Origin of the sequence: Burkholderia sp. MSHR3999, from assembly GCF_000833595.1 — a bacterium.
In the GTDB taxonomy this organism is placed as follows: domain Bacteria; phylum Pseudomonadota; class Gammaproteobacteria; order Burkholderiales; family Burkholderiaceae; genus Burkholderia; species Burkholderia ubonensis.
The window spans coordinates 1,241,472-1,297,419 of sequence record NZ_JRFO01000006.1 but is presented as its reverse complement, the minus strand read 5'-3'; the positions used below and the strand labels follow the sequence as shown (position 1 = coordinate 1,297,419).

53 protein-coding genes, 1 tRNA gene, 2 pseudogenes and 2 riboswitches (2 of these 58 only partly in view) are annotated in these 55,948 nt (G+C 69.2%); of the genes and pseudogenes, 44 read left to right on the top strand and 12 right to left on the bottom strand.

Features of this window, described 5'->3' with window-relative positions; translation table 11 throughout:
* The 3 genes from KY49_RS23180 to KY49_RS23170 all read left to right on the top strand — a co-directional run.
* A protein-coding gene (locus KY49_RS23180) for a flagellin domain-containing protein (RefSeq protein WP_042586771.1) crosses the window boundary here: on the top strand, positions 1-204 show its 3' portion. 615 nt of this gene lie to the left of the window's left edge; 204 of the gene's 819 nt are visible here — the last part of the coding sequence; its start codon lies off the left edge, out of view; the stop codon is at positions 202-204.
* 191 nt (positions 205-395) lie between these two features.
* Positions 396-1,820, top strand: coding sequence for a flagellar filament capping protein FliD (fliD, locus tag KY49_RS23175; protein ID WP_042586770.1), 1,425 nt, complete (start codon positions 396-398; stop codon positions 1,818-1,820).
* A 33-nt stretch (positions 1,821-1,853) separates the two neighbouring features.
* Positions 1,854-2,150 (top strand): flagellar protein FliT, encoded by a 297-nt coding sequence (locus tag KY49_RS23170; RefSeq protein ID WP_042586769.1) that lies wholly within the window; start codon positions 1,854-1,856, stop codon positions 2,148-2,150.
* A 171-nt stretch (positions 2,151-2,321) separates the two neighbouring features.
* On the opposite strand, the gene KY49_RS23165 is transcribed toward KY49_RS23170, so the two are convergent.
* From KY49_RS23165 to KY49_RS23140, 6 genes and pseudogenes are all read right to left on the bottom strand, one after another.
* Positions 2,322-4,604 (bottom strand): tetratricopeptide repeat protein, encoded by a 2,283-nt coding sequence (locus tag KY49_RS23165; RefSeq protein ID WP_042586768.1) that lies wholly within the window; start codon positions 4,602-4,604, stop codon positions 2,322-2,324.
* A complete protein-coding gene (locus tag KY49_RS23160) occupies positions 4,601-7,090 on the bottom strand; it encodes a tetratricopeptide repeat protein (RefSeq protein ID WP_042586767.1) in 2,490 nt (829 codons plus the stop codon). Before KY49_RS23160 ends, KY49_RS23165 begins: the two co-directional genes overlap by 4 nt.
* Positions 7,087-9,587, bottom strand: a pseudogene (locus tag KY49_RS23155) (tetratricopeptide repeat protein). Before KY49_RS23155 ends, KY49_RS23160 begins: the two are co-directional and overlap by 4 nt.
* A gap of 14 nt (positions 9,588-9,601) precedes the next feature.
* On the bottom strand, positions 9,602-10,807 hold the full coding sequence (locus KY49_RS23150; RefSeq protein ID WP_042586766.1) for a class I SAM-dependent methyltransferase: 1,206 nt from the start codon (positions 10,805-10,807) through the stop codon (positions 9,602-9,604).
* Positions 10,804-11,745 carry a UDP-glucuronic acid decarboxylase family protein gene (locus KY49_RS23145; protein ID WP_042586937.1) on the bottom strand — a complete coding sequence of 314 codons (942 nt, stop codon included), beginning with the start codon at positions 11,743-11,745 and terminating at the stop codon, positions 10,804-10,806. The genes KY49_RS23150 and KY49_RS23145 overlap by 4 nt, the downstream gene beginning before the upstream one ends.
* On the bottom strand, positions 11,742-13,529 hold the full coding sequence (locus tag KY49_RS23140; protein ID WP_042586765.1) for an O-linked N-acetylglucosamine transferase, SPINDLY family protein: 1,788 nt from the start codon (positions 13,527-13,529) through the stop codon (positions 11,742-11,744). Before KY49_RS23140 ends, KY49_RS23145 begins: the two co-directional genes overlap by 4 nt.
* 691 nt (positions 13,530-14,220) lie before the next feature.
* Here KY49_RS23140 and KY49_RS23135 point away from each other — a divergent pair.
* From KY49_RS23135 to KY49_RS23115, 5 genes are all read left to right on the top strand, one after another.
* On the top strand, positions 14,221-15,006 hold the full coding sequence (locus KY49_RS23135; RefSeq protein ID WP_042586764.1) for a class I SAM-dependent methyltransferase: 786 nt from the start codon (positions 14,221-14,223) through the stop codon (positions 15,004-15,006).
* Complete coding sequence (locus KY49_RS23130; RefSeq protein ID WP_042586763.1) at positions 15,007-16,392, top strand: NAD(P)/FAD-dependent oxidoreductase; 1,386 nt, start codon at positions 15,007-15,009, stop codon at positions 16,390-16,392.
* Positions 16,389-17,111, top strand: a complete 723-nt coding sequence (locus KY49_RS23125; RefSeq protein ID WP_042586762.1) for a WbqC family protein — start codon at positions 16,389-16,391, stop codon at positions 17,109-17,111. Before KY49_RS23130 ends, KY49_RS23125 begins: the two co-directional genes overlap by 4 nt.
* A 146-nt stretch (positions 17,112-17,257) precedes the next feature.
* Positions 17,258-18,415, top strand: coding sequence for a dTDP-4-amino-4,6-dideoxygalactose transaminase (rffA, locus tag KY49_RS23120; RefSeq protein ID WP_042586761.1), 1,158 nt, complete (start codon positions 17,258-17,260; stop codon positions 18,413-18,415).
* Positions 18,416-18,417: 2 nt separating this feature from the next.
* Positions 18,418-21,807, top strand: a complete 3,390-nt coding sequence (locus KY49_RS23115; RefSeq protein WP_042586936.1) for a glycosyltransferase family protein — start codon at positions 18,418-18,420, stop codon at positions 21,805-21,807.
* 18 nt (positions 21,808-21,825) lie between these two features.
* Here KY49_RS23115 and KY49_RS38705 read toward each other — a convergent pair whose 3' ends face one another.
* Positions 21,826-22,323, bottom strand: a complete 498-nt coding sequence (locus KY49_RS38705) for a hypothetical protein (RefSeq protein ID WP_231636465.1) — start codon at positions 22,321-22,323, stop codon at positions 21,826-21,828.
* On the bottom strand, positions 22,266-23,840 hold the full coding sequence (locus tag KY49_RS23105; protein ID WP_042586760.1) for a TIGR04222 domain-containing membrane protein: 1,575 nt from the start codon (positions 23,838-23,840) through the stop codon (positions 22,266-22,268). The genes KY49_RS38705 and KY49_RS23105 overlap by 58 nt, the downstream gene beginning before the upstream one ends.
* A gap of 86 nt (positions 23,841-23,926) precedes the next feature.
* Between KY49_RS23105 and KY49_RS37560 the strand changes: the two are divergent.
* From KY49_RS37560 to KY49_RS22985, 25 genes and pseudogenes are all read left to right on the top strand, one after another.
* Positions 23,927-24,010: pseudogene (locus KY49_RS37560) on the top strand (DUF523 domain-containing protein); the annotation flags it as partial.
* Between the two features lie 404 nt (positions 24,011-24,414).
* The gene (locus KY49_RS23100) at positions 24,415-24,621 is read left to right on the top strand and encodes a tail protein X (RefSeq protein ID WP_042586759.1); all 207 of its coding nucleotides are present in this window, start codon (positions 24,415-24,417) and stop codon (positions 24,619-24,621) included.
* Positions 24,622-24,636: 15 nt separating this feature from the next.
* Entirely contained in the window at positions 24,637-24,981 is a 345-nt protein-coding gene (locus tag KY49_RS23095; protein ID WP_010095861.1) for a putative holin, read from the top strand.
* 1 nt (position 24,982) lies between these two features.
* On the top strand, positions 24,983-25,249 hold the full coding sequence (locus tag KY49_RS23090; RefSeq protein ID WP_010095863.1) for a phage holin family protein: 267 nt from the start codon (positions 24,983-24,985) through the stop codon (positions 25,247-25,249).
* A 3-nt stretch (positions 25,250-25,252) separates the two neighbouring features.
* Positions 25,253-26,086 (top strand): N-acetylmuramidase domain-containing protein, encoded by an 834-nt coding sequence (locus tag KY49_RS23085; protein ID WP_042586758.1) that lies wholly within the window; start codon positions 25,253-25,255, stop codon positions 26,084-26,086.
* The gene (lysB, locus tag KY49_RS36080) at positions 26,083-26,523 is read left to right on the top strand and encodes an Rz-like lysis system protein LysB (protein ID WP_082062424.1); all 441 of its coding nucleotides are present in this window, start codon (positions 26,083-26,085) and stop codon (positions 26,521-26,523) included. Before KY49_RS23085 ends, lysB begins: the two co-directional genes overlap by 4 nt.
* Positions 26,411-26,647, top strand: coding sequence for an Rz1-like lysis system protein LysC (lysC, locus tag KY49_RS38700; RefSeq protein ID WP_231636464.1), 237 nt, complete (start codon positions 26,411-26,413; stop codon positions 26,645-26,647). Before lysB ends, lysC begins: the two co-directional genes overlap by 113 nt.
* Positions 26,640-27,095 carry a phage tail protein gene (locus KY49_RS23070; protein ID WP_042586755.1) on the top strand — a complete coding sequence of 152 codons (456 nt, stop codon included), beginning with the start codon at positions 26,640-26,642 and terminating at the stop codon, positions 27,093-27,095. Before lysC ends, KY49_RS23070 begins: the two co-directional genes overlap by 8 nt.
* The gene (locus KY49_RS23065; protein WP_042586754.1) at positions 27,092-28,003 is read left to right on the top strand and encodes a baseplate J/gp47 family protein; all 912 of its coding nucleotides are present in this window, start codon (positions 27,092-27,094) and stop codon (positions 28,001-28,003) included. Before KY49_RS23070 ends, KY49_RS23065 begins: the two co-directional genes overlap by 4 nt.
* Positions 27,996-28,562 carry a phage tail protein I gene (locus KY49_RS23060; protein WP_042586753.1) on the top strand — a complete coding sequence of 189 codons (567 nt, stop codon included), beginning with the start codon at positions 27,996-27,998 and terminating at the stop codon, positions 28,560-28,562. Before KY49_RS23065 ends, KY49_RS23060 begins: the two co-directional genes overlap by 8 nt.
* Positions 28,559-29,509, top strand: coding sequence for a gp53-like domain-containing protein (locus KY49_RS23055; RefSeq protein ID WP_052495765.1), 951 nt, complete (start codon positions 28,559-28,561; stop codon positions 29,507-29,509). The genes KY49_RS23060 and KY49_RS23055 overlap by 4 nt, the downstream gene beginning before the upstream one ends.
* 9 nt (positions 29,510-29,518) lie before the next feature.
* Positions 29,519-30,097 carry a DUF4376 domain-containing protein gene (locus KY49_RS38695; protein WP_052495764.1) on the top strand — a complete coding sequence of 193 codons (579 nt, stop codon included), beginning with the start codon at positions 29,519-29,521 and terminating at the stop codon, positions 30,095-30,097.
* A 640-nt stretch (positions 30,098-30,737) separates the two neighbouring features.
* Entirely contained in the window at positions 30,738-31,421 is a 684-nt protein-coding gene (locus KY49_RS23045; RefSeq protein ID WP_042586752.1) for a phage baseplate assembly protein V, read from the top strand.
* Entirely contained in the window at positions 31,418-31,780 is a 363-nt protein-coding gene (locus tag KY49_RS23040) for a GPW/gp25 family protein (RefSeq protein WP_042586751.1), read from the top strand. Before KY49_RS23045 ends, KY49_RS23040 begins: the two co-directional genes overlap by 4 nt.
* Positions 31,777-32,691 carry a baseplate J/gp47 family protein gene (locus tag KY49_RS23035; protein WP_042586750.1) on the top strand — a complete coding sequence of 305 codons (915 nt, stop codon included), beginning with the start codon at positions 31,777-31,779 and terminating at the stop codon, positions 32,689-32,691. Before KY49_RS23040 ends, KY49_RS23035 begins: the two co-directional genes overlap by 4 nt.
* Entirely contained in the window at positions 32,684-33,226 is a 543-nt protein-coding gene (locus tag KY49_RS23030) for a phage tail protein I (RefSeq protein ID WP_042586749.1), read from the top strand. The genes KY49_RS23035 and KY49_RS23030 overlap by 8 nt, the downstream gene beginning before the upstream one ends.
* A gap of 6 nt (positions 33,227-33,232) precedes the next feature.
* Positions 33,233-35,011, top strand: a complete 1,779-nt coding sequence (locus tag KY49_RS23025) for a tail fiber protein (protein ID WP_042586748.1) — start codon at positions 33,233-33,235, stop codon at positions 35,009-35,011.
* A 15-nt stretch (positions 35,012-35,026) separates the two neighbouring features.
* A complete protein-coding gene (locus KY49_RS23020; RefSeq protein ID WP_042586747.1) occupies positions 35,027-35,656 on the top strand; it encodes a tail fiber assembly protein in 630 nt (209 codons plus the stop codon).
* A 59-nt stretch (positions 35,657-35,715) separates the two neighbouring features.
* Positions 35,716-36,888 (top strand): phage tail sheath protein, encoded by a 1,173-nt coding sequence (locus tag KY49_RS23015; RefSeq protein ID WP_042586746.1) that lies wholly within the window; start codon positions 35,716-35,718, stop codon positions 36,886-36,888.
* A gap of 28 nt (positions 36,889-36,916) precedes the next feature.
* Positions 36,917-37,426, top strand: a complete 510-nt coding sequence (locus tag KY49_RS23010; RefSeq protein ID WP_029226832.1) for a phage major tail tube protein — start codon at positions 36,917-36,919, stop codon at positions 37,424-37,426.
* Between the two features lie 69 nt (positions 37,427-37,495).
* Positions 37,496-37,879 carry a phage tail assembly protein gene (locus KY49_RS23005; RefSeq protein WP_042586745.1) on the top strand — a complete coding sequence of 128 codons (384 nt, stop codon included), beginning with the start codon at positions 37,496-37,498 and terminating at the stop codon, positions 37,877-37,879.
* An 8-nt stretch (positions 37,880-37,887) separates the two neighbouring features.
* Positions 37,888-38,001 carry a GpE family phage tail protein gene (locus KY49_RS36070; RefSeq protein WP_010095898.1) on the top strand — a complete coding sequence of 38 codons (114 nt, stop codon included), beginning with the start codon at positions 37,888-37,890 and terminating at the stop codon, positions 37,999-38,001.
* A 15-nt stretch (positions 38,002-38,016) separates the two neighbouring features.
* Positions 38,017-40,569: a hypothetical protein gene (locus KY49_RS22995; RefSeq protein WP_042586744.1), complete on the top strand. Its 2,553-nt coding sequence runs from the start codon at positions 38,017-38,019 to the stop codon at positions 40,567-40,569.
* Between the two features lie 29 nt (positions 40,570-40,598).
* Positions 40,599-41,054, top strand: a complete 456-nt coding sequence (locus tag KY49_RS22990) for a phage tail protein (protein ID WP_010095902.1) — start codon at positions 40,599-40,601, stop codon at positions 41,052-41,054.
* Complete coding sequence (locus KY49_RS22985) at positions 41,051-42,130, top strand: phage late control D family protein (protein WP_042586743.1); 1,080 nt, start codon at positions 41,051-41,053, stop codon at positions 42,128-42,130. The genes KY49_RS22990 and KY49_RS22985 overlap by 4 nt, the downstream gene beginning before the upstream one ends.
* Positions 42,131-42,261: 131 nt before the next feature.
* Here KY49_RS22985 and KY49_RS22980 read toward each other — a convergent pair whose 3' ends face one another.
* Both KY49_RS22980 and KY49_RS22975 read right to left on the bottom strand, forming a co-directional pair.
* Positions 42,262-42,558, bottom strand: a complete 297-nt coding sequence (locus KY49_RS22980) for a hypothetical protein (RefSeq protein ID WP_042586742.1) — start codon at positions 42,556-42,558, stop codon at positions 42,262-42,264.
* Positions 42,559-42,927: 369 nt separating this feature from the next.
* A complete protein-coding gene (locus KY49_RS22975; protein ID WP_071737909.1) occupies positions 42,928-43,419 on the bottom strand; it encodes a helix-turn-helix domain-containing protein in 492 nt (163 codons plus the stop codon).
* Positions 43,420-43,509: 90 nt separating this feature from the next.
* On the opposite strand from KY49_RS22975, the gene KY49_RS22970 reads away from it, so the two are divergent.
* The 7 genes from KY49_RS22970 (at position 43,510) to KY49_RS22950 (ending at position 49,121) form a co-directional block, all read left to right on the top strand.
* Positions 43,510-43,725, top strand: coding sequence for a hypothetical protein (locus KY49_RS22970; protein ID WP_010095910.1), 216 nt, complete (start codon positions 43,510-43,512; stop codon positions 43,723-43,725).
* A gap of 124 nt (positions 43,726-43,849) precedes the next feature.
* A complete protein-coding gene (locus KY49_RS22965) occupies positions 43,850-44,098 on the top strand; it encodes an ogr/Delta-like zinc finger family protein (protein ID WP_010095912.1) in 249 nt (82 codons plus the stop codon).
* 204 nt (positions 44,099-44,302) lie between these two features.
* Positions 44,303-44,566 (top strand): hypothetical protein, encoded by a 264-nt coding sequence (locus KY49_RS22960; RefSeq protein WP_042586741.1) that lies wholly within the window; start codon positions 44,303-44,305, stop codon positions 44,564-44,566.
* Between the two features lie 3 nt (positions 44,567-44,569).
* Positions 44,570-47,362, top strand: a complete 2,793-nt coding sequence (locus tag KY49_RS22955) for a toprim domain-containing protein (RefSeq protein WP_042586740.1) — start codon at positions 44,570-44,572, stop codon at positions 47,360-47,362.
* Entirely contained in the window at positions 47,359-47,718 is a 360-nt protein-coding gene (locus KY49_RS36065; RefSeq protein ID WP_080427140.1) for a hypothetical protein, read from the top strand. The genes KY49_RS22955 and KY49_RS36065 overlap by 4 nt, the downstream gene beginning before the upstream one ends.
* A 9-nt stretch (positions 47,719-47,727) precedes the next feature.
* Positions 47,728-48,177 carry a helix-turn-helix domain-containing protein gene (locus tag KY49_RS38690; protein WP_080407251.1) on the top strand — a complete coding sequence of 150 codons (450 nt, stop codon included), beginning with the start codon at positions 47,728-47,730 and terminating at the stop codon, positions 48,175-48,177.
* A complete protein-coding gene (locus tag KY49_RS22950; protein ID WP_256244066.1) occupies positions 48,090-49,121 on the top strand; it encodes a tyrosine-type recombinase/integrase in 1,032 nt (343 codons plus the stop codon). Before KY49_RS38690 ends, KY49_RS22950 begins: the two co-directional genes overlap by 88 nt.
* 54 nt (positions 49,122-49,175) lie before the next feature.
* On the opposite strand, the gene KY49_RS22945 is transcribed toward KY49_RS22950, so the two are convergent.
* A tRNA-Arg gene (locus KY49_RS22945) sits at positions 49,176-49,251 on the bottom strand.
* Positions 49,252-49,500: 249 nt separating this feature from the next.
* Between KY49_RS22945 and KY49_RS22940 the strand changes: the two genes are divergently transcribed.
* On the top strand, positions 49,501-50,382 hold the full coding sequence (locus tag KY49_RS22940) for a c-type cytochrome (RefSeq protein ID WP_042586738.1): 882 nt from the start codon (positions 49,501-49,503) through the stop codon (positions 50,380-50,382).
* A gap of 87 nt (positions 50,383-50,469) precedes the next feature.
* Here the strand turns inward: KY49_RS22940 and KY49_RS22935 are convergent, their stop codons facing one another.
* Positions 50,470-52,560: a UvrD-helicase domain-containing protein gene (locus tag KY49_RS22935; RefSeq protein WP_010093066.1), complete on the bottom strand. Its 2,091-nt coding sequence runs from the start codon at positions 52,558-52,560 to the stop codon at positions 50,470-50,472.
* Between the two features lie 373 nt (positions 52,561-52,933).
* Between KY49_RS22935 and KY49_RS22930 the strand changes: the two genes are divergently transcribed.
* The 3 genes from KY49_RS22930 to gcvT all read left to right on the top strand — a co-directional run.
* Complete coding sequence (locus KY49_RS22930) at positions 52,934-53,986, top strand: oxidoreductase (RefSeq protein WP_042586737.1); 1,053 nt, start codon at positions 52,934-52,936, stop codon at positions 53,984-53,986.
* A 133-nt stretch (positions 53,987-54,119) separates the two neighbouring features.
* Positions 54,120-54,509: a hypothetical protein gene (locus tag KY49_RS22925; protein WP_042586932.1), complete on the top strand. Its 390-nt coding sequence runs from the start codon at positions 54,120-54,122 to the stop codon at positions 54,507-54,509.
* Between the two features lie 109 nt (positions 54,510-54,618).
* A riboswitch (glycine riboswitch) is annotated at positions 54,619-54,719 on the top strand.
* 32 nt (positions 54,720-54,751) lie between these two features.
* Positions 54,752-54,885, top strand: a riboswitch (glycine riboswitch).
* An 84-nt stretch (positions 54,886-54,969) separates the two neighbouring features.
* Positions 54,970-55,948, top strand: partial view of a glycine cleavage system aminomethyltransferase GcvT gene (gene gcvT / locus KY49_RS22920; RefSeq protein ID WP_042586736.1) — the 5' portion only. Its footprint extends 140 nt past the window's final position; only the first 979 of its 1,119 coding nucleotides appear in the window; its start codon is at positions 54,970-54,972; the stop codon falls past the right edge of the window.

Genomic DNA, 55,948 nt, shown 5'->3' with positions numbered 1-55,948 from the left:
GCACAGAACACGTTCCAGGCTGCGATCTCGACGACGCAGACCCAGGCAACCAACATGAGCGCTGCTCGCTCGCAGATCACCGACGCGGACTTCGCGACGGAAACGGCGAACCTGAGCAAGGCGCAAGTGCTGCAGCAAGCAGGCATCTCGGTTCTGGCGCAAGCGAACTCGATGCCGCAGCAAGTCCTGAAGCTCCTCGGCTAATAGCCAGGCACGCGCGGCGGGCCACGCGCCCGCCCGCCTTCGGGTCCGGCGGCGTCGCCATGCACATGCACGGTGGCGCCGCCGGAAAACCCCCGACCCGAATTCTCCAGGGAGGCGCGCCTCCCTCTTTGCATTGAATCGCGGCGATCCGCCGCATCGCGCGAGATTGCGCGGACGACCGGAGCAACGGCATGGCCACTACCACCCCCGTCAGCAACGCGGATATCAGCAGCATCCTTGCCCAGGCCGGGCAATCGCTCATCAGCGGCTCGACCAATTCGACGCTCGACGTCAATTCGCTCGTGACGACGATGGTTCAGTCGAAGACGGCCGGACAAGCGGCCATCCTCAATGGCAAGCTGACCACCGACAACACCCAACTGACGGCGATCGGCCAGCTGAAGTCCGCCCTGTCCGCGCTGCAGACCGCGATCACCGGCCTGTCGAACGGCAGCACGCTCTCGAGCCTCGCCGCGACGGCGAGCGGCACCGGCATCACGACGACGATCAAGAGCGGCGCCGGCGCCGTGGCGGGGTCGTACCAGGTCAATGTCTCGCAGTTCGCGACCGCCAACAAGCTGACGTCGGCCGGCCTCACGTCGTCGGACACGATCTCGGCCGGCTCGCTGAGCATCACGTTCGGCAGCAACCCCGCGTTCAACGTCAACGTGTCGGCCGGCGCGGCGCTGTCCGACATCGCGTCGTCGATCAACTCCGCGTCGGGCAATCCCGGCGTCACCGCGTCGGTCGTCACGGGCTCGGACGGCCAGCACCTCGTGCTGCAGTCGAACCAGACCGGCGCAGCCAATACCATCGCGATCACGGGCACGGGCGTCAATTCGAAACTGACGTCGGGCTATGCGACGACCACGCCGGCCGCCGACGCGAAGCTGACGATCGACGGCACGCCGGTCACGAGCGCGTCGAACAGCGTGTCGGGCGCGCTGACGGGCGTCACGCTGACCCTGGCGCCGGGCACCCTCGCGCTCAACACGCCGCAGACGATCACGCTGTCGCAGGACACGTCCGCGATGACGACCGCGATCAACAATTTCGCGAACGCGTACAGCAGCTTCGTGACCACCGCGAAACAGCTGTCGTCCTACGATCCGACGACGTCGAACGCCGGCCCGCTGCTCGGCGACTCGATGCTGACCTCGATCCAGAACACGCTCGCGACGGCGCTCAGCAGCGGCGTCACGACGGGCGGCAAGACCTATTCGCTCGCCTCCGTCGGCATCAACCTGAACGCCGACGGTTCGCTGAAGGTCGACACCGCCGCCCTGACCACGGCCCTCACGTCGAACAGCTCGGCGGTGTCGGCGATCTTCAACACGACCAACGGCATCGGCAAGACGCTCAATTCGCTGATCACCGGCTATACGCAGGCGAACGGCCTGATCGACCAGCGCACCAAGGCGATCAACGCGGACGTGGCGAACCTGACGAGCCAGCAGACCCAGCTGTCGAACTACGCGGCCCAGCTGACGAAACAGTACAACGCTCAGTTCACCGCGCTGAACACGCTGATGGCGACGATGGCGAACAACACGAAGTACCTGACCCAGCTGTTCGGCGGCCAGAACAGCGCCGGCGCGCTCGCCACCAACAAGTAAGCGTCCGCTGCCCCGCCCCCTCGGAGCCGAACCATGACGACCGACACCCTGTCCCGCGCCCTCGACCTGACCCGCGCCATGCAGTCGGCGACCGACGCGCGCGACTGGGTGCGCGTCGCCGCCCTCGCCGACGAACGCTCGCCGCTGCTGATGGGCCTGTCCAGCGACCAGACGCCGGACGCGCTGGACCTGCTCCGGCAGATCATGGCGATCGACGCGTCGATCACGGAGCAGGCCCATGCGGACCGGAACCGCCTGAGCGCGGAATTTGCGCAGTCTCGCGACCGGATCAAGGCCGCGAGCCTGTACCAGACGACCGGCATGCTGTGACCGGCCCGGCGCCTCGTGCGCCGCGCCTTTCGAACCACAAGACGCCGCCAGTCGAGCGGACCTCTGTTGCCGTACCGTCGTACCATCGAGCCGCTTCAATGCGGCTTTTTTTTTGGTTCATCGCAGGAAGCAACGGCCGGCGCGGCGCGCCCATGCACGCGCACCGCCCCCTTACCCGCGCGCCGCCGGCTCCCGCTCCGCGCGTTCGACGGCCGCGTCGACCATCTGCGCGAACGCCGTTTCCAGATGACGCGCAAAGCGCGCCGCATCGCACAGCGGCGAACTCAGCAGGCGCTCGCGCAGCCCCGCGCGCACCGCCGCAAGCCGCGGCAGGTCGCTCGCGAACGCAGCCGCCTTCGCGACATAATCGTCGTCGTCCTGCGCAATCCATTCCGGCATGTCGAGCGTATGCAGGATGCTCTCGCCGATGTGCGACAGGAACCGCTCGCCGCGCCGCGTGACCAGCGGCACGCCCATCCACAGCCCTTCCAGGCTCGTCGTGCCGCCCGGATACGGGAACGGGTCGAGCGCGATATCGATGTCGTTGAACGTGCTCAGGTGCGCGAGCCGCGCCGAGCCGCCGCGCATCGGCAAGCGCTCCGCGGTGATGCCGTGCGCGGCGAACCGTGCGGCCAGGCTCACGCGCAGCGCCTCCTCGTCGAGCTGCGGCGATTTGAGCAGCAGGCGCGACCCCGGCACCGCATGCAGCACGCGGGCCCACAGCGCGATCACCGCGTCGCCGAGCTTGTTCGCGTTGTTGAGGCTGCCGAACGTCACGCTCCCGCTGCCGGCGGCCGGCAGCGGTCCGACGGCAAGCGGCTGCGGCGGCGGCGTGAAGCACAGATAGCTGTCCGGCAGGCGCCACGGCCGCTCGACGAAGTGCGCCTCCTCGCCGGCCGGCAGCACGTGGCGGTCGCCGATGATGTAGTCGATCTCGGCGATGCCGGTCGTCGCGAAATAGCCGAGCCAGGTCGCCTGCACCGGCGCGGGCTTCCACGCGAACAGCGGCAGGCGGTTCAGCGACGTGTGGCCGCTCAGGTCGATCAGGATGTCGATGCCGTCGCGCGCGATCAGGTCCGCCGCGGCCTCGTCGTCGAGCGCGGTGATGTCGCGCCAGACCACGCAGTGCCGCTTCAGCGCGGCCGTCGTGGCGTCCTCGCGCGACTGCGTCGCGTACGCGGCGAGCACGACCTTCGACGGATCGAGCGCAGCCGCCACGCCGAGCAGGAACACCGTGACCGGATGCGAGCGCAGGTCGCCGGACACGAGGCCGACGCGCAGCGTCCGCCCGCCGGCCGCGCGCGGCGTGTGCCGCCGCGGTGACGCCCGTTCCGCCATCCGCGCGCCGAATTGCATCGCTTGGTCGAGCAGTTGCGCGGGCGGGCAGCGCTCGATGCTGGCCTGGTAGAACAGGCGGCCCGAGTGCGCGCCGGCATAGGACGGATCGAGCTCGAGCGCGCGATCGTAGCTCGCGAGCCCCGCCTCGAAGTGCCACAGCGTGCAGAGAATTTCCGCGGACACGGCGTGCATGTGCGCGGTCTGGCCCGGCAGCGCGAGCGCGATCCGGCAGCTTTCGAGCGCTTCCGGCCGCTTGCCCTGCCGCACCAGCACCTGCGCCAGATGGTGATGCAGCTCGGCGCGGTCGGGCGCCGCGGCGATCGCGCGCCGCAGGCTCGCCGCGGCGCGCTCGAGGTCGCCCGCGCGGTCGAAGGCGGCGGCGAGGTTGAGAAGGGCGTCGACGCTGCCGCCCTGCGACGCGCGCGTCAGGCTCTCGATCGCGGGCTCGAGTTCGTCGCGCTCGAACAGCAGGCTCCCGAGGCCGAGATGCGCCTGGTGCAGGTCCGGCTGCAGCTCGACCGCGCGCCGGTAGCAGCGCACCGCGTCGTCGATCCGGCCTTGCGCGCGAAACACGTTGCCGCGGTTGTAGTGCGCGTCCGCATAGGCGGGCTCGAGCGCGATCGCCTTGTCATAGGCGCGCGCGGCGGCGTCGAGCTCGTCCTGGTCGCGCAGCGCGTTGCCGAGGTTGTTGAACGCCTGCGCGTAATCGGGGCGCAACGCGAGCGCCTGCGCGCAGCTCAGCATCGCGGCGTGCGGATCGCCCGCGTCGCGCAGCGCATTGCCGAGGTTGCTGTGCGCCTCCGCGTAGTCGGGCTTCAGCGCGACCGCGCGCCGGTAGGACGCGATCGCGTCGTCGAGCCGGCCGTGCGCGCGCAGCATGTTGCCGAAATTGTTCAGGTAGACCGGATCGGCGCGCAGCGCGATCGACCGCTCCATCAATGCGATGCCGGCGGGAAACTGGCCGAGCTGGCACGCGAGCAGGCCGAGGAAATGCGTCGCGTCGGGCTGGTCGGGCTCGCTGCGGCGAATCGCTTCGTACAACGCGCACGCGTCGGCCAGGCGGCCGGCCTGGTGATGCGCGAGCGCCGCGTCCAGCTGCCGGGCGATGTCGCTCATCGCGCGTCCCCGGCGCTCGCCTCACCCTTCGCGTAGACGTCCCACATGCCGTGCAGCGCATCCTCGAGGTTGCGCGCAAAGCGCGCCGCATCGCACAGCGGCGACGCCAGCGTGCGCTCGCGCAGCGTGGCGCGCAGCGTCGCCAGCCGGTCGCGGTCGCGCGCGAACGCGACCGCCTTCGCGAGGTATGCCGCTTCGTCCGCCGCGATCCATTCCGCCATCCCCGCCGCGTGCAGCAGGCTTTCGCAGATGTGCGTGACGAACCGGCTGCCCTTCATCCCGATCACCGGCACGCCCATCCACAGCGCTTCGGCCGTGGTCGTTCCGCCCGGGTACGGGAACGGGCTGAGCGCGATGTCGATGCGGTTGTACGCGCCGAAGTATTCCGCGCGCGGCGAGCCGCCCTCGAGGATCAGCCGGTCCGCGCCGATGCCGTGCCGGGCGAAACGGTCGAGCGTCGCCTGGTTCAGGTCGCCGGTGCCCAGCTCGAACGCCTTCAGCAGCAGGCGCGCGTCCGGCAGCGCATGCAGGATGCGCGACCACAGCGCGACGACGTCGTCGCTGATCTTGGTCAGCTTGCCGAAGCAGCCGAACGTGACGCCGCCGCCCGCCGCCATCGGCAGCGGGCCGACCTCGACGTCGTACGGCGGCGGCGTGAAGCACAGGTAGCTGTCCGGCAGCCGCCACGGCTTCTCGACGAAGTGGTGCGCCTCGTCGGCCGGCAACGTATGCGCATCGCCGATGAAATAGTCGATCGCGCCGCAGCCCGTCGTCGCGAAGAAGCCGAGCCAGCTCGCCTGCACCGGCGCGGGCTTGTGCCCGAAGATCGGCACGCCGCTCCAGTTGGTGTGGCCGGCCATGTCGATCAGGATGTCGATGCCGTCGTCGTGGATCACCTGCGCGGCCTGCTCGCGGCTCATGCAGGTCAGCTTCGTCCAGCTCGCGAAGCCGGGCTTGAGCCGCGCGGTCACCTCGTCCTCGACGACGAAGGTCACGTACGCATGCGGCTCGATGCGCGACCGGTCGAGCTTCGCGAGCACGCTTTCCAGGAAGATGCCGACCGGGTGCTGGCGCAGGTCGCCCGACACGAAGCCGACGCGCAGCGGCCGCCCCCGCGCCTGCGCGACGCGCGCTGCGCGGTCGTGCACGAACGGGACGGCGTCGCGCGCAAGATATTCGCCGTAGCGGCGCGCTTCCGCGACCCACTCGTCCGGCGTGAACGCCGGCGAGCTCGACATGTTGAACATCAGCCGCGCGTACGCGCGATACGGGTCGTGCTCGATCGCCACGCGGAACGCGTCCATCGCGCCGGCGAAATCGCGCTTCGCCCACAGGATGTCGCCGAGCGTCAGCTGGATCTTCACGGGATCGACGCCGAGTTCCCGCGCGATCTCGTAATGCTTCATCGCCTCGTCGAGCTTGTCGAGCCGGAACAGCGCGGCGGCGAGGTTGTGATGCGCGTCGGCATCGTCGGGGTTCAGGTCGATCGCGTGCCGGTGGCTCAGCTCCGCGGCGGCCATCCGGTCGAGGTTGTGATACGCGAGGCCGAGGAAGTTGTACGCGTCGGCCAGCTCGGGATCGAGCTCGATCGCGCGCCGGCACAGCTGCACCGACTGCTCGTATTCGCCCTGCTGGCCGCGCACTTCGCCGAGGCGCGCCCACGCCTGCGCATGCGCCGGGTCGATCGCGACCGCCTGCTCGAACAGCTTGCCCGCGTTGTCGAAATCGTTCATGCCGCGCAGCAGCTTGCCGACCACGTAGTGCGCTTGCGCGTCGTGCGGATCGAGCCCCGCGCGCGCATGCTCGAGCGCGCCGTGCGGATCGCCGGCCGCGATCAGCGTCGCGCTCAGCCCCTGGTGCGCGACGCGCAACCCGGGCTGCAGCGCGAGCGCGCGGCGATAGGCGTCGGCCGCCGCGTCGAGCTTGTCCTGCGCGCGCAGCGCGTTGCCGAGATTGTTGTACGCCTGCGCGTACTGCGGGTCGTGCGCGACCGCCTTGCCGTAGCTCGCAGCCGCCGCTTCGTGCTCGCCCAGGTCATGCAGCGCATTGCCGAGGTTGTTGTACGCCTGCGCGTAGCCGGGACGCAGCTCGATCGCGCGCGCGCAGCTCGCCATCGCGGCCGCCGGGTCGCGCGCATCGCGCAGCGCGTTGCCGAGGTTGTTGTGCGCCTCCGGATAGTCCGGACGCAGCGCCACCGCGCGGCGATAGTGCGCGATCGCGTCGTCGAGCCGGCCGCATTCGCGCAGCATGTTGCCGAGGTTGTTGAAGTACGACGCGTCCGGCCGCTCGACGAGCGATTGCTGCATCAACGCGATCCCCGCGTCGTACTGCTTGAGCTGGCACGCGAGCAGCCCGAGGAAATGCAGCGCGTCCGGCTGGCCCGGCTGCGCGGTGAGAATCGCGTCGTACAGCGCCTTCGCTTCGGCGAGGCGCCCCGCCTGATGATGCGCGAGCGCGGACTGCAGAGTGTCGTGAATATCGTTCATGCTTCGTTAGCCGTGTCCGTATAGCGTTGCCACATGCCGAGGAACGCCGCTTCGAGATGCGCCGCGAACCGGCGCGCGTCGCACAGCGGCGACGCGAGCAGCCGGGCGCGCAGCCCGGCGCGCAGCGCCGCGAGCCGCTCGCGGTCGCGCACCGCGTCGATCGCCTTCGCGAGATAGGCGTCCTCGTCGTCCGCGATCCAGTCGCCCATGCCCGCCGCGTGCAGCACGCTCTCGCAGATGTGCGTGACGAACCGGCTGCCCTTCATGCCGAGCACCGGCACGCCCATCCACAGCGCTTCGGCCGTGGTCGTGCCGCCCGGGTACGGGAACGGGCTCAGCGCGACGTCGATGCGGTTGTACGCGGCGAAATAGTCGGCGCGCGGCGTCGCGCCCTCGAATTCGAGCCGGGCCGCGTCGATGCCGTGCCGCGCGAAGCGCGCGATCGTCGCGTCGCACACGCTCGCGCGGTCGAGCTCCTGCGCCTTGAGCAGCAGCCGCGCCGCCGGCAGTTCATGCAGCAGCCGCGACCACACGCGCACGACGTCGTCGCCGATCTTCACGAGCTTGCCGAAGCAGCCGAACGTCGGATGGCCGCGCGCCGCCATCGGCAGCGGGCCGACCGCGACGTCGTACGCCGGCGGCGTGAAGCACAGCCAGCTGTCCGGCAGCCGCCACGGCTTCTCGACGAAGTGATGCGCCTCGGCGTCCGGCAGCGTGCAGGCATCGCCGATGAAGTAGTCGATCGCGTCGCAGCCGGTCGACGCGAAGAAGCCGAGCCAGCTCGCCTGCACCGGCGCGGGCTTCCAGCCGAACACGGCGAGCCCGCTGTCCTGCGTGTGGCCCGCGAGGTCGACGAGGACGTCGATCCCGTCGTCGTGAATCATCCGCGCGGCCGCTTCCCGGGCGAGCCCGGCGATCGAGCGCCAGCCTCCCGCATGCGGCTTCAGCCGCGCGGTGATCGCGTCCTCCTCGTCCGACGTCACATAGACGCGCAGGTCGATGCGCGTGCGATCGAGGTGCGCGAGCACGCTTTCCAGGAAGATGCCGACCGGGTGCTGGCGCAGGTCGCCCGACACGAAGCCGACGCGCAGCGGCCGCCCTCGCGCGCGCGCGGCCCGCTCGCGCGGATCGTGCACGTAGCGCGTCGAACGCGCGGCCAGGTGCCGGCCGTAGCGCCGCGCATCGTCCAGGTAGTCGGCGGGGCTCACGCACGCGGACGCCGCCGCGCTGAACAGCAGCCGGCCCAGCACTTCGGCCGCGCCGTCGTCGGCGTCGTCGCGCATCAGTGCAAGCGCGTCGCGATACGCGGGGACCGCCGCGTCGACGTTGCCCTGCGCGCGCAGGATGTCGCCGAGATTGACGTGCATCGATGCGCTCGGCGCGCCGGCGTCCAGCGCACGCCGGCAATACGCGAGCGCCTCGTCGAGCCGGTTCAGCTTGAGCAGCACGACCGACAGGTTGTGGCACGCGCCGGCGTCCGCCGGATTCAGTGCGACGGCCGTGCGATAGGCGGCCTGCGCCGCGTCGAGTTGCGCCAGCCCGTGATACGCGTTGCCCGCGTTGTTGTGCGCGTCGCCGAGGTCCGGCGCGAGCCGGATCGCGTCCAGCGCATGCGCGAGCGCTTCCGCATAGCGCATCTGCCGGCGGCGCACGCCGCTGAGGTTCGCGTGCGCGACCGCCATCGACGCGTCCAGTTCGATCGCCCGGCCAAAGTGCGCGGCGGCGCCGTCGAGGTCGCCGGTGTCGCGCAGCAGGCCGGCGAGATTGTTGTGGACGCTCGCATCGTCGCTTTCGGCCGCGATCCGCAACGTGCTCACGGCTTCGTCCAGTGCGCCCTGCGACCATTGCACGAGGCCGAGGCCGTGACGCGCGACGTGCAGGCCGGGCTGCAGCGCGAGCGCGCGGCGATAGGCGTCGGCCGCCGCGTCGAGCTTGTCCTGCGCGCGCAGCGCGTTGCCGAGATTGTTGTACGCCTGCGCGTACTGCGGGTCGTGCGCGACCGCCTTGCCGTAGCTCGCGGCCGCCGCTTCGTGCTCGCCCAGGTCGTGCAGCGCATTGCCGAGGTTGTTGTACGCCTGGGCGTAGCCGGGGCGCAGCTCGATCGCGCGCGCGCGCAGCTCGCCATCGCGGCCGCCGGGTCGCGCGCATCGCGCAGCGCGTTGCCGAGGTTGTTGTGCGCCTCCGGATAGTCCGGACGCAGCGCCACCGCGCGGCGATAGTGCGCGATCGCGTCGCCGAGCCGACCGCATTCGCGCAGCATGTTGCCGAGGTTGTTGAAGTACGACGCGTCCGGCCGCTCGACGAGCGAGCGCTGCATCAACGCGATCCCCGCGTCGTACTGCTTGAGCTGGCACGCGAGCAGCCCGAGGAAATGCAGCGCGTCCGGCTGGCCCGGCTGCGCGGTGAGAATCGCGTCGTACAGCGCCTTCGCTTCGGCGAGGCGCCCCGCCTGATGATGCGCGAGCGCGGACTGCAATGCCTGAGCGGTTCCGTCCATCTCGTCTGCCCTGCTCAATACGGATGCGGGTCGCGTCCGAAATCGATCAGGCTGCCGCCGTGCTCGATCATCACGGCCGACGCCGCGATCCCTTCACGGGACATCTCGGCGACGATGTCGCGCGCGCGCCACTGGGTCGGGATGATGATCACGTCGGCCGGCGCGGTTTTCAGCGCGTCGCGGAACACGATCTGCTGCCCGGTGCCCGGCACGTAGGTGCCGACCTTGTCGGGATCGGAATCGACGACGAGCGGGAAGCGGCCCGCGTCGGCGTCGAAGTAATGGATGAACGCCGCCGCCTTGCCGGTGCCGCCCCAGATCGCGACCCGCCGGCCCGACGTCGCCAGCTCGGCGAGCTGTTGCGCGATGCCCGCGCGATGCTCGACCGTGCGGGCCGCGAAGCCCGCCGCCGCGCCGGCGCGCGCGCGCACGGGCGCCGGCACGCCGAGCCGGACCAGCGCATAGACGACTTCGCCGTCGTAGCCGTGCGCGAGCGTGACGATCTCGCCGGCGCGCGCCATCAGCGCGCGGAACGATTCGGTCGTGAACTGCGACACGTGCTCGTAGAAGAAATCCGCGAGCCGCTCGGTCTCGAACACGCGGTCGATGCACGGCACCTCCGCGAACAGCCAGCACGGGTTCGGCTGGCTCGCCGCGCCCCACGCGAGCTGCTCGACGAGCTTCGCCGGCTCGGTCAGGTGTTCGAGCACGTGGCGAATCACGATCGCGTCGGGCTTGAACGCCGCCATGTCGGCGAGCGGTTCGAACAGGCGCGCGTGGAACTCGATGCCGTTGCCGGTGCCAACGCTCGCGTTCGGATCGAAGCCGATGAAGCGCCCGCCGTCGCTCGCCTGCGCGAGGCCGCGCACGAAATGCGCTTCGCCGCAGCCGATCTCGACGACCGTCGGCGCGGCGGACAGGTTGCCGAGCAGCAGGTCGCGCGTGGCCGCCAGATGCCCCTTCCAGATGCCGCCGTTGTTGAACATGCGGTTCGGATTGCTCTGGTACGGAATCGCGTCGTAACGGAAGCGGTGATTCCACACGTGCGAGCAGCGCGGGCATTGCACGAACTCGAGCGCATGGCGCGGCAGCGCGCGCGCGCTTTCGGCGGAATCGGGCCACGCGAGCGTCGCCAGCGTGCAGGCGCCGGCATCGAAGAACGGCGCGGCGACCGCGTGCGCGCAGACGGGGCAGGCGGCGTCGATCAGTGTGAGACTCATGCTTTCACCAGGTTGCGGAAGTAGGCGATCGTTTCCTTCAGGCCGTCCTCGAGCTGGACGCCCGGCTGCCAGTCGAGCCGCTGGCGCGCGCGGCCGATGTCGGGCCGGCGCTGCAGCGGATCGTCGGTCGGCAGCGGGCGATATTCGATGCGGCTCTTCGAGCCGGTCAGGCGCAGCACGCACTCGGCCAGCTCGCGGATCGTGATCTCGCTCGGATTGCCGAGGTTCATCGGCCCGGTGTCGTCGTCCTGGTCCATCATCCGCACGAGCCCTTCGACGAGATCGTCGACGTAGCAGAACGAGCGCGTCTGGCTGCCGTCGCCGTACAGCGTGATCGGCTCGCCGCGCAATGCCTGCATGATGAAGTTCGACACGACGCGGCCGTCGTCGGCGCGCATGCGCGGGCCGTAGGTGTTGAAGATCCGCACCACGCGGATGTCGACGCCGTGCTGCCGGTGGTAGTCGAAGAACAGCGTTTCCGCGCAGCGCTTGCCTTCGTCGTAGCACGCGCGCGGCCCGTTGGGATTGACGTTGCCCCAGTAGCTCTCCTGCTGCGGATGCTGCTGCGCGTCGCCGTACACCTCGCTCGTCGACGCCTGCAGGATGCGCGCGCCGCACCGTTTCGCGAGGCCGAGCATGTTGATCGCGCCGAGCACGGCCGTCTTCACCGTCGACACCGGGTCGCTCTGGTAATGGACCGGGCTCGCGGGGCACGCCATGTTGAACACGCGGTCCGCCTCGACGTACAGCGGCAGCCACACGTCGTGACGGATCACCTCGAAATTCACGCGGCCGATCAGGTGCGCGATGTTCCGCTTGCTGCCGGTGTGGAAGTTGTCCACGCACATCACGTCGTGGCCGGCGCTCACGAGGCGCTCGCACAGGTGCGAGCCGAGAAAGCCCGCGCCGCCGGTGATCAGGACCGATGCGCCGTTCACGCGGACGCTTCCGGCGCGGCTTCGACGTGGCGCGCCCACATCGCGTGCAGCGCGTCCTCGAAATTGCGGGCGAAGCGGGGCGCATCGCACAGCGGCGACGCGAGCACCTGCGCGCGCAGCGTCGTGCGCAGCACCGCCAGCTCGGCCGGCCTGGCCGTCTGCGCGACGGCCTTCGCGACGTACGCGTCGTCGTCGTCGGCGATCCATTCGGGCAGCCGCGCCGCATGCAGCAGGCTCTCGGCGATGTGCGACAGGAACCGGTCGCCGCGCCGGCACAGCACGGGCACGCCCATCCACAGCGCTTCGGCGGTCGTCGTGCCGCCCGGGTACGGGAACGGGCTCAGCATCAGGTCGACGCGCCGGTACGCGGCCAGGTACTCGGCGCGCGGCGAGCGGCCTTCGAGGATCAGGCGCTGCGCGTCGATGCCGTGCGCCGCGAAGCGCGCGGCGAGCGCCTGCTGTTCGCGCGGATCGTCGAGATGCTCCGCCTTCACGAATAGCTTCGCGCCCGCGACCGCCTGCAGCACGCGCGACCAGACCGCGACGACGCGATCGGTGATCTTCGCGAGCTTGCCGAAATAGCCGAAGGTCGGATGGCCGTTCGCGAGCATCGGCAACGCGCCGACGTCGATCGCATCGGCCGGCGGCGTGAAGCACAGATAGCTGTCCGGCAGATGCCACGGCCGCTCGGCGAAATGCGCGGCCTCGGCGGGCGGCAGCACGTGGCGGTCGCCGATCACGTAGTCGATCGCGCGCACGCCCGTGCTTGCGAAGTAGCCGGGCCAGCTCGCCTGCAGCGGCGCCGGCTTCCACGCGAACAGCGGCAGGCGGTTGTAGATCGTGTGGCCCGATGCGTCGAGCAGCACGTCGATGCGGTCCGCGCGGATCCGCGCGGCCGCCGCCTCGTCGCTCAGGCCGGCGACGCAGGTCCACGTCGCGAAAGTCGGCTTGATGCGGGCGGTGACGTCGTCCTCGACGTCGCGCGTCGGGTACGCATGCATCTCGACCCGGTTCGCGTCGAGATGCTTCAGCATGCTCTCGATGAAATAGCCGACCGGGTGCGACTTCAGGTCGCCCGACACGATGCCGACCTTGAGCGGCCGCCCGACGCGCGCGCTCAGGTCGACGAGCCAGTCCGTCCACGGCTTCGCGCGGCGCGTGACGAGTTCGTCGTAGCGTGCGGCCTCGGCAAGATACGCGTCATGGTCGAACGCGTCGCCGTAGTGGCTCGCGAACAGCAGGTTGCTGCGCGGCTCCGGCAGTTCGGGTTGCAGCGCGATCGCGTGCCGGTATGCCTCGAGCGCGGCCGGAATCTCGTTCACGTCGAACAGCGCGTTCGCAAGGTTGTTGTAGGCCTTGGCGTTGTCCGCGTTCAGCGAGATGGCCTTGCAGAACGAATCGACGGCCGCGCGGGCGTCGCCGGCGAGCCGCTGCGCGTTGCCGAGGTTGTTGTACGCGTCGACGTAGTCGGGCCGCAGCTCGGTCGCGAGGCGGAAGCACTCGGCGGCGGCGGCATGGCGGTTGTCCGCCTGCATCACGTTGCCGAGGTTGTAGTAGTAGATCGCCTCGGGCTTGACCTCGATCGCCGCCATGATCAGGCTGGACGCCTCCTGATAGCGCCCGTACTGATGGCCGATCAGGCCGAGGAGGTGGAGCGCGTCCGCGTGCCGGGGATCGGTGTCGAGGATCTGCCGGTACAGCGTCTCGGCCTCTTCGAGGCGGTCGGCCTGATGGTGCGCCAGCGCGTGTTCGATCGTGGCGGTGGCGGGGGAAATGGGCATCATGAGATCTGTCGTCCTGCTAGGGTCTGTTTACATACGGAACACGCATGCGTTGCGACGAGAACGGCCGCTCGCGAGGCGCGCGACGCCGCGAATACTGGACGTATTCGCAAGGAGCGCAACGCGGCGAGCGGCCGTTCTCGTCGCAACCCCAAATTTTAAAAAAACCATTCCACGGGAATGCCCGAAATCGCCCGTATGGCGGCGTCGCTCGTCGCTTGTTTGGCACGGCCAAACGGCGCTCCTCCCTCCTTGCCCTACGAGCGATTTCGGGCATTCGCATGCGCGTTCCGTATGTAAACAGACCCTAGGGTCTGTTCACGCTGGTAACGGGCTTGCGGACGTGCGGCGCCGCGCACGGACAGTCCCCGACGTGTCCGAATTCTCTCCGCGCGCAGCGCGTTCCAATCCGGCGATCAGGCGCCGGAATTGGTCGCATTTCCCGCGACTGCAAGCCCGCCGAAATCCGCGCCGAACACCGCGCATCCATCGAAATGCGGGGTGAAATGGGCCGCTAATCCGACATTCGATCCCGACGGCGGTCGATAGACTTGATTCTGAAAGATGACCGGATTGCACCGTGCGAACGACCGGGCGCGGGCCCGGTTGCCGCATCGGACGCCGGCCGCGGACGCGAGCCCGTTTCGCCACGGCACTTCGTTCGATCTCACCCTCAGCCCCTGGAGCCTTTTGTATGCACGAGTCTTCCATCATCACCAACTCGAACGACGACCAGCTCGCCGCTCGCCGCGAACTGTTCGACCTGCTGCACGCGTATCCCGCAACCCCCGAGGAACTGGAGCGCTCGCTCGGCCTGTTCGTGCGCGGCTCGCTGCTCGCGCGGATCCTCGGCACGTTCGAGGTGTATCAGCAGATCGTGAAGCTGCCGGGCTCGATCCTCGATCTCGGCACGTGGCGCGGCCAGACCGCGGTGCTGTGCGAGAACTTCCGCGCGATCCTCGAGCCGCTGAACTTCCAGCGCCGCATCCACGCGTTCGATACGTTCACCGGCTACGCAGGCTTCTCCGAGAACGACTCGCGCGACCGCAAGCTGTTCTCCGACGGCACCTATTCGGTGGAAAGCGGCTACGCGGACTTGCTGCGCAAGCTGCTGTCGCTGCACGAGCGCAACAACGCGATGGGCCACGTGAACGGCAAGCACCGCGTGTGGGAAGGCGACTGCCGCGACACGCTGGCGGCGTTCAATGAAGCACACCCGGGCGAGACGATCGCGCTCGCGTGGTTCGACCTGAACGTGCCGCTGCCGACGGAGCAGGCGTTCGAAGCGGTGCTGGAGCGGCTCGTGCCGGGCGGCGTGGTCGCGATGTGGCAACTGATGCGCGGCCACCAGGCGCCCGCGGAAGGCATCCACTACCTGCAGAAGGTGCTCGGCAAGTACCCGCACCAGATCCACCGCACGCAGGCGTACCCGTCGCTGTGCTACCTGACGTTCCCGGAAGGCGGACGGGGGCGCAAATAAATGAAGATCGCGATCCTCGGCAACGGCATCCTCGGGCTGATGACGGCCCGGGCATGGCAACGCGCGGACCCGAACGTCGAACTCGTGATCGTCGGCCCGGCGCTGCGCCCGGGCTCGGCGACGCGCGCGGCGGCGGCGATGCTCAATTCGTTCACCGAACTCGAAGGCGATTCGCTCGGCACGCCGCTCGACCGCTTCAAGTTCGAGCTGAGCCGCGCGGCGACGGCGGCCTGGCCCGCCGTGTTTGCCGAGATCTGCACGCCGGCGCGCGCGGTCGCCCACGGGTTCGGCACGTACGTGCTCAACAACGCGGCGACCGACGCACTCGACGATGAAAACTTCGCGGCGGTGAAGCGCTTCTGCCGCGAATTCGAGGAGCCCTGCGAGGCCGTCGATCCGTCAGGCATCCCGAACTATCACCCGGACCCGCGCTATCGCGCACTGAACGCGCTCTTCCTGAAGCGCGAGGGCTGGGTCAATCCGAAGCAGTTTCTCGACGCGCTGACGGCCTCCGTCGCGCAGGCCGGCAACACGACGCTCGTCGATGCCGAGGTCGAGCGGCTCGACATCGCGGGCGGGCGCGTCGTCGCGGCGCGACTGTCCGACGGCAGCACGCTCGACGCGGACCGCTTCGTGCTCTGCAACGGCGCGAACCTCGGCCAGGTGCTGCGCGCGAGCGCGCCCGAGCTGCCGGTGCAGCGGCTGTTCTATGGCATCGGCATGTCGGTCGAGCTGCAAAGCAAGGAAAACGTGCACACGCACTGCATCCGCACGACCAACCGCGGCCTCGCATGCGGCGTGTATTCGGCACCGTACGGGCCGGACCGCACGCTGATCGGCGCGAGCAACTACATCAGCCCGGTGCCGATCGACCACGGCCACGTCGGCAGCGCGTACTCGCTGCTGAAGGCGGCGATGGATCAGATCAACAGCAAGTTCTACCGCGCGAACCTCGTCAACGTGAACGTGGGCTGGCGGCCGATGACGTCCGACCTGTATCCGCTGTTCGGCGAGACCAGCGTGCGCGACCTGTGGATCCTCGGCGGCACCAAGCGCGACGGCTTCCACCTGTCGCCGGTGCTGTGCCGCGACCTCGTCGCCGCGATGCGCGGCGAGCCGATCGACCCGCGCTACGCGGAACTCGCGCCCGAGCGGCCGCTGATCCGCAACATGACGCGCGAGGCCGCGATCGCGAAGACGGTGCGGCACCAGATCAACGCCGCGTACCAGCACGACTTCGAGCCGGCGCGCAACCGCATGGTCGAGCAGCTGCAGCGCTCGATGCGCGCGGACCTCGAGGCGCTGCACGACCAGGTCGGCGCGACCGACTGGGGCATTCCGCCCGAGCTGGTCGACATGTACCGGTACGGCCACATCCCGGCATGAGCGGCACGCCCACAAACCGCGACGCGAAGCGCGTGGCGATCCTCCAGTCGAACTACATCCCGTGGAAGGGCTACTTCGACCTGATCGCCGCGTGCGACGAGTTCGTCCTGTACGACGACGCGCAGTACACGCGCCGCGACTGGCGCAACCGCAACCAGATCAAGACGCCGCAGGGCGTGCAATGGCTGAGCGTGCCGGTGAAGGTGAAGGGCAAGTATCACCAGTCGATCCGCGAGACCGAGATCGACGGCACCGACTGGGCGCCGCAGCACTGGAAGCGGCTGCAGCAGAACTACGCGCGCGCGCCGCACTTCGCGCGCTACGCGGACACACTCGAGGCGCTGTACCTCGGCCGCCGGTACGACACGCTGAGCGAGCTGAACCGCACGCTGCTGACGTGGGTCAACGAGCAGCTCGAGATCGGCACGCGCATCTCGTCGTCGTCGGACTACGACCTGCACGGCAATCGCACCGAGAAGCTGCTGAACCTGTGCGTGCAGGCCGGCGCCACCGAATACCTGTCGGGCCCGGCCGCGCGCAGCTACCTGGACGAGAGCCTGTTCGCGCAAGCGAACGTCGCGGTGCGCTGGTTCGACTATCCGGCCTATCCCGAGTATCCGCAGCAGTGGGGCGCGTTCGTGCACGGCGTGACGGTGCTCGACGTGCTGTTCAACTGCGGCCCCGACGCGCGCCGCTACGCGCTGTGCCCGCGAGCGTGACGCGATGCCCGCGCGCGCACCACGGCCCATGAAACCGCACGGCGACAGGCCGTGCGCCCGCGCGATCGCGGCCCGCCGGGACGCCTGAGCGGCACACGTCCCGCGCCGCGCCGCCGATCGCCCGTCACTTTCCGAGGAGCCTGACCATGTTCGGCCCACCCAATCTCGACAGCATTCCGTTCGGCCGCCCGTTCGTGGTCGGCAAGGAGCTCTACTACATCGCGAAAGCGGTCGAGCAGGGCGGCCTCGCCGGCGACCAGGCGTTCACGAAGCTCTGCCACCGCTGGCTGGAAGCGCGCATCGGCTGCCGACGCGCGCTGCTCACGCACTCGTGCACGGCCGCGCTGGAAATGGCCGCGATCCTCGCCGACGTGCAGCCCGGCGACGAAGTGATCATGCCGTCCTACACGTTCGTGTCGACCGCCAACGCGTTCGTGCTGCGCGGCGCGACGCCGGTGTTCGTCGACATCCGCCGCGACACGCTGAACCTCGACGAAACGCTGATTGCCGCCGCGATCACCGAGCGCACCCGCGCGATCGTGCCGGTGCACTATGCGGGCGTCGCGTGCGACATGGACGTGATCGGGCAGCTCGCGGCGGACCACGGGCTGTGGGTGATCGAGGACGCCGCGCAGGCGCTCCAGTCGACGTGGAACGGCAAGCCGCTCGGCAGCCTCGGCCACCTCGCGTGCCTCAGCTTCCACGAGACCAAGAACGTGATTTCCGGCGAAGGCGGCGCGCTGCTGGTCAACGACCCGCGCCTCGTCGAGCGCGCGGAGATCATTCGCGAGAAAGGCACTAACCGCAGCCAGTACTTCCGCGGGCAGGTCGACAAGTACACGTGGGTCGACGTCGGCTCGTCGTTCCTGCCGGGCGAGCTGATCGCGGCGTTCCTGTACGCGCAGTTCGAGCACGCGGACGTGATCACCGCGCAGCGGCGCGCGACCGTGCAGCGCTACCAGGACGCGCTGCAGCCGCTGCACGCGGACGGGCTGATCGAGCTGCCCGCGATTTCGCTCGCCGAGCGCGGCAATGGCCACATGTTCTATTTCCTCGCGCGCAACCTCGCCGAGCGCACCGAGCTGCTGCAGCAGATTCGCGCGCTGGGCGTGAACGCCGTGTTCCATTACGTGCCGCTGCACAGCTCGCCGGCCGGCCAGCGCTACGGGCGCCGCGGGTCCGAGCTGCCGGTGACGGACCTCGTCGCCGACCGGCTCGTGCGGCTGCCGCTGTACCACGACATGACCGAAGCCGAACAGGACCGCATCCTCGACGTGGTCTTCGATTTCTACCGCACCCGATGACGATGACGATCCCGACTTCCGGCCCGACGCACCGCGGGTCGCGCATCTTCGCGCGGCTCGACCACCCGTACTACGTCTGTGCGCCGAAATTCCGGCAGACGTCCGGCGGCGTCCGCGCGATGCACTACCTGTGCCACGTGCTGAACCTGCTCGGCCACGAAGCGTACGTCAACACGGATGGCGTGCATCCGGACCTGCGCACGCCGCATCTGACCAACGACGTCGCGCAGGCGCACGCCGACGCGCATCGCAGCCCGATCGCCGTCTATCCGGAAATCGTCTCCGGCAATCCGTTCGGCACGCGCTGCGTCGCGCGCTATCTGCTTGCCGAACCCGGCCGCATCGAGGGCAACACGATCGACCTGCAGCCGAGCGACCTCGTATTCACGTTCGGGCCGACGCTGGTGCCCGCGGGATGGCAGGCGGACGAACTGCGCATGCCGCTGGTCGACACGCGCATCTTCAACAGCGACGGCGTCGACGACGCGCGCCGCAGCGGCACGGCCGTCTTCATCAACCGGCACCTGGTGCGCGGCGGCAGCCTGCACCCGGTCACCGCCGATTCGATCGAGATCTCGAACCGCGTGCCGGAACGCTCGGCGCACGAGCTCGCGGCGCTGTTTCGGCAGGTCGAGTGCGTGTACATGTACGAGTGGTCGACCGCCGCGTTCGAGGCGCTGCTGTGCGGCTGCCCGGTGGTGTGCATTCCGAACGACGCATCGCTGCCCGAGCCGTACCGCTGGGTGATGGACGGCAAGGGCATCGCGTGGGCGCTCGACGAAGAGGAGATCGCCCACGCGAAAGCCACCGTTCACGAAGCGCGCGACGCGTACCTGCAGGAAGAGGAAACGTTCTGGCGGCAGTTGCAGACGTTCATCGACAAGACCCAGGCCCGCGCGGACGAACTGGACGCGCAGGCCGTCGCGGCCGGCGCTGCCGGCGCTGCCGGCCGCGAGGCGGCCGCGCCGCGCAAGCGCATCGCGGTCGTGACCGCCGAGCCGGCCGCGCACGCGCGCGCCAGCGTGCGCTTCGCGCAGCCGTTCGCGAGGTTGGAGCGCGAATGGGAGCTGAGCTTTCCCGTCACGCAAGCCGGCCTCGATGCGCACGCGCTGCAACGCGCCGACCTGATCGTGCTGCAGGGCGACACGCCGGGCCTGCTGTCTCCGGCTGCGCTGGAACAGCTGTTCGCGCTCGGCAAGCCGGTCGTCCACGAGATCGACGCACCGCTCGACGCGCTGCTCGCCGGCGCGCCCGGGGCCGCCGACAACGCGCGCCGCAACACGAACATCCGCTACGCCGCACAGCGCGCGCATGCGCTCGTCGTGCCGTCGGCGGATCTGGCCCGGCAGTACCGTCAGGTCAACGCGTCGGTCCATGTGCTGCCGACCGACATCGACGTCGAGCGGCTGTACCGCGCGGCGCCCGGCGTTCGCGACCACGTGAGCCTCGCGGTGTCCGGCGCCGGGCTCGACGGCCCTCGTCTCGAACAGGCGCGGCTGGCGCTGGCCGAGCTGCGCCGACGGTATCCGGGCAAGCTCCGCGTGTCGTTCGTCGGGCCGGCGCTGCCGGCCGGCTGGGACGGCGATCCGGACGTCACGCTGATCGCGTCGCCCGCGCCCTATGACGCGTATGCGGACCAGTTGAAGCGCGCCGGGCTCGACCTCGCGCTGGTCGCCGCGCCGCTCGCGCTGCGCGACGACGATCCGCCGCGCGAATGGCTCGAATACTCGGCGGCCGGCGCGGCCACGGTGCTCGTCGCCGCGCCCGCCGCGGCGCTCATCGCCGCGCCCGCTGAAGGCAGCGCGATCGTCCACGGCCGCACCGGCTGGCTCGTCGCCGACACCGCCGATGCGTGGGTCGACGCGATCGCGCACCTGATCGAGCATCCGCAGGCGCGCGCGCAACTCGCCGCAGCCGCGCAGGATGCGATCCGCGCGCGGCACGACGTCGGCCGCAACGCCGCGCGCCACGGCGCGCTGTATGCGCGGCTGCTGGAGCAGAACCGGACGCCGGCGCCCGTCGCCGCGAGCGCGGACGCCGCGCCGCGCCGCAAGCGGCTCGTCGTGTACTCGGTCGAGCCGCCCGAAAGCGCGTCGGCGCGGATTCGCCTCGTGCAGCCGTTCGACCGGCTGCGCGACGAGTGGGAGCTCGTCTGGGGCATTCGCGACGGCCGGATCGACAGCAGCGTGCTGGCTGACGCCGACGCCATCCTGCTGCAGCGGATGACGCCCGGCGTGCTGACGGACGAAGGCCTGCGGGCCATCTTCAGTCTCAAGAAGCCGGTGATCTACGACACCGACGACCTGCTGACCGACCTGCCGGCCCCGCATCCGCTCGCCGCGCAAGGCGCGATGGCCCGCGCGGGGATCGAGTTCACGCTGCGCAACGCGGCTGCCGTGATCGTGTCGACGCCGTTCGCCGCGAGCCGCTACCGGATGGAGAACCCGCGCGTCCACGTGTTGCCCGACAGCGTGGACTTCGTCCGCTTCTACCGCCCCGTGGCGACGCGCAGCGACGACTGCGTGACGATCGGCATCGCCGGCGCGGCGCTGCGCGCCGACAACTTCGCGCTCGTCGACGCGGCGCTGCAGGCGATCTGCGCGCGCCATCCCGGCAAGGTCAAGGTGTGCTTCGCCGGCCCCGGCGCGCCCGCCGGCTGGGCCGCGCACCCGGCGGCCACGTTCGAGCCCGCGCTCAACGACTACGACGCGTACGCGCAACGCCTGAAGGAACAGCGCTGGGACATCGCGCTGCTGCCGCTCGCCGACGATGACTACCACGCCGGCAAGAGCACGATCCGCTGGCAGGAATACGCGGCGGCGGGCATCGCCACGATCGTCAGCGACCGGCCCGCCTATCGCTTCGCGCTGAACGACGGCTGCGACGGCCTGCTGGTCGCCGATGCGCGCGAGGCCTGGATCGACGCGCTCGACCGGCTGATCGCGAACCCGGCGCTGCGCCGCGGGCTCGCGCGCACCGCGCAGGCGAAGGTCCGCAAGCATCACGCGCTGCAGCAGGCGCTGCCGCGCCATGGGCAGGTGTATCGGCAATGCGTCGACAAGGGCGCCGTCGGCAGCCCGCCCGCCCGGCAGGACGCGCCGATTCCGGGCGCGCTGATCCTCGACGCCGAAGGCGACCTCGACAAGGTCCGGCGGAGCCTGCAGGCCGTCGCGGCGCGGCCGGAACAGGACCTGCTGGCGGTCGTGCTGACCACGTCGCAGGCGCCGCTGCCCGAGTGGACCGACAAGGTGCGCTACCTGCACGCGGCCGCGCACGATTACACGGCCACCGTCGAGCAGCTCTGCGCGCTGCCGGCGTTCGACTGGACGCTGATCGTCGAGGCGGGTGGCGGGGAGGCGGCGCACGCGCCGGCGGATGCGGTGACGGCCTAGCGTACCCGGCTCACGGCGCTACGCCGTGGCGGCGGTCCCGCATTCGCCGTCGAGGCCGAGCCGCGCACGCGCGCTCGCGAGCGCGCGCTCGATCCGCCCGATCGTCGAGCGTGTCGCCGCGCTGTCCGGGCTCGCCCGCAGCACGAGCCGCAGCCACGTCAGGCGTCGCGCAAGCATCGGCATTGCCAGCGCTTGCACGACCAGTCGCTGATCCCGGTCGGCCGCGTCGAAGCGCAGGCACGCGTCGGCGAGGGTCTCCACGGTGAGATCGGCATTGGTCGGGCACGAGAAGAGGTTCATCGGGCAGGCAGCCGTCCCCGTCACGGCGAACGGCGTTCGAAAGAGGCGCGCCGGATCGCGCGCGGCTTCGGGCGACTTGCGCGCGCGGCGGCACGGAACCCGCGCCCTGCGCGCCGGCCGGCTTCGCGCGGCCGCATCCGGCCGCGCTCGCAACGCGTTCAGCTGCTCGAACAGCCGCCGCAACTGCTCGAGCTGCATGAGCTCGACGAACTGCACGCGCTCGACGCTCCGCAGGAACTCGAACTGCTGCTGTCCCCGGCATCCGAGTCGGACGAACCGCTCGACCCGCCGGTTTTCGCGGCGACGACGGGCGGCGGCGCCATCAGCGCGCCCATATGCTCGGCCCACACTGTGCCGGCGAGCGCACCGGCGCCGAACAAGGCGGCCGTCCACAGCAGCCCGTCCGGGGTCGCGCGGTCGCCGTGGCGTTCGTTCCGGTGCGCGTCGAGCGCCGCCTGGCCGCCGTGCGTCACGCCGCCGCGCCCGATGCCGGGCAGGCGTCCGACCACGAAGTGGTACGCCGCCATGAACGCCGCCATGAAGATCATCAGCAGCAGCACCGGCCGGCCGCGGCTCAGGCCGATCGCGAGTTTCACCGCCCCTACGCCGAGCACGAGCAGCAGGATCGCGCGCGCTGCCATCCACGCCGCGCGCATCTCGCCCGGCGCCCAGAGCCAGCCTTTCCGGCGCAATGCAACCTCACAGTGGCCTTCGCGCCATGCGAGATGCTGACGAAACGCGTGGTAGCTCGTCTCGCCGCCGAGCTGCTTCCTCAGCCATTCCCAGTCGGCGCCATAGGCGCCCGCGTGCTGCGGATCGCCGATCCGCACCCGCCAGCCGTTGGCCTGGTGCACCAGTTCGATCGCGCCGCCATGCACGAGCGACAGCGTCGCGACCTGCGCCATCCGCGAGCCGCCGCCCGCGAGATAGGCCGCCTCCTCCGCGCTCAGGTCGGGCGACGATTCGCGGGCGCGCGTTCCCCACGCGCGGTATCGGTACTCGATCCACTGCAGCCCGGCGATCAGCAGCAGCGCGGCGATGCAGAGCGGCACGTAGAACGCGAGAAACTCCGGTCCCGGGAGGTCCAGCACGTTGAAGTCGCTCGCGGACGCGCAGGTCGCCGCGACGCTGATCGCCGCCGCCGGCCATGCGAACTTCGCGACGCGCAGCCAGCCTCGGGCGCGCGCGGCACGCGATGGCGCGGCGCGCTCGCCCGACGGGCCGACGCGCGGTTCGGCGCGCTGCGCCGGGGCGTCGGCGGGCTCGTCCAGGGGGCGCGGCCAGATCGCCGCGGGCGGCTCGCAGCCGAACAGCCGCCGGTAGCTGTCGAGCGTCCGCCGGTATTGCCGTTCGTACTTCGCGGCCTCGTCGGGCGCGCCCGCGCCCGGCACGTGATGCAGCGGCGCGCGCAGCACGTCGGCGCAGAACACGCTCCAGTATTCGCGCGTGTATTGCAGGTGCAGGTGCCATGCGGCGTCGACCGCGTGCGACGGCGTGACCGGATGGCCGGCCGCCTGCGCGAGGAACGCGAAGCGCTTGTATTCGTCGATCACGGCCAGCGCATGCGCGTATGGCCAGTGCTCCGCTTCGGCGAGGCGGCGGCTGTACGGCAGCGGTGCATCGGGCGCGTCGGGCGTATAGGCCTGCAGGCGCGCGAGCAGCGCGCGTTGCGGATCGGTCAGCGCATCCGCATCGGTTGCGGCGGCGGCGACGGGAGTCGGGAATGGAGCCATCGGAGGTCGGCGCGATGCGCGGACGGCCGCCGCGATCGACGCTTGCTGTTGTCGTTGCGGGGGATTCTCGCATGACGGCGCGGCGCGCGCTGCTGCGGCAGCACGGCATCGAGGTGTTCGCGGATACGGAGATCGATGCGCTCCTCGAGCGGCTGGCGCAGCAGGAGTAAGCCGCGCGCCAACCCCTGCCTTCGGAGTTTTACCTACGCATCGCCCTGCCTTGCCCATCAAGGCCCTGCGCCCCTCGCCCACCGCAAAACCAAGGCTGCACAAGGTCAATCAAGGCCTCGCCAGTTCATCCAAGCTGCAATCCGGCTGCACTGCCCTGCAGCGCCCGTTCCTGAAGCGTAAGACGCCCCGCCCGCCCTGGCACGCGCCGCGCTGCGTGCCAGGGCGGACGACGCACGCCGCTCGTTGAGCCCCGCCGCGCGAAGTTCGAACATGAGAACCCTCTTCACTGACTCACGGTTCGACACCTCGCCATGCCAAGCAACTCGACATCGACATTCTTCCGCGTCGCGTCGGCACCCGCGGCCCGCGACGCTCGCGCCGTCCGTCGTCGAGGAGGCCGGCCATGATCGTGCGCACGCTGCAAGGCGACACGGTCGACGCGCTGTGCTGGCGGCACTACGGCCGCACCGACGGCACCGTCGAAACCGTGCTCGAGGCCAACACCGGCCTCGCCGATCTCGGCGTCGTGCTGCCGGCCGGCACGCCCGTCTACCTGCCGCCGCTCGACACCGTGTCGAGCACGAAGCCGCTGCTGCAACTGTTTGACTGACCCTGGAACGCCGCCATGGCCGAACCAAATACCACCACCGCCGCGGGGCTGTCGACCGCGATCGGGCTCGCCGGCCTCGCGCCCGGCATCGACGGCAACGCGCTGATCGGCGCGTTCACGGGCGCGGCGCTCGTCGTCGTCACGTCGAAGGAGATCGGCGTCGCGCGGCGCGCGGCCTACCTGCTGATCTCGCTCGTGATGGGCTATCTCGCCGCGCCGGAAATCGTCAGCGCCACGCCGATCCATTCGACGGGCGTCGCCGCGTTCTTCGCGGCCGCGCTCGTGATCGCCGTCACGCTGCAGCTCATCGAGCGGGTCAAGACCCTCGACCTGCTCTCGCTGTTCCGCAAAGGGGGATGACATGCACGTCCCGCTCGCGCTGATCGCCCTCGCCGCGCACCTCGCCGCGCTCGTGCGCGTGCTCGCCTACCGGCGCAACGGCGCGCGGCACCGGCGCCATGTGTCGTGGGTCGCGTGGGCCCTCGTCGTGGTGACGGGCGGCGCATCGATCGAGCTGCTGCTGCATGCCGCCTCCGTCGGCTTCTTCGAAGCGGCCACGGCGGTCCTGCTGGCGATGTTCGTGTACGGCGCGCGCGGCAACGTCGCGCGCCTTCTGCGGAGAGACTGAATCATGAAAACCCGCCGCCTCGGCGACCACGGCGACGACGTGGGCCTGCTGCAACGCCGCCTGATCCGCGCAGGTTATGCGGTGCAGGTCACGCATATCTACGACGCGGCCACCGAAGCCGCCGTCATCGCGCTGCAACGGAAAACCGGCCTCGTCGACGACGGAATCGCCGGCCCCAAGACGTACGCCGCGCTCGCCACCGGCCAGCGCGATCCGCAGCACCTGGCGCTGGCCGATCTCGAACGCGCCGCGCGCACGCTCGGCGTGCCGCTTGCCTGCGTGCGCGCGGTCAACGAAGTCGAATCGCGCGGCGCCGGCTTCCTGCCCGACGGCCGGCCGGTCATCCTGTTCGAGCGGCACATTTTCTGGAAGCGGCTGCAGGCGCGCGGCATCGATCCGGCGCCGTTCGCGGCGAAGCAGCCGGACATCGTGTCGCAAACGCGCGGCGGCTATCGCGGCGGCGCCGCCGAATACACGCGCCTCGCCGCGGCCGAAGTGATCGACGCCCGCGCCGCGTGGGAATCCGCGAGCTGGGGCGCGTTCCAGGTGATGGGCTATCACTGGCAACGCCTCGGCTATGCGGGCATCGACGACTTCGTCGCGCGCATGGAAAGCGGCGAGGCGGAACACCTCGACGCGTTCGTGCGGTTCGTCGCCGCGGACGCCGGGCTGCTCGCCGCGCTGCGCGCCCGCAACTGGGCCGCGTTCGCGCGCGGCTACAACGGGCCCGATTACGCGGCGAACCTCTACGACGTCAAGCTCGCGCGCGCCTACGACCGGTATGCGTCGCCGCCCGTTGCGGCGGATGCCGACGACGACGCCGCGGCGGCGGCATGAGCGAGCTCGCCGCGAAATTCGCCGCGGGGCTGCTCGTGCTTGCCGCCTGCGTGGCCGCCGCGCTGTACGTGCGCGAGCTGCATGCGGATCTGGCGACTGCCCGGCTGCAACTCGCCGACGCGCGGCAGGGCCTCGCCGACCGCGACGGCGCGATCCGGCGCCTGCAGCAGGACGCCGCCGATCGCGCCAGACAGCAGGCGCGGCTCGACCGCACGCAGAACGCGATTGCGTCGAAGCTCGACGCCGTTCGACTTGAAAACCGGAGATTGATCGATGAAAACGCCGCGCTTCGCGCCTGGGCTGACACTCGTTTGCCTGACGACGTTGTCCGCCTGCAAGCCACTCCCGCTCTCACCGGCGCCGACGATTACGTCGGCCCCCTGCCAGACGGTGAGCCCGTGCACGCTGCCGGCGCTCGCGCCGCGCACCAACGGTGAGCTCGACGCGGCGCTCACGACCGTCAAGGCGGCATGGGCGACGTGCGCGGCCAAGGTCGACATGATCGCGACGTGCCAGGCCGAATCGCAGCCGGCCGATAACGGGGAGCATCCGCATGAATAAGCCAGACAGCCTGCGGCGCGCGCTCGTCGCCGCGGTTCCCGCGCTCGGGACCGACCCGGGCAAGCTGACCGTGCTCGTCGAGCAAGGGTCGCTCGCGGCGACCGGCACGCTGACGCCGTCGTTCGAATACCGGTACGTGGCCCGCGTGCTCGCGCCGAATTTCACCGGCGACGCGGACCCCGTGTTCGTCGCGCTGGTCGAATGGGTGCGCGCGAACCAGCCGGACCTCGTGACGAACCCCGCCGCGCGCGCCGACGGCATCACCTTCGAGATGAGCGTGCGCGATCCGGCCTCGGTCGACCTGTCGATCAAGCTCGCGCTGACGGAAAGCGTCGTCGTGACGACCGGGCCGGACGGCAAGCAGATCGTCACGCACGTCGACGACACGCAGGTCGACCCGGCGAATACGCTGACGTGGGTCGCGCTGCCGCAGCGAGGTGCCGCATGACGGCCGCCGCGCTCATCGATCTGTCGAGCCTGCCCGCCCCCGACGCGCTCGAGGCGCTCGATTTCGAAACGCTGTATGCACGCCGGAAGGCCGCGCTGATCGCGCTCTGGCCCGCCGACGAGCAGGCCGAAATCGCGGCGACGGTCGCGCTCGAATCCGAGCCGCTCGCGCGCCTGCTGCAGGAAAACTGCTATCGCGAGCTCGTGCTGCGCCAGCGCATCAACGACACCGTGCGGGCCGTGATGCTCGCGTTCGCAAAGGGCAGCGACCTCGACCAGCGCGCCGCGCTGTTCGGGATCGAGCGGCTCGTCGTCACGCCGGCCGACCTTCCCAACGACGTCCCGGCCGTCTACGAGGACGACGAGTCGCTGCGCCGTCGCATCCAGCTTGCGCCGCAGGGCTTCAGCGTGGCCGGCCCGGCTGCCGCGTACGAATCGAAGGCGCTTGCCGTCGACGGCCGCCTGCTCGATGCGAAGGCCACGCGCCCGCGGCCGGGCGACGTGCTCGTCACGCTGCTGTCGCGCGACGGCGACGGCACGGTGGACGATGCGCTCTGTCGCGCGGTCGAGTCCGCGCTGTCGGCCGAGGATCAACGGCCGCTGAACGACACCGTGCTCGCGCGCCCGGCCGAGATCGTCCGCTACCGGATCCGCGCGAAGGGCTATACGCGCTCGCCGGTCGGCGCCGACGTGCTGATCGCGCAGGCGACGAAGAACGCCCGCGCGTATGCGGACAAGGTGCGCCGCCTCGGCGTCGGCGTCGCGGAATCGGCGATCAAGGGCGTCTGCCAGGCCGCCGGCCTGTCGAAGACCGAGCTGATCGAGCCGGCCGGCGACCTCGCGATCGGCCCGACGCAGGCGTCCTGCTGCGTCGACGTCGTCATCGAATACGGCGGCATCTATGAGTGAGCTGCTGCCGCCGAACGCGACGCCGCTCGAGCGGCGCGCCGCGCGCGCGCTGGCCGCCGCCGAGGGCCTGCCGATCCCGATCCGCGCTTACTGGGACCCGGATCGCTGCGACGCGGCCCTGTTGCCGTATCTCGCCGCCGAAGTGTCGGTCGACGGGTGGGAGCTCGCCGAGTCCGACGATGCGCGCCGCGCGCTCGTCCGCGGCGCGATCCAGCTGCATCAGAGGCGCGGCACGCCGTGGGCGGTGCGCGAAGTGATCCGCCGGCTCGGCTTCGGCGAGGTGACGATCGTCGAGGGCCGGCGCGTGCGCCGGCGCGACGGGTCGGCCATCTACAACGGCGACTACGTGCACGGCCGGGAGACGGCGTGGGCGGAATACATCGTCAAGCTGTCGCGGCCGATCACGCGCGACCAGGCGGACAACCTGAAGGCGGTGCTGGAGCGCTATGCGCCGCGACGCTCGATGCTCGCGTCGCTCGACTACCGCGAGGCACCGATTCGCTACAACGGCTTCGCGCATCGCGACGGCCAGTACAACAGAGGGAGTATCAAGTCATGACTGACCTGGTTGAAAGCTCGACCTGGACACCCGGCATCCGCCAGTTCGAAACGTCCGATCCGGTTGAAGGCGGGCCGGATGGGATCGATAACGTGCCGTTGCGGCAGTTGGCGAATCGGACGCGGTTTTTGAAGGACAGGCAGGAAGCGCACGAGGGGGCTGTCGATCCGTATCCGCAATATGCGACGAAGGCGGATCTCGCGCAGAAGGCGCCGATCGAATCGCCGGCTTTTACGGGGGCGCCGAAGGGGACGACGCCAGGGCAGTTTGACAGCAGCACGAGGTTGGCGACGACGGCGTTTGTGCAGCGCGCGCTCGGCAGCTTCCAGATGTCAGCCAGCCTCCCGGTCGGCACCACGAACGGATCGGTCGCCGATATCGGCAAGTATTTCACGCAACAAGGGGCCGCCGCCGCAACGTATGCGCTGCCGTCGACTACGGAATTGCCTTCCGGCGCGGCAATCGGCTTCAAGGTCACCTCCAATTTTCCGTTGACGATTCAGTGCAACGGCGGTGACGTGATTAGCGCGAACGGTCAGACCTTGTCGAGCCTCACGCTTGGTACCGGCGATGACGTGATGCTCGTCTGCCCGCAAAGGGGGTTTTGGTTTGCGTCGGGATCCGCCGTCGTGGGGCAGTCGAGCAAATTCGCGGCGTCGCTCAATTCAAATGGCTATCAGAAGCTGCCGAGCGGGCTGATTATCCAGTGGGGGTTGTTCCAGATAAATTTCTCGTCCACCCCTCAGACTGCATCTGGAGTGGTTACGTACCCGCTTGCCTTCCCGAACGGCGCACTTTCGGTGACTGCGACCTCCTTGTCGTCCACCCCTTCAGCGTACCCTGCTCCGTCCGTCGTGCTTACCAGCGCATCTCAGTTCACCGCGTATGCGTACGGAGCCGTAAACAACGTGGGGCAAAGCTATTACTACACCGCTATTGGTCGCTAAAGGGAATTCATGAACCAAAAATTCGCAGCCTTCGACGCGCAAGGCAACATTACCGCGTTCTACGACAGCGTCGACAGCCCGATCCCATCCGGCATCACGAACACGATCGAAATCACTGACGTTCAGTGGATGACGTGTATCAGCCAGCCGGGGCAGTGGCATGTAGTGAGCGGTGCGCTCGCGCAGGTTCCGCCACCGTCCGCCGCCGAGCAGCTCGCATCCGTCAAGGCATCGACAATCGCGTCGCTGAACGCGGCATGCCAGGCCGCAATCCTGGCGGGCTTTACGTCGCCGGGCATCGGCATGGCAACGTTCTACCCGACGACAGACACCGACCAGCGCAACCTCCAGAGTTCCGCTCTGGCTGCCGCGTGGAATGCTGGGGCAGCAGACTGGCACACCTCCCTGTGGTGCCGGCAGGGTGACGCATGGGCGTATGTCGACCACACGGCGCAACAGGTGCAGCAAGTGAATGCAGATTGGGTGACTTTCCGCACGGCTTCGCAGCAGAAGTATGCTGATGCTATTGCCCAGGTGCATGAGGCAACGACGATCGACGCAGTGCGGGCCATCGCGGCAACAGCCTGACCGTATCTTTCCCCTGTCCATCAATCCCGGGACGACTCCGCTCCGCGGAATCGCCACGACGACCTGCACGTCATGCGGACCAGTGAAGGCCTCCTGATTCGCAACCGCTGAATGACCGTCGTTGTCATCGCCTGAACGACCGATGATGACGACGCCGCAATCACGCCCGACACGCCAGTCCATCTGACCAACGTCGTCGCCACGCTCGGCCCGTCCCGCATGACAGGTGACCTGCGCCGCACGCTCGATGAGATCGGCCGACGAATCGCCCCCCTCCCGATTGCCCGGACCCGCCGTAGTCGGTCGCGCACAACACCGCGTCCGGCACGCTCCGACGTGTCATCCGGCACTACGATTCCACGAAACGTCAGCCTGACGTTTCGCGCGATGTCCATCAGCGCCTCGACGCTGCGTCCTCCCTCGAACAAGAAGCTCAATCGGCCGCGATCATGGCGTCGGCCAGCATCCCCATTTCATCTTCGTGAAGATGGAAAAAAATGGTGCGTTGCGCACGCCACACGTGCCACCACACCGATCGATGTGCATATCTCACCCCACCCGCCTAACGCCCCTTCCGTCCTCACCGCCACGACACACGCGATCGCTCGCTCCACACGCCCCCGCCCGGCACCATAACCACATGGACGCTAACGAAATTCAACGGCAGGCACGCAACGCGGTGCGCAAGGGCACGATCCTCGCGGTCGACCATGCGGCCGCGTTGTGCCGCGTCTCGGTCGGTACTCCCGACGAAGACGGCGGCGGGCTGCAGACCAACTGGATTCCATGGATCGCCTGCACTGCGGGCACCACGCGCGAATGGCTGCCGCCGACCCCGGGCGAGCAGGTCGTGCTGCTCTGCCCGATGGGCGACCCGGCCCAGGGCGTCGCGCTGCGCGGCCTCTATTCCGACGCCGCCCCGGCCCCGGCGTCGAGCCCCGACACCCACACGCGCGTCTACCCAGATGGCGCGAGCGTCGCATACGACCACGCCGCGCATGCGCTCAAGGCCGAACTGCCCGCCGGCGCGACGGTGCTCGTCGTAGCACCAGGCTCGGTCACCGTGCAGACGAAAGCCGCGACCGTGCAGGCCGAGACCATCACGCTCGACGCGCAGCAGACCACCTGCACCGGCGCGATGACGGTCAAGGGGCCGCTCGCGTTCGAGTCCGGCATGACCGGCAAGGGCGGCGCAGGCGGCGCCACGATGCAGATCGACGGCGCGGCCAGCTTCACCCGGGAAGTGACTTCGCAAGGCATCAGCCTCCCGCATCACACGCATCGCGAACAAGGCGATGGACAACTGGTGAGCCAACCGCAATGAAGGGCATGAACGCGAACACCGGCCGCTCGATTTCGGGCCTCGGCCACTTCTACCAGTCGATCGGCAAGATCGTGACGACGCCGCTCGCATCGTGCGTGAAGCGCCGCACGTTCGGCTCCGAACTGCCCGACCTGATCGACGCGCCCGGCAACGGCGCGATGCGCACGCGCCTGTATGCGGCCGTCGCGACGGCGCTGATGCGCTGGGAGCCGCGCCTCACGCTGACCCGCGTCGTGCTCGCCGCGGACGGCTCGAACGCCGCAGCCGGCGCGATCTATCTCGACATCGAAGGCTGGACGAGCGAAAGCGGCACGACCGTGACGACGCGCGTGCCGGTCGCGCAAGGGAGCCCCGCATGAGCGTGACCCCGATCGACCTCTCTCAGCTGCCGTCGCCCGACGTCGTCGAGACGATCGACTACGAAACGCTGCTGGCCGAGCGCAAGGCGCGTCTCGTGTCGCTGTATCCGACGGCCGAGCAGCCCGAGATCGCCGCCACGCTCGCGCTCGAATCGGAGCCGATGGTGAAGCTGCTGCAGGAAAACGCGTACCGCGAGCTCGTGCTGCGCCAGCGCGTGAACGACGCCGCGCGCGCGGTCATGCTCGCGTATGCGCGCGGCGACGACCTCGACCATCTCGCGGCGCTGTTCGGCATCCGCCGCCTGACGATCACGCCCGCCGACCCGGAACACGACGTTGCGGCGGTCATGGAAAGCGACATCGACCTGCGCGCCCGCACGCAGCTCGCGCCGCAAAGCTTCTCCGTCGCCGGCCCCGAAGGCGCATACGTCTCGCATGCACGCAACGCGGACGGCCGCGTGCTCGACGCGTCGGCAGTCAGCCCCGCCCCGTGCGAAGTGCTCGTCACCGTGCTTGCGCGCGACGGCGACGGCACGGCGGACCAGAAACTGGTCGACGCCGTGACGGCCGCGCTGCAGGCCGACGACGTGCGGCCGCTCACCGACAAGGTGACGGTGCGCGCCGCGGAAATCCTGCGCTACGCGATTCGCGCGCGGCTGGTGTTCTTTGCAGGACCGGATCGTGCCGTGGCACTCGCGCAAGCCAACAAGGCGATGAAGAAATACGCCGACGACATGCACCGGCTCGGAATGGAAGTCACGCTGGACGGCATCTACGCAGCCGCCCGCGCGGCAGGCGTGCAGAAGGTGATCCTCGAAAGCCCGCTCGCCGGCATTCCGGCGACGAAGCAGCAGGCGCCGTACTGCACCGGCATCGAGCTGATCGACGGCGGGGTGTACAGCAATGAATGACATCCTGCCGCCGAACGCGACCCGGCTCGAGCGCAACCTCACCGCCGTGAATGCGCGCATCGACGACATTCCGACGCCGCTCGCGCCGCTGATGAATCCGGACGCCATCCGGTCCGACCTGCTGCCGTGGCTCGCGTGGCATCTCGGCGTCGATGCATGGAAGGACTACTGGCCCGAGCACGTGAAGCGCGCCCGCGTCAGGCAGGCGATTCCGATCGCGCGCCGCAAGGGCACCGCCGCGGCCGTGCGCGAAGTCGTCGCGACCTTCGGCGGCAACCTCGTGCTGCGCGAATGGTTCGAGCAGGCCCCACCGGGCCGGCCCGGCACGTTCGACATCGTGATGACGGTCAGCGGTCAGGAGGGCGAACCGCCGACCGCCGAATACGTCGCCGACATCCTCGCGGAAATCGACCGGACCAAGCCGGTACGCGCGCACTACACGTTCACGCAAGGCTTCGCGATGCGGGGCCGGCAACGGGTCGGCGCCGCCGCTCGCGTGGCGGTCTATCGCCGCCTGAACCTCACGGACAACTGATCGCACATGGCAACCCAGATCCTCATCACCGACGCCGGCCGCGCCGCGCTCGTCGCACCCGGCAACGGCGGCACCAGCGCCCACCAGGTCGTGGAAATCGGTCTCGCGAATGCGCCCTTCGTCGCCGACAAGGGGCTCACGAAGCTGCCGAACGAGTTGAAGCGCATCACGACCTTCGGCGGCGCCAACATCGCGCCGGACACGATTCACGCGACGCTGAAGGACGACACGACGGACCAGTACTCGCTGTACGGATTCGGCCTCTATCTCGAGAACGGCGTGCTGCTGGCCGCCTACGGCCAGGCGACGCCGATCATGGAGAAATCGCCGGCCGCGCTGCTGCTGCTGTCGACTGACATGCAGTTCGCGACGATCGACGCGACGCAGCTCGTGTTCGGGGATGCGTCGTTCCTGAATCCGCCGGCGACGACCGAGCGGCAGGGCGTGGTGGAGCTGGCGACGCAGGCGGAAGTCGACGCGGGCAAGGACGCCGCGCGTGTCATCACGCCGGCGACGCTGAAGCCTCGACTCGACGCCAAGGCTGACCTGTCGGGGGCGGAGTTCACCGGCTGGATCTCGGCGAAGGACGCCTTCATCGTTTCGAATGCGCCCAGTGCAAAGCCAAGCGGCATGATGGCTGGTAACGGCGATGGCGCGAATTCGACCACGGCGAACCTCGCGTTCCGCTCGTGGTTCGGCATTGGGTTCGGGCCGAACAACGAAGGCACGTCCGTGCCGAACAATGAGTATTCGCACTGGTTCGATACGCGCACGGGCAACACGGGCTTCCGTGGCTCGCTGGTACTGAGTCACACCCGTCAGGCCGTCATCTCGGCCAACAACAATTTCGACGGGCTGACGATCGAAGCCAGCAATCTCGACAATACGGTGAAAAAGCCCGTCGCACTTGCGCCGTGGGGCGGCAAAGTACTCGTCGGCATGACGAACGATGACGGTGTAGGACTGCTGCAGGTGGCCGGCCCGGCCACGGTTCAAACGCCTCCGGCGGGCGACGTGTCGAAGCGCGTTGCAACGACCGAATGGGTGATGGCCGCCCTGTCGACGACGGCCATCGGTCAAATCGTATTCGAGCCTCGCACTACAGTGCGCGCAGGTTTCTTGAAAGCCAATGGTGTACTCGTCAAGCGTGCGGACTACCCCGCTCTGTGGGCATATGCGCAGGCCAGCGGCGCGCTCGTGTCGGATGACGAATGGCAGAAGGGCCGCTGGGCGTGCTTCTCGTCCGGAGACGGCACAACGACGTTCCGCCTCCCGGAGATGCGCGGCGAGTTCATCCGGTGTTGGGACGACGCCCGCAATATCGACACCAATCGCATGATCGGCTCATGGCAGGACAGCGCGAACCGATGGCACAGCCACGGTGCGAGCGCGAGCGAAGTCGGGGATCACGTGCACTCGGCATGGACCGACGCGCAGGGATGGCATGTTCACGGTGTCAGCGATCCCGGGCATAGCCACGGCGTTAACGACCCAGGGCACGCACACGGTACGGACGTACCCCACGGCGGTGGTGGGGGAAATCTCCGAGCGGTAGTTGGCCCCTTTGGTGTTGACGGCTACTACAACACATATGGTTCTGGAACCGGAATTTGGCTGAGCGGTTCCGGAACCGGAATCGGCATCAACGGCGACGGCGCCCACGGCCACAACGTCGGTATCGGCGCCGCCGGCCGCCACAGCCACGTCATTACCGTCAACGGTGACGGTGCAAACGAATCTCGCCCCCGCAACATCGCGCTGCTCGCCATGATCCGCGCCTATTAACCTGGATTCCGAACCATGCTGATCCACCACTACAGCCCTTCGACCGGCGAATACCTGAGCAGCAGCCAGCCCGACGCCGATCCACGCAACCACGAACGCTGGCTCGTCCCGTCGTCGGCCACGTTCGACGCGCCGCCGGCGCGCACGCCGACGTCCTGGCCGTTCTACCGCAACGGCGCATGGGTTCTCCTGCCGGACTATCGCGGTCGCACCTGCTATCGCACCGAGACCGGCGAGCCGGTTGAAATCACGCTCGCCGGCAAGACGCCCGACGACCTCGGCCTGACGACCGAACCGCGGCCGTCATCGCGCCACGCGTGGATCGACGGCGCATGGACCATCCCGCCCGAACTGCTCGAGCGCGAGAAGCGCGACGCCGCGATGGCCGAGTTCGAACAGCGACTGGAAACCGCGCGCAAGGCGAACGCCGGCAAGGCCGATGCATACGCCGCGGGCCTGCTCGACGACGAAGGCACCTACTACTTCAAGGCCTGGTCCGCGTACCAGATGGCGCTCGTATCGGCCATCCAGGCAGACACGTTCCCCGATGCGGTGGCGTGGCCCGCCACGCCCGCGCCCTACGTACCGAAGCCGCCGGCCGAGCCGAGCGCACCTGCAGCTCCGGTCGCGGAAATCGCGACCTGATCCGCACGGGATTCATCCCGTTTTCTCTCTTCCGTAAGCAAACACAGGAGCCACACACCATGCCGCAGGATTACCACCACGGCGTACGCGTCATCGAAATCAACGAAGGCACCCGTCCGATCCGCACGATCTCGACGGCCGTGCTCGGCATCGTCTGCACGGCCGACGACGCCGACGCCACCGCCTTCCCGCTCAACACCCCGGTCCTGCTGACCAACGTCGTCGCCGCGCTCGGCAAGGCCGGCAAGAAAGGCACGCTGCGCCGCACGCTCGACGCGATCGGCCGCCAGACCAAGCCCGTCACGATCGTCGTGCGCGTCGCCGAAGGCAAGGACGCCGCCGAGACGAACACCAACGTGATCGGCGCCGTTACCGCCGACGGCAAGTACACCGGCATGAAGGCGCTGCTCGGCGCGCAGTCGCGCTTCGGCGTGAAGCCGCGCATCCTCGCGGCGCCGGGCCTCGACACGCAGCCGGTCGCCGCCGCGTTCGCGTCGATCGCGCAATCGCTGCGCGCGTTCGCCTACGTGTCGGCCAACGGCGCCAAGACGAAGGAAGACGCCGTTGCGTATCGCAAGCAGTTCAGCCAGCGCGAAATCATGGTGATCTGGCCGGACTTCCTCGCGTGGGACGACACGACCAACTCGACCGTCGTCGTGCCGGCCACCGCGTATGCCGCGGGCCTGCGCGCGAAGATCGACAACGACACGGGCTGGCACAAGACGCTGTCGAACGTCGGCGTGAACGGCGTCACGGGCATCAGCGCGGACGTGTCGTGGGATCTGCAGGACCCGGCAACCGACGCCGGCTTCCTGAACGAGCAGGACGTGACGACGCTCGTGAACCGCAACGGCTTCCGCTTCTGGGGCTCGCGCACGTGCTCGGACGATCCGCTGTTCGCGTTCGAGAACTACACGCGCACCGCGCAGGTCATCGCCGATTCGATCGCCGAAGCGCAGATGGCCATCATCGACGGCCCGCTCAATCCGTCGCTGCCGCGCGACATCATCGAGACCATCAACGGCAAGTTCCGCGAATGGACGTCGCAGGGCTACCTGATCGGCGGCTCGACCTGGTACGACCCGGAGCCGAACACGACCGACGTGCTGAAGTCCGGCAAGGCGTATCTCGACTACGAGTACACGCCGGTGCCGCCGCTCGAAAACCTGATGCTGCGCCAGCGCATCACCGACCGCTATCTCGCCGATTTCGCCGCGCGCGTGAGCGCGTAACGGTCGGCCTCACCAGGAGTCAAACACGATGGGTATGCCTCGCAAACTCAAGGGATTCAACCTGTTCCAGAACGGCGAGAACTTCGTCGGCCAGGTTGTCGAAGTCACGCTGCCGAAGCTCACGCGCAAGATGGAGGACTACCAGGGCGGCGGCATGAGCGGCCCGATCAAGGTCGACTTCGGGCAGGAAGGGATCCAGCTCGAATGGACCTGCGGCGGCTTCATGCGCTCCGTGCTCGGCCAGTACGGCATCACGAAGCACGACGGCGTGCTGCTGCGCTTCGCCGGCGGCTACCAGGCCGCGGATTCGACCAGCGTCGACGCGGTCGAGATCGTCATCAAGGGCCGTCACAGCGAAATCGACATGGGCACCGCGAAGCCGAAGGACGACACCACGTTCAAGGTCACGACCGTCGCCAGCTACTACAAGCTGTCCGTCAACGGCGTCGACCTGATCGAGATCGACTTCATCAACATGATCGAAAAGTACAACGGCACCGACCTGTTCTCGGCGCTGCGCAACGCGATCGGCCTGTAAGCCGCGGCCCGGCCGGCATCCCCGGCCGGGCCCGCCCGCCGTATTTCCTTCATCACCGCCAGGACCACCATGTATCCGACCCAATCCGAACAAGCCGCGACCGACCTGCAGGCCGACGCGCCCGCTGCAATCATCACCGAGGCAGCGCCCGCGCAGGACGATCCGGCCACGCACACGCTCGACACGCCGCTCGTGCGCGGCAACCAGACGATCACGACGATCACGCTGCGCAAGCCGAATTCGGGCGAGCTGCGCGGCGTATCGCTGTCCGACCTCGTCAGCCTCGACGTCGTCGCGCTGTCGAAGGTGCTGCCGCGCATCAGCTCGCCGATGCTGACCGAAGCCGACGTCGCCAACATCGACCCCGCCGACCTCGTGCAACTGGGAGGCATCTTCGCGGGTTTTTTGATGCCGAAGGCCGTGAAATCCCGACTGGCCTCCCAGACCGCATAGAAGACCCGATGGCGGACATCGCGGCGGTGTTCGGCTGGACACCGCCCGTGATGGACGCCTTCAGCCTGGCCGAGCTGATGGACTGGCGCGAGCGCGCGCGAGTGCGCGCCGGCGCCGAATGAGCGAAACGATCGACGATGGACAACACCTTGAAACTGCGCGTCATGTTCGACATGGTCGACAACATGACGAAGCCCCTGCAAATGATGCTGACCGGCAACAAGGGGCTGGCCGGCTCGCTGAGGGATACCCGCCGCGAGCTGGATGACATGGCGAAGACGCAGAAGCGCATCGGCACGTTTCGCGAGATGCGTCGCGGCCTTGCCGATACTGCGTCGGAGCTCAGGGCCGCGCGCGCGCGCGTCGACGCACTCGGCGAGTCGCTGCGCGCGTCCGGCCCGCCGTCGCGCCAGATGATCAAGGATTTCGAGAACGCGAAACGCACGGCCTCGAGCCTGGCGGCCACGCACGACCAGCAAGCCGGACGCGTGCGCAAGTTGCGCGCCCAGCTCGCCGGCGCGGGCATCGACACGCGCAACCTGTCGCGGGACGAGCGCAACCTGCGCGCGGCCATGGCGTCGCGCACGTCGATGATCGACGCAGGGGTGCGCGGGTACGACGCCCAGCGCCAGCAGCGCGCCGACGCCAGGCGCGCAAGGATCGAGGCGCTGCGGGGCGTCGGGGAGAAATTCTCGACACGCGGCCAGGCCATCAAAGGCATCGGCAAGGACATGTTCGGCATGCTGTCCGAGCCGCTCGACCTCGCGAAGCAGGCCGAGAGCGAAACGCTGCGCATGCGCGCGCAGGGTGCGTCGGCCGATGCGGTGAAGTTCGCGCGCGCGCAGCAGGCCTACGGCCAGTCGACCATCGACAACCTGAGCCTGATGCGCGAGTCGCTGTCGGCACTGGGCGGCGACGAGCAACACGCACGGGTCGCGATGCCGATGCTCGCGAACATGAAATTCGCGAACGAGGCGCTGTTCGGCGCGGAAGACGCGAAGAAGAACGTCGACCAGTTCATGGGCATGCTGAAGGTGATCGACCTGCGCGGCGGCACCAAGAACGAAGCGGCGTTCGGCGCCGAAGCGAACATCGTGCAGAAGATGATGACGGCAACCGGCGGCAAGGTCAGCGGCGACGAGTGGAGCAATTTCGCCGAATCGGGCGGCGATGCGGCCAAGAAGTTGCGCACGGACGCGTTCTACTACCAGATGCAGCCGCTCATCGAGAAGCTGGGCGGCAAGGCGGCCGGCGCAGGCCTCGCGTCGCTGTACGGCAGCGCGTTCGAGGGCAAGGCGTCCGGGCCCGCTGCGCAACGGCTGGCGGCGCTCGGCCTGGTCGATCCGAAGCTGGTCGAGCACAAGAAGAACGGCGCGATCAGCGGACTCAAGCCGGGCGCGCTGACCGGTAGCGACACGCTGCAGGCGTCGCCGCTCGAGTGGCTCGAAAAGGTGCTGCTGCCGAAGCTGGCCGCCAAGGGGATCACCAGCCCCGACAAGGTGAAGGCCGAGCTTGCAAAACTTTTCCCCGACAAGGCCGCGGGGAACCTGCTCACGACGATGTACGAGCAGCGCGAGCAGATCCACGACACCGAACGGCAGAGTGCCGCCGCCGACGGCGTCGACGGGATGAAGGCGAAAGGCGCGGAGTCGACGCACGGCCGCGAGCTGGCCGCGCTCGCGCAGCTGCGCGACCTGAAGCTCGAGATCGGCGAGCGGGTCACGCCGATCTACAACAAGGCGCTCGACCTCACGGCAACCGCGATCGGAAAAGTTGTCACGTTCATGCGCGAGCACCGCACGGCCGCGAACGTGATCGTCACGACCCTGACGGTGCTCGCCGGGCTGTTCGTCGTCGTCGGCACGCTCGCGAGTGCGTTCGGCACCGTGCTCGGATCGATCGCGGTGCTCCGCTTCGCGATGTCGATGGTCAGCGCGTTCAATGTCATCGGGCAGGCACTGCTGGGCCTCGGCCGGCTGGCGCTGGCGAACCCGCTGCTGGCCATGATCAGCCTGATCGCGATGGGCGCGATCGGCGTCTGGCAGAACTGGGACACGCTCGGCCCGAAGTTCATCGCGCTGTGGGACACCATCGCGGGCGCCTTCGGCGCGGCTGGCGACTGGATCGCCGCGAAATGGGACGCCACGGTCGAGTGGGTGAAAGCCGCGTTGGCCGGCATCGGCGACTGGTTCGGCAACATCGGCACACGCTTCATGGAAATCGGCGGCAACCTGATTTCCGCGCTGATCGACGGCATCACGAACCGCCTCGGCGCGCTGAAGGACACGATCGGCAACCTAGGCAGCTCGGCGCTCGGCTGGCTCAAGGAAAAGCTCGGCCTGCAAGCGTCGGACGCGCCCGGCGCAGCAGGCGGCCAGGGGCGCGTGGCGCTGACCGCCGCCACGATCACGACCGCGGCGGCCCTGGCCGGCCCGCCCGCCTACGCCGCGAACTCGTCAGCCGCCGCCGCGTCGCCGCTCGCGCGCTATAACACGTCGCTCGACTACCGCTCGCCGCTCATGGCGCCGGCAGCCGCCGCGAGCGCCGCGCCTGCGTCCGGCCCGGTCACCATCAACTTCACCGCTCCGCCCGGCGTCAACGAGGCGGAGGTCGCCCGTCTGGTGCGCGTCCAGTGGGAGCGCGCCGAACGCGAAAAGGCCTCGCGCACCAGCTCGCGCCTGTCCGATTGATTGTCCGCTTCAACGAAAGGAAACCCGCCATGATGATGTCGCTCGACCAGTTCGTTTTCAGCCTGGCGACCGCGCCGTACCACCAGCTCCAGCGCCAGCGCAACTGGAAGCACCGCGCCACCGCGCGCATCGGCGTGCGCGACGCGAGCCAGTACACCGGCGCCGGCGACGACACGATCACCCTCAGCGGCACGGTCGCGCCCGAGAACGGCATCGGCGAGATCGCGTCGATCGAGACGCTCGCGCGGATGGGCGACGTCGGCGACGCGTACGTGCTCGTCGACGGCAACGGCTACGTCTATGGCGCGTACATCATCGACAACCTGAGCGTGACGGGCACGTATCACACGAAGGAAGGCGTGCCGCGCAAGATCGAATTCACGCTGACGCTCAAGCGCGTCGACGACGGCGTGCTGGCCGAAGCGCCGCCCGCGGAAGACGACGGCGCGCCGGCCAACGAAGACGGCGGAGCGGCCCAACGATGAGCACCTTCGATTGCAAGCCGGGCGAACGGCCGACCCGCACCGGACGCACGCAGCCGCAGGCCGACTACCGGATCACGCTCGACGGCCGCGACCTGTCGCGCCTGATCGCGCCGAACCTCGTCAGCCTGTCGCTGGTGGAATCGCGCGCGGACGAGGCCGACATGCTCGACCTCGTGATCGACGACACGCAGAACACGTTCGCGATTCCGCTGCGCGGCGCGAACATCGCGGTGTCGATCGGCTGGGTCGGCGAGCCGCTCGTCGACAAGGGCACGTTCACCGTCGACCAGGTCGAGCACAGCGGCGCGCCGGACATCATCACGATCAAGGCGCGCTCGGCGTCGATGACGAACCGCATGCACGAGCGCCGGGAAAAAAGCTGGCACCGGCAGACGATCGGCGCGATCGTGCAGGCGATCGCCGCGCGCCACGGGCTGAAGCCGACGGTCGACGCGACGCTCGCGCAGATCCTGATCGACCACATCGACCAGACGCACGAATCCGACATGTCGTTCCTGACGCGCCTCGCGAAGCGCTACGACGCCGTGATGACCGTGAAGACCCGCCATCTGCTGTTCCTGCCGATCGGCGGCGGCAAGACGGCGAGCGGCAAGCCGCTCGACGTGCTGCCGCTCACGCGCGCGAGCGGCGACCAGCATCACTACCAGATCGTGCAGCGCGACAGCTACGCGGCCGTGCGCGCGCACTACCATTCGAACGGCAAGGCGCAGCGCAAGTCGGTGGTGGTCGGCGACGAGAAGGCCAGGAACACGAAGGTGCTGCCGCAGGACTATGCGACCGAAGCGGAAGCGCGCGCGGCGGCGCAGGCCGAATACGCGCGCATCCAGCGCCAGCAGGCGACGCTGAACTACACGCTCGCGCTCGGCCGGCCCGAGCTGTTTCCCGAGATGCCCGTCACCGTGTCGGGCTTCAAGCCGGAAATCGACGACACGCCGTGGCTCGTGAAGAAGGCGACGCACAAGCTCGGCAGCGAAGGCTTCACGACGGAGCTCGAGCTCGAGGTGCGCAAGGATTCGAAGAAGAAACAAGGTGGCGCGGCGTCCGGCAAGCACTAGCGCGGCGCCGGATGCGCGGCCCGGATCGGGCGGAAGGAAAGGAAAGAGGGGCCGGACGGAAAGCCGGCCTGCGTGGCGATTCCTGGCGCCATCGCGCGACCGGTCGCGGCGGCGCCGGGCACGACCGCGGCTCAGCGGGAGGTCTGCTGCCCGCCGAGATTCAGGCGCGCGTCCCGCCCGTCGCCGCATTGCGTCAACGTCGCGCGCGCATCGCGCAGGTTCGCCATCGCCTGCAGCGCGGCCTCGAGCACCTGGCCGACCGACTGCATCGCGGTGTCGATCGCCGCGTGCGCGTCAGCCCGCTCATCGTCGGTCATGTCCGTACGGATTCGCGGGGTGAACATCGACGACCCGCGGCTGTCCGCGTGATGATCAGCCGGCATCGACGCGCCAATCGTGCCGGTGTTGTGCTCACTGTTGCTGTTCATTATTCCGGTCTCCACAAACACAGTCATCAACCGGCGGGGCCGCCTGACGCGACGGGGATAGCCTCGGATTTCCCACCATCGCCAGCCTCACCGGCTTTCAGAATGCTAAACCAATACTGTATGGATATACAGTGATTGTTCGGATTTTATCCGATGCGTTTGCGAAACGTCCGAACGCCACGGCCCCGCGCGTGCCCGCGCGCGGGAGCATGCGCCCGGGCCGCTGGCGGCGGGAATTTCAAGGGAACGGACGGCGGGATTTCGCCGATGCCTGGATGGCGTGACGACGGCGAAGCTGGAACGCCGACGCCGTCCCGGCCGCCACTTGCGGCAGCCGGATGCAAACGGACCGGCGCGCGGCGCCGCGACCTACTTCTTCGGTTCCTTCGCCGCGCGCTCGGCCTTCAGCCGCTCGAGCTCGGCCATCGCGCGATCGACGTTTTCGGCGGTGCGCTGGTCGAGCGCCGCGCGGCGATTCTCCGACAGGCGCTTCGCGCGCCGCGGCGTCGCCGTCTGCAGCATCGCGCCCGTGTTGATGCAGCTGGCGAGGAACGCATGCAGCGACGCCTTGCCGGCTTCGTTGAGCTGCCGGTACATCGCGAGCACTTCCGCCTCGTCGGCGTCGCGCGCGCCCTGCTCCGCCGCCGCGCCGTCCGCGGCGAGCCGTTCGCCGGTCAGCACGTAGCCGATGTCGACGCCGATCTCGCGAACGGCCAGCAGATAGGCCGCGTCGGGAGAGCGTTCGTCCGACTCGTACGCGGACTGCGAGCGTCTCGCGACGCCGCCCACGGTCGCAAACTCATCCTGGCTGAGTCCGATCCGCAAGCGCTCGTCTCGCAAGCGACTCCCGATTTGTGTCATAAATTACCCATTAACAATTGACGCGTCGTTTTTTGCTCATTAGACTAGCCTTACCGTAACGCAAGACTATCTCAACAAAGTATACCGACCATGACCACCTCCAAAGGCCCACGCCGTTCGCCGCGCGGCACGATGTCGAACAAGCCCGTCTACGTCGGGCTGACGCCGACCGAGCGCGGCGAGCTCGAGCAGCTCGCCGCGCAGCGCAACCGCTCGATTTCCAGCATGGCGCGCGAGCTGATCCGCATCGGCGCGAGCCATCTGCGCGCGATCGCCGCGCCCCGCTCCCGCACCGCGCGCCATTGAACCGGCGCGCATTCATGTCCCCCGATCCCGCACGCGACGTGTCGATTCTGTACCACGTGCGCGCACACGCCCACTCGCCAATCGGCCAACGTTGCATCGCGCCGGCCGCACGGAGCAAGACACCATGCGAATCCTGAACCGCTGCCCGCACTGCCGCACGCGCGCCACCGCGCGCAGCAGCCGCGAAATGTCGCTGACCTTCCGCGAAATCACCTTCCAGTGCACGAACCCCGAGTGCGGCCACACGTACGTCGTGAACATGGAATTCGCGCGCACGCTGTCGCCGTCCGCGATCCCGAACCTGTCGCTGCAGCTGCCGCTCTCGCCGCACGTGCGCGAACGCCTCGCGGCGCAGCTCGAGCTGCCCGTCTGACGCCCTAACTCCCGCCCCCTGCCTGCCCCCCTCGCATCGCGCCTGAACGGCGCGAGGGGCTTCTTTTTGCCGTCGAAAAGGACACGTCATGTTCCCGACCCTTGCATTGACCCTTCCTGGCCGCGCCGTCCGACGGCCTGCGGGCCACTCGATTTGCCGCCGCCCGGCGCACCCCGCCTGCACGTTCGCCGGGGAGGCGCGCGCATGAACCGCTTCCTCGAACCCGCGCCGCACGACGCCGCGCTGCGGGCCGCGATCGCGGCGGCCGCCGACGTGCCGAGCTTCGACAATCCGCCGGACGGCGCCGCGCGGCAACGCGCGCTCGCCGGCTTCATCGCGGCCCTCGGCGATCGCCTCGCGCTCGGCTTCCCGCAATCCGCCGCCGCGCTGCGCGCGCTCGTCGCGTCGCCCGCGACGACCGGCAATCCGGCGCAACACCCCCCGCAGCAACCTGGACAGCAGCAATAAACGATGGCTTCGATCGACCAACTGAAACGGCACATCGACCTGCACGACCTCGCCGGCCGCCTCGGCCTGAAGCGCGGCCGCGGCGGCGAGCGGGCGCTCTACCACTCGCCGCGGCACGAGGACCGCAGCCCGTCCCTGTCGATCTACGTGAACCACCCGAAGCACGGCACCGGCTGGCGCGACCACAGCGCCGACGCCGGCGGCTCGTGCATCGACCTCGTGATCCATGCGCGCGGCGGCACCGTCGCCGACGCCGTGCGCTACCTGCACGACGCCTACGGCCTTCCGCCCGAGCGCCCGGCGCCGGCGGAGCGCCGCGAGAAATCGACCGTCGAGTACATCGCCGACCGATGCTTCGCCGAACGCAACCAGGTGCGCGAATACCTCGCTGGCCGCGGCATCGCTGCCGCCGCGATCGACGCGGCGATCGCCGCGCGCACGCTCGGCTTCAACACGTGGACGAGCCCGAAGGTCGCCGCCGGCGACGTCGGCCACGGCGGCCCCGCCGCCGCGTTCATCGTGCGCGCGCCGGGCGACGCGCGCGTCGTCGCGGTCGACATGCGCTACGTCGACCCCGCGCTCAACGGCGGCGTCAAGACGCAGACGCAGGGCGACAAGGCCGGCTACGGCTGGACTGCCGACGCGCGCCGGCTCGACAGCGCGAAGCGCGTGATCATCGTCGAAAGCGCGATCAACGCGCTGTCGGTCGACACCTGCGCGCTGCCCGGCACCGCCGCGCTCGCGCTGCGCGGCCTCGCGAACGTCGAGCGCATCGATTTCGCGTTCCTGCGCGGCAAGCAGGTCGTGATCTGCCTGGACAACGACGAACCGTTTGCGGACAACCACCCGCGCGCCGGCCACCGCCCCGGGCCGGAAGCCGCGTGGGCGCTCTACGAGCGGCTCACCGCGCCGAACGTCAGCGCGGTGCTGGTCGACCAGGCCGGCTGGCTCGCCGATCTCGCGGACGGCGCGACGGCGCAGCAGCCGATCAATGACGTGAACGACTTCCTGCAGCTGCGCGGCCCGGCCGAGCTGGCGCGTGCGCTCGACCAGCTCGAGCCGTGGCTGATCGCCGGCCTGCCCGGCGACGCGACGCGCCGCGGCCGGCCGCGCATCTTCCTGCCGCCGCACGACTTCGCGCAGTACTGGCGCTTCCGCGTGCGGCCGGACTTCACCAGCTACATCACGAAGATGGACCGTAACGAGGAATCCGGCGTCGAAACGCCCGTGATGACGGATCTATGCGGCTTCCGGATCGCCGGCATCAGCCGCGTGTCGGTCGCGAGCGCGACGTCGACGATGACGGGCGACGCCGACCAGGCGCCGACCGTCTATTTCGCCGTGTCGGTGCAGGCGCCGCGCCACGGCGCGCAGCTGATCCGCCGCGTGATGCTCGACGACCAGCTGCACAACGTCGACCAGTGGGGCAAGTTCGGCCCGATCTGGGCGCCGGCGCCGTTCAAGCGCATGGTCAACATCCTCGAGCGCGGCGCGGATCTCGGCGCGCGCCAGGCGGCGAACTTCGTCGGGCTCGCGTGGCGCGACGGCCGGCTGATAGTCAACGAAGGCCCGGACTGCTACTTCACCGAAGCGGACAAGCAGTGCCCGTATCACAACCTGACGTTCCCGAGCGGCCTCGCCAGCGACGCGCGCCGCGTGATCGCCGCGTACCAGACGACGTTCCGGCAGAACGCCGCGACGATCCCGCTCGTGTGGGCGCTCGGCGGCCACCTGAAGGCGCTGCTCGGCTTCTGGCCGCACCTCACGATCCAGGCGAACAAGGGCGCGGGCAAGTCGACGCTGATCAAGCGTCTCGAGCGCTCGCTCGCGTTTACGATGTTTTCCGGGCAATCGCTGCAGACCGAATTCCGGCTGCTGACCAGCATCAGCCACACGAGCCACCCGGTCGGCTGGGAAGAACTGTCCGCGCGCCGGCAGGACGTGATCGACAAGGCCGTCGGCCTGCTGCAGGAGAACTACCAGTACACGGTGACGCGGCGCGGCACCGACATGACGGAATACCTGCTGTGCGCGCCCGTGATGCTGGCCGGCGAGGACGTGCCGGTGCGCAGCCTGCTCGGCAAGCTGGTGCGCACGACGCTGACCGGCAAGCGCGGGCCGCTACTGCCCGACGACCTGCCGCGCTTCCCGGTCCGGCAATGGCTCGAATTCCTCGCCGGCCTGGACAAGCGCGCCGTGGCCGACCAGTACACGACGCTGCGCGACAAGGCGCTGGCCAGTTGCCGCGCGAGCGGCGAGGACGACGGCGCGCGGCGCATGGCGGGCAACTACGCGGCAGTCGCCTTGGCGTGGCGCTACCTGTGCGAGTTCGCCGGGATGGACCCGAGCGAGGGCGACTTCCCGCGCGACCTGATCGCCGAGATGAACGGCCACGTCGCCGAGACGAGCGCCGATCGCGAGCCGTGGGTCTGGATCATGGAAACCGTGCTGTCGGAAATCGACGGCGGCAACTACAAGCATCCGTACACGTTCGACACCGTCGACGGCGAGTTCTGCCTGCTGCTGCGCACCGGGCACGTGATGGATCACCTCGCGCACACGAGCGCGCTGCGCGACAAATGGAACGGCCTGCCGGTGAAGTCCGACCGCGTGTTCAAGGCGCAGCTCAAGCACGCCGGCGTGGTGGTCGGCGAGAAGGAAGTCGAGCGCCGCATCTACATGCGTCGCGTGCCGTACCTGACGCCGGTGTCGCTCGAGCGCCTGGCCGCGTTCGGCCTGCACGTGTCCGTGCGCGAAGACCTGGCGTCCGACGCAATGCACGGAGGCCGCGCATGAGCCGCAACCGGCTGAACCGGCCGGAGTGCGGGGAACCCGCAGGCAGCGCGCGCGAATCGTGGATTTCGCGGGTGTCCGCTTGCAAGTCCTTGATTCCTGAACGAACTGCCGCCGCGCGTGGTGCCGGATTCGCCATGTGTCGGGCCGTTTTTGCCACGAGTCCGGGTTTCGCGCCGGCCGCGCCCGTCTCTTTCTTCCTTCTCTTCAACTCATTGAAAAAGAAGAAGAAAGACAACCGGGAAGCGGCAGGCATCGGCCGGCAACGCACGCCACGAGTCGCGTGCGCATCGCCATCGGTCGCCCGCGCTGCCCGTTTTTCGCGCCATGAGTCTTGCGGGGCCGCCACGCGTGAATGATGGCAACTGATGGCAAACAAAAACCATGAAAATCAATGCGTTATGACCATTTCTCGTGCAAGCCACCATTCCACGAGTTGCGCTGCCTGCCCCCCAGGCGCGCGGCACGCCGAAGCCGCGCCCGCGGCGACCGTCGACCTGTTCGGCGCGGCGGCCCTGCTCGGCGCGCACCCTGAAACGGTGCGCCTGAAGGCCAAGGCCGGCGCGCTGCCGGGCCGCAAGGTCGGCAAGCGCTGGATGTTCTCGATCGCTGCCCTGCAGCGCTACCTCGCCGGAGAATGGCTCCCGCGAGCGGCGCAGGGCGAACCGCCGGAGGAAGTGAACGCATGTCGCTCTACAAACGAAAAACCAGCCCGAACTGGCAATACAAGCTGTACCCCCCTGGCGGCGGAACGCCGATACAGGGAAGCACTGGCACCCGCGACAAAGCGCAGGCCCAGGAATTCCACGACCGGCTGAAGGTGGACCTGTGGAACCAGGCGCGGCTCGGCACGAAGCCGCGCCATACGTGGAACGACGCGGTCGTCCGATACGTCGTCGAGCGCGAAGGGCTGCCGAGCCTGGAAACGTCGAAGACGCATCTGCGCTGGCTCGACCGGCACCTCGCCGGCGTCGCGCTGGCCGACATCGACCGGAACCGCATCGACGCGATCGCGCTCGCGAAACGGCGGGAGCCGCGCGTGGTGCGCACCCGGCACGGCGACGTGGAGACCGGCCGGACCGTCAGCGACGGCACGGTGCGCCGCGTGCTCGGCGTGCTGAAGGCCGTGCTGAACGCGGCCGTCGAGTGGGAATGGCTGGATCGCGCGCCGGTCACGAAGCGCGCGAAGGTCGTATCGAAGCGGATCCGCTGGCTGACGCCGGCGGAAAGCGAGCGGCTGCTCGCCGCGCTGCCCGCGCATCTCGCCGACATGGCGCGCTTCAGCCTCGAGACCGGGCTGCGCCGCTCGAACGTGACCGGGCTCCAGTGGTCGCAGGTCGACCTCGCGCGGCGCGTCGCGTGGATTCACCCGGACCAGGCGAAGGCGAAGAAGGCGATCACGGTGCCGCTGTCGGACACGGCGATCGCCGTGCTGCGCCGCCAGCTAGCGACGAAGCGCGCGCCCGGCTTCGCCGACAGCGTGTTCGTGTATCAGGGCAAGCCGGTCTACCAGACCACGACGGCCGCCTGGCGCAAGGCGCTGGAGCGTGCGCGCATCCGCGACTTCCGCTGGCACGACCTGCGGCACACATGGGCGAGCTGGCACGTGCAGCGCGGCACGCCGCTCCAGGTGCTCAAGGAGCTGGGCGGCTGGGAAACGATGGAGATGGTGCAGCGGTACGCGCACCTGTCGGCCGACCACCTGGCGCACTGGGTCGCGCCGCTGACGGCCGAGCCCGCGCCGATGCCGGCTGCAATCTAGCTGCAACGAAGCTGCCTGACGAAGGGAGGAAACCGCTGAAAGCCTTGTGGCAATTGGCGCGCCCGGCTGGGATCGAACCAGCAACCCCTGCCTTCGGAGGGCAGTACTCTATCCATTGAGCTACGGGCGCCTGTGTGACCGTGGAGCGACCCCAGATACTGGCCGACCACGAATGGCAAGACGGCAAGGATACCCGGTTTCCCATGACGCGTCCACCATGCCGGCAAATCGCCCGCCCGGCCGCGATCGTGCGGGTAAACACGCGCCGCCGCGCCGCTCGCCGTGATGTAAACGTTCCGTCTATAATCGTCCTGCTTCTTTTCACAGCCATTTTGCCGTTGCACCGCTCACAATTCCTATTCACGGAGACGAGGCAAGCATGAGCGAAGCACCCCACCAATCTCCCATCAAGACGCCCCGGCAGCTGATCGCCCTCATCGTCGCGTCGTTCGCGGTTCCGATCGTCCTCATCATCCTGTTCGCCACCTACGCGAACGTCGCGTTCCGTTCCGGCGCGGGCACCGACGCGCTGTCCGACGAACAGGTGGCCAAGCGCATCGCGCCGCTCGCGCAGGTCGACGTGAAGGACGCCAACGCGCCGCGCACCTACAAGACGGGCGAGGAAGTCTACAAGGCCGTGTGCGTGACCTGCCACGGCACGGGCGCCGCGGGCGCGCCGAAATTCGGCAGCAAGGACGACTGGGCGCCGCGCATCTCGCAGGGCTTCGACACGCTGCTGAAGACGGCGCTGGCCGGCAAGGGCGCGATGCCCCCGCGCGGCGGCACGAGCCCGGACGACTACAGCGACTACGAGATCGCCCGCGCGATCGTCTACATGGCGAACAACGACGGCGCGAACTTCCCCGAGCCCGCCGCGCCGGCCGCCAACGCGACGGCGGCTGCCGGCGCCGCGCCCGCGTCGGGCGCCGCCGACGCCGCGATCGCCGCCGCGCAGGCCGCGATCGCCGCGATCCCGAAGGCGGGCGAGAAGCCCGCGGCCGCGCCGACCAGCGCCGACGCCGCCTCCGCCGGCAAGGCGCTGTACACGCAGGTCTGCCAGGCCTGCCACGCGGCCGGCGTGCTGAACGCGCCGAAGTTCGGCAGCAAGGAAGACTGGGCGCCGCGCCTGAAGGAACCGATGGACACGGTCTACAACTACGCGCTGCACGGCAAGGGCGCGATGCCGCCGAAGGGCGGGTCGACCGCGTCCGACGCCGACGTGAAGGCCGCCGTCGACTACATGGTCAACGCGGCGAAGTAACGCCCGGCCCGGCCCAACGAAAACCCCCCGCGCTGCGACAAGCATCGCGGGGGTTTTGTCTGGCCGTCCGTCACGCGGCGGCCGCGATCACTTCTGCAGCAGCGCCTTCAGGCTCGCGAGCCGGTCCTTCGGCGTCATCGGCGCTTCCTCCGGCGCGGGCGGCGGCGCGTCGTCGAGGCCCATCTCGGGGATGAAGCGCGACGGCTCGCACACGACCGTCTCGCGCGCCCGCTTGCGCTTCTTGCACCAGTTCAGGTGCAGGCTGCGCTGCGCGCGCGTGATCGCGACGTACATCAGCCGGCGCTCCTCCTCGATCCGCTCGCTGTCGATCGGGCCGTCGTCCTCGCTGCCGCCGCGGTGCGGCATGATGCCCTCCTCGACGCCGACGAGGAACACGTGCGGATACTCGAGCCCCTTCGACGCGTGCACGGTCGACAGCCGCACCGCATCCGGGTCCTCCTCCTTGCCTTCGAGCATCGACATCAGCGCGACGGTCTGGATCAGGCCGAGCAGGTTCTTGCCCGTATCGGCGAGCCCGTCGGCGTTGTGGAAGCCCTCCGCCTCGCCGTCGACGGCCTCCGCCGCCTCGGGCTTGGTGCCCTTGCGCTTCAGCCATTCGAGGAATTCGAGCACGTTCTGCCACTTCGACTGCGCCTGCCGCTCGTCGAACGCGTCGTACAGGTAGGCCTCGTAGTGGATCGCCTCCATCATGTCGTCGAGCACGACGGTCGCCGGGTCCTTGTCCGCGCGCTCGGTCAGGCGCTGGATGAAGTCGCAGAACATCCTGAGCGGCTCGACCTGGCGCGCGGACAGCCGCGCCTCGATGCCGCCCATGTACACGGCCTCGAACAGCGACACCTTCGCCTGCCCCGCGAACGAGCCGAGCGCTTCCAGCGTCGTGTTGCCGATGCCGCGGCGCGGCGTCGTGATCGCGCGGATGAACGCGGGATCGTCGTCGGCGTTGGCGATCAGGCGCAGGTACGCGCACAGGTCCTTGATCTCGGCCTTGTCGAAGAACGACTGGCCGCCGGACAGCACGTACGGAATGCGCTCGCGCCGCAGCACCTGCTCGAAGATCCGCGCCTGGAAGTTGCCGCGATACAGGATCGCGTAGTCGCGGAACTGCGCGCGCCGCTCGAACTTGTGCGCGGACAGCCGGAACACGACCGATTCGGCCTCGTGCTCCTCGTCGTTGCACGGCGTGACGGTGATCGAGTCGCCCATCCCGTGCTCGGACCACAGCTTCTTCTCGAACAGCTTCGGGTTGTTCGCGATCACGTTGTTCGCGGCGGTGAGAATGCGCACCGTCGACCGGTAGTTCTGCTCGAGCTTGATCACGTGCAGCTTCGGGAAATCCTTGCCGAGCTGCGCGAGGTTCTCGAGCGTCGCGCCACGCCAGCCGTAGATCGCCTGGTCGTCGTCGCCCACCGCGGTGAACGCCGCGCGCGGGCCCGCCAGCAGCTTCAGCAGCTCGTACTGGCACGCGTTGGTGTCCTGGTACTCGTCGATCAGCAGGTAGCGCAGCTTGTTCTGCCAGCGGTCGCGCACCTGTTCGTTGCGCGCGAACAGCTCGGCGGGCAGGCGGATCAGGTCGTCGAAGTCGACCGCCTGGTACGCGTGCAGCGTCGCGACGTAGTTGCGGTACACGAGCGCGGCCTGGTGCTCGTCCTCGTTGGCGGCGATCGTCATCGCCTCCTCGGGCATGATGAGGCCGTTCTTCCACAGCGAGATCGTGGTCTGGATCTTGCGGATCAGGCCCTTGTCGGTCGTGCCGATCTGCTCCTGGATCATCCCGAAGCAGTCGTCCGAATCCATGATCGAGAACTGCGGCTTCAGGCCGACGTGCTCGGCCTCCTGGCGCAGGATCTGCACGCCGAGCGAGTGGAACGTGCAGACGGTGAGCTGGTTCACCGGCACCTTGCGGCCTTCCTTGCCGGGCGTCGTGAGCGTCTTGCCCTCGAGCAGCTTCGACACGCGCTCGCGCATTTCGGCGGCCGCCTTGTTGGTGAACGTGACGGCGGCGATGTGGCGCGGCTCGAAGCCCTTGGCTTCGATCAGGTGCGCGATCTTCTGCGTGATGACGCGGGTCTTGCCGCTGCCCGCGCCGGCGAGCACGAGGCAGGGACCGTCGAGATAGCGCACCGCTTCGTTCTGAGCGGGATTGAGGCCTGCGGACATGGTTGCGGATGGTGTTGCGGTTGACGGCGGGACGCCGGGAGGATGCCGCGCGCGGGGCGCCGGGTCGGGCATGCGGACGCACGGGCAGGACGCGCATGTTAACACGGCCGCGGCGGCGAATTCCGGAGCCGCGCCGGGCGGTGCTGTGCGGACGGACGGGCGCATGCGCCCCGGTCCGTTCGGCCGATTCGGCTACGCGCGGCGGCGATTGCGCGACAATGAGCGGCCGCGGGCCATTGCCCCTCTATATACCCACGTGCGCGAGCGGAAAAATCGCGCCGGATTCCAGACCGCCGTCGTGCCAAAATAGCCGGTCGTCATCGCGCCGCCACGGTGCGCCGTCCTCACGTTTCGCTTGTTGCCAAGGATCGCCATGTCGTCATTGCTCAGGATTGGTTTGATGGGTTTCGGTTTCGCCGGCGCGACGTTTCACGCGCCGGTGATCGCGGCGAGCGGCCGCACGCAGGTCGCCGCGATCGCCACCGGGCAGCCGGACCGCGCGCGGGCCGCGTATCCGGATGCCCGCATCGTGGCCGATCTCGACGCGCTGCTGGCCCTCGACGACATCGAGTGCGTGGTGATCGCCACGCCGAACGACACGCACTTCCCGCTCGCGCGGCAGGTGCTGGACGCGGGCCGCCACGTCGTCGTCGACAAGCCGGTGACGCTGACGTCCGACGAGGCGCTCGCGCTCGCGCGGCTCGCGAACGCCCGCAGCCGCGTGTTCGCGCCGTTCCACAACCGCCGCTGGGACGGCGACTTCCTCACCGTGCGCCGCATCGTCGAATCCGGCGAGCTCGGCCGCATCACCTATGTCACGTCGCATTTCGACCGCTTCCGGCCGCAGGTGCGCGTGCGCTGGCGCGAGGAAGCCGCGCGCGGCGGCGGCCTGCTGCTCGACCTCGGCCCGCACCTGATCGACCAGGCGCTCGCGCTGTTCGGCGTGCCCGACACGGTGAGCGCGACCGTCAAGACCCGCCGCGACAACGGTTCGGCGCCCGACTTCGTCCACGTGCAGCTCGGCTACCCGGACAAGGACGTCGCGCTGCACGCGAGCGCGCTGTCGGCGATCGAGCCGGCGCGCTTCACGCTGCACGGCACCCGCGGCAGCTACCAGAAGTTCGGGCTCGACACGCAGGAAGACCAGCTGAAGGCCGGCCTCACGCCCGACGACGTCGAGTTCGGCGGCGGCAACCCGCCCGGCGTGCTGCGCGTGCTCGACGGCGACGTCGAAACCGAGCGCCCGGTGCCGACCCTCGACGGCCAGTACGCGGAGTTCTACCGCGCGCTCGCCGCGTCGATCCGCGAAGGCGCGCCGTTCCCGGTATCGCCGCAGGACGCAGTCGACGTGATGACGATCATCGAGCTCGCCGCGCAAAGCGAGCACGAAGGTCGGCGCCTGCCGTTCGTGCGCAAGATCGTCTGAGCGGCCCGCGTCGCGCCGGAACAATCGGTTACAAATGGCGCGGGAACGAAAGTCAGCGGTGCTCCTATCTGATGCGTTTCTCAAAAAAGTCGATCCGACACCAAACCGACACCACACCGTCAGGAGAATGTTGATGCAACGGTTGATTCGCGCGGCAGTGTGCTGCGCCCTGGTATCCTCGCTCGCGGCCTGCATCGTGCAGCCGCAGCAGCGTCGCCCGGCGCCTCCGCCACCGCCCCGCCCGGCTCCGCAAGTCGTTCCGCAACCCAGTCCGCAGGTCGTCGGCTTCGAGCGCGCGCAGCAGATCCAGGGCCGAATCGACAACCTGCATCGCCGGATCGATTCGCGCGTGAATGGCGGCTACTACCCGCCGCCGTACGGCGCGCAGCTCCACCACCGCCTCGACGTGATCCGCCAGGAATCGACCGACATGGCGTCGCAGCACGGCGGCGGCCTGTCCGGCGACGAGCAGCGCGTGCTGAACCAGGAACTCGACACCGCGGCGCGCGCAATCGGCGAGTGACGCCGGCCGCGGCCGGACGAAAAACGCGGCGGCGCCGTGCCGCCGCTTGTCGCGAAGCGACACATATTTGCCCAAATTGACAAGGCTTCCGGGCTCGCGTACAGTCGCCCGCACGCGTCGGGAGAGCGCGTGGCCGCGCTGCTGAACGCCGGTCGCGCCGCCGAAGGGGCACACCCGCAAACTCTCAGGCAAAAGGACCGGCCGCGTCGAAGCATCCCGCCTGCGCACGTCGCAGGCCGCGATCTTCGCACTCTGGAGAGCGGCAGTAGCCCGCTGCGCGAATGCAGCGCGGGCAGGCTGCCCACCGAAGGGGCGCGCGTTCGTTGGGTCCGGCCCACGACGCAATCTCTCAGGTATCGAGGACAGAGGGGCATGTACAGCACCGCCCGCCGGCCCAAGGCCGAGGCGGTCGGCACAACGCCGTATTGTCCCGCGCGCAAGCGCCTTGCCTGAGGCCTCGATGACTGCACTGAAACATACCCCGCTCAACGCCGCGCACCGCGCGCTCAACGCCCGCATGGTCGACTTCGGCGGCTGGGACATGCCCGTCAACTACGGCTCGCAAATCGAAGAGCACCAGGCCGTGCGCACCGACGCCGGCATGTTCGACGTGTCGCACATGTGCGTCGTCGATTTCACCGGCAGCCGCGTGCGCGCGTTCTTCGAGCATGCGATCGCGAACAACGTCGGCAAGCTCAAGACGCCCGGCAAGGCGCTCTACTCGTGCCTGCTCAATCCGCAGGGCGGCGTCATCGACGACCTGATCGTCTATTACTTCACCGAGGAATTCTTCCGCGTCGTCGTCAACGCCGGCACCGCCGAGAAGGACATCGCGTGGTTCAACCAGCTCAACGAGCAAGGCGGCTACGGCGTCACGATCGCGCCGCGCCGCGATTTCGCGATCGTCGCCGTGCAGGGCCCGAACGCCCGTGAAAAAGCCTGGGCGACGATCCCCGCCGCGCGCGCCGCGACGAGCGAGCTCAAGCCGTTCAACGCCGCGCAGGTCGCGGGCACGCCGTTCGGCGACCTCACCGTCGCGCGCACCGGCTACACCGGCGAAGACGGTTTCGAGGTGATCGTTCCGGCCGTCCACGTCGAAGCACTGTGGAACGCGCTGCAGCAAAACGGCGTGCGCCCGTGCGGGCTCGGCGCGCGCGACACGCTGCGCCTCGAGGCCGGCATGAACCTGTACGGCCAGGACATGGATGAAACCGTTTCCCCGCTCGACGCCGGCCTCGCGTGGACGGTCGACCTCACGGCGCCGCGCGCGTTCGTCGGCCGCGACGCGCTCGAGCGCGACGGCGCGCGCGCCGCGTTCGTCGGCCTGATCCTGCAGAAGGAGAACGGCAAGGCGGGCGGCGTGCTGCGCGCGCACCAGAAGGTCGTCACGCCGCACGGCGAAGGCGAGATCACGAGCGGCACGTTCTCGCCGTCGATGC

What these genes read in the sequence shown, in the direction of transcription:
- fliD (WP_042586770.1), top strand. Translation starts at nt 396, where the DNA reads ATGGCCACTACCACCCCCGTCAGCAACGCGGATATCAGCAGCATCCTT.
- KY49_RS23170 (WP_042586769.1), top strand. Translation starts at nt 1,854, where the DNA reads ATGACGACCGACACCCTGTCCCGCGCCCTCGACCTGACCCGCGCCATG.
- KY49_RS23165 (WP_042586768.1), bottom strand. Translation starts at nt 4,604, where the DNA reads ATGAGCGACATCGCCCGGCAGCTGGACGCGGCGCTCGCGCATCACCAG.
- KY49_RS23160 (WP_042586767.1), bottom strand. Translation starts at nt 7,090, where the DNA reads ATGAACGATATTCACGACACTCTGCAGTCCGCGCTCGCGCATCATCAG.
- KY49_RS23150 (WP_042586766.1), bottom strand. Translation starts at nt 10,807, where the DNA reads ATGAGTCTCACACTGATCGACGCCGCCTGCCCCGTCTGCGCGCACGCG.
- KY49_RS23140 (WP_042586765.1), bottom strand. Translation starts at nt 13,529, where the DNA reads ATGATGCCCATTTCCCCCGCCACCGCCACGATCGAACACGCGCTGGCG.
- KY49_RS23135 (WP_042586764.1), top strand. Translation starts at nt 14,221, where the DNA reads ATGCACGAGTCTTCCATCATCACCAACTCGAACGACGACCAGCTCGCC.
- KY49_RS23130 (WP_042586763.1), top strand. Translation starts at nt 15,007, where the DNA reads ATGAAGATCGCGATCCTCGGCAACGGCATCCTCGGGCTGATGACGGCC.
- KY49_RS23125 (WP_042586762.1), top strand. Translation starts at nt 16,389, where the DNA reads ATGAGCGGCACGCCCACAAACCGCGACGCGAAGCGCGTGGCGATCCTC.
- rffA (WP_042586761.1), top strand. Translation starts at nt 17,258, where the DNA reads ATGTTCGGCCCACCCAATCTCGACAGCATTCCGTTCGGCCGCCCGTTC.
- KY49_RS23115 (WP_042586936.1), top strand. Translation starts at nt 18,418, where the DNA reads ATGACGATCCCGACTTCCGGCCCGACGCACCGCGGGTCGCGCATCTTC.
- KY49_RS23105 (WP_042586760.1), bottom strand. Translation starts at nt 23,840, where the DNA reads ATGGCTCCATTCCCGACTCCCGTCGCCGCCGCCGCAACCGATGCGGAT.
- KY49_RS23100 (WP_042586759.1), top strand. Translation starts at nt 24,415, where the DNA reads ATGATCGTGCGCACGCTGCAAGGCGACACGGTCGACGCGCTGTGCTGG.
- KY49_RS23095 (WP_010095861.1), top strand. Translation starts at nt 24,637, where the DNA reads ATGGCCGAACCAAATACCACCACCGCCGCGGGGCTGTCGACCGCGATC.
- KY49_RS23090 (WP_010095863.1), top strand. Translation starts at nt 24,983, where the DNA reads ATGCACGTCCCGCTCGCGCTGATCGCCCTCGCCGCGCACCTCGCCGCG.
- KY49_RS23085 (WP_042586758.1), top strand. Translation starts at nt 25,253, where the DNA reads ATGAAAACCCGCCGCCTCGGCGACCACGGCGACGACGTGGGCCTGCTG.
- lysB (WP_082062424.1), top strand. Translation starts at nt 26,083, where the DNA reads ATGAGCGAGCTCGCCGCGAAATTCGCCGCGGGGCTGCTCGTGCTTGCC.
- KY49_RS23070 (WP_042586755.1), top strand. Translation starts at nt 26,640, where the DNA reads ATGAATAAGCCAGACAGCCTGCGGCGCGCGCTCGTCGCCGCGGTTCCC.
- KY49_RS23065 (WP_042586754.1), top strand. Translation starts at nt 27,092, where the DNA reads ATGACGGCCGCCGCGCTCATCGATCTGTCGAGCCTGCCCGCCCCCGAC.
- KY49_RS23060 (WP_042586753.1), top strand. Translation starts at nt 27,996, where the DNA reads ATGAGTGAGCTGCTGCCGCCGAACGCGACGCCGCTCGAGCGGCGCGCC.
- KY49_RS23055 (WP_052495765.1), top strand. Translation starts at nt 28,559, where the DNA reads ATGACTGACCTGGTTGAAAGCTCGACCTGGACACCCGGCATCCGCCAG.
- KY49_RS38695 (WP_052495764.1), top strand. Translation starts at nt 29,519, where the DNA reads ATGAACCAAAAATTCGCAGCCTTCGACGCGCAAGGCAACATTACCGCG.
- KY49_RS23045 (WP_042586752.1), top strand. Translation starts at nt 30,738, where the DNA reads ATGGACGCTAACGAAATTCAACGGCAGGCACGCAACGCGGTGCGCAAG.
- KY49_RS23040 (WP_042586751.1), top strand. Translation starts at nt 31,418, where the DNA reads ATGAAGGGCATGAACGCGAACACCGGCCGCTCGATTTCGGGCCTCGGC.
- KY49_RS23035 (WP_042586750.1), top strand. Translation starts at nt 31,777, where the DNA reads ATGAGCGTGACCCCGATCGACCTCTCTCAGCTGCCGTCGCCCGACGTC.
- KY49_RS23030 (WP_042586749.1), top strand. Translation starts at nt 32,684, where the DNA reads ATGAATGACATCCTGCCGCCGAACGCGACCCGGCTCGAGCGCAACCTC.
- KY49_RS23025 (WP_042586748.1), top strand. Translation starts at nt 33,233, where the DNA reads ATGGCAACCCAGATCCTCATCACCGACGCCGGCCGCGCCGCGCTCGTC.
- KY49_RS23020 (WP_042586747.1), top strand. Translation starts at nt 35,027, where the DNA reads ATGCTGATCCACCACTACAGCCCTTCGACCGGCGAATACCTGAGCAGC.
- KY49_RS23015 (WP_042586746.1), top strand. Translation starts at nt 35,716, where the DNA reads ATGCCGCAGGATTACCACCACGGCGTACGCGTCATCGAAATCAACGAA.
- KY49_RS23010 (WP_029226832.1), top strand. Translation starts at nt 36,917, where the DNA reads ATGGGTATGCCTCGCAAACTCAAGGGATTCAACCTGTTCCAGAACGGC.
- KY49_RS23005 (WP_042586745.1), top strand. Translation starts at nt 37,496, where the DNA reads ATGTATCCGACCCAATCCGAACAAGCCGCGACCGACCTGCAGGCCGAC.
- KY49_RS36070 (WP_010095898.1), top strand. Translation starts at nt 37,888, where the DNA reads ATGGCGGACATCGCGGCGGTGTTCGGCTGGACACCGCCCGTGATGGAC.
- KY49_RS22995 (WP_042586744.1), top strand. Translation starts at nt 38,017, where the DNA reads ATGGACAACACCTTGAAACTGCGCGTCATGTTCGACATGGTCGACAAC.
- KY49_RS22990 (WP_010095902.1), top strand. Translation starts at nt 40,599, where the DNA reads ATGATGATGTCGCTCGACCAGTTCGTTTTCAGCCTGGCGACCGCGCCG.
- KY49_RS22985 (WP_042586743.1), top strand. Translation starts at nt 41,051, where the DNA reads ATGAGCACCTTCGATTGCAAGCCGGGCGAACGGCCGACCCGCACCGGA.
- KY49_RS22980 (WP_042586742.1), bottom strand. Translation starts at nt 42,558, where the DNA reads ATGAACAGCAACAGTGAGCACAACACCGGCACGATTGGCGCGTCGATG.
- KY49_RS22975 (WP_071737909.1), bottom strand. Translation starts at nt 43,419, where the DNA reads ATGACACAAATCGGGAGTCGCTTGCGAGACGAGCGCTTGCGGATCGGA.
- KY49_RS22970 (WP_010095910.1), top strand. Translation starts at nt 43,510, where the DNA reads ATGACCACCTCCAAAGGCCCACGCCGTTCGCCGCGCGGCACGATGTCG.
- KY49_RS22965 (WP_010095912.1), top strand. Translation starts at nt 43,850, where the DNA reads ATGCGAATCCTGAACCGCTGCCCGCACTGCCGCACGCGCGCCACCGCG.
- KY49_RS22960 (WP_042586741.1), top strand. Translation starts at nt 44,303, where the DNA reads ATGAACCGCTTCCTCGAACCCGCGCCGCACGACGCCGCGCTGCGGGCC.
- KY49_RS22955 (WP_042586740.1), top strand. Translation starts at nt 44,570, where the DNA reads ATGGCTTCGATCGACCAACTGAAACGGCACATCGACCTGCACGACCTC.
- KY49_RS36065 (WP_080427140.1), top strand. Translation starts at nt 47,359, where the DNA reads ATGAGCCGCAACCGGCTGAACCGGCCGGAGTGCGGGGAACCCGCAGGC.
- KY49_RS38690 (WP_080407251.1), top strand. Translation starts at nt 47,728, where the DNA reads ATGGCAAACAAAAACCATGAAAATCAATGCGTTATGACCATTTCTCGT.
- KY49_RS22940 (WP_042586738.1), top strand. Translation starts at nt 49,501, where the DNA reads ATGAGCGAAGCACCCCACCAATCTCCCATCAAGACGCCCCGGCAGCTG.
- KY49_RS22935 (WP_010093066.1), bottom strand. Translation starts at nt 52,560, where the DNA reads ATGTCCGCAGGCCTCAATCCCGCTCAGAACGAAGCGGTGCGCTATCTC.
- KY49_RS22930 (WP_042586737.1), top strand. Translation starts at nt 52,934, where the DNA reads ATGTCGTCATTGCTCAGGATTGGTTTGATGGGTTTCGGTTTCGCCGGC.
- KY49_RS22925 (WP_042586932.1), top strand. Translation starts at nt 54,120, where the DNA reads ATGCAACGGTTGATTCGCGCGGCAGTGTGCTGCGCCCTGGTATCCTCG.